At 33.2% G+C, this 57,671-nt stretch carries 49 protein-coding genes (2 of these 49 running past the window's edge); 11 read left to right on the plus strand and 38 right to left on the minus strand.

Features of this window, described 5'->3' with window-relative positions; translation table 11 throughout:
* The 4 genes from P7122_RS00595 to P7122_RS00610 all read right to left on the minus strand — a co-directional run.
* Positions 1-772 carry the 5' portion of an SMODS domain-containing nucleotidyltransferase gene (locus P7122_RS00595; RefSeq protein WP_278003845.1) on the minus strand. It extends 215 nt beyond the left edge of the window, so 772 of the gene's 987 nt are visible here — the first part of the coding sequence; it begins with the start codon at positions 770-772; its stop codon lies beyond the left edge, outside the window.
* Positions 773-1,030: 258 nt separating this feature from the next.
* On the minus strand, positions 1,031-1,972 hold the full coding sequence (locus P7122_RS00600; RefSeq protein ID WP_278003846.1) for an NAD(P)H-dependent flavin oxidoreductase: 942 nt from the start codon (positions 1,970-1,972) through the stop codon (positions 1,031-1,033).
* A gap of 286 nt (positions 1,973-2,258) precedes the next feature.
* Entirely contained in the window at positions 2,259-3,446 is a 1,188-nt protein-coding gene (mnmA, locus tag P7122_RS00605) for a tRNA 2-thiouridine(34) synthase MnmA (protein ID WP_437130080.1), read from the minus strand.
* Between the two features lie 280 nt (positions 3,447-3,726).
* On the minus strand, positions 3,727-4,437 hold the full coding sequence (locus P7122_RS00610; protein ID WP_278003848.1) for a toxin-antitoxin system YwqK family antitoxin: 711 nt from the start codon (positions 4,435-4,437) through the stop codon (positions 3,727-3,729).
* Positions 4,438-4,504: 67 nt separating this feature from the next.
* On the opposite strand from P7122_RS00610, the gene P7122_RS00615 reads away from it, so the two are divergent.
* Positions 4,505-5,494, plus strand: a complete 990-nt coding sequence (locus tag P7122_RS00615) for a fasciclin domain-containing protein (protein WP_278003849.1) — start codon at positions 4,505-4,507, stop codon at positions 5,492-5,494.
* A gap of 136 nt (positions 5,495-5,630) precedes the next feature.
* On the opposite strand, the gene yidC is transcribed toward P7122_RS00615, so the two are convergent.
* A complete protein-coding gene (gene yidC, locus P7122_RS00620) occupies positions 5,631-7,541 on the minus strand; it encodes a membrane protein insertase YidC (protein ID WP_278003850.1) in 1,911 nt (636 codons plus the stop codon).
* A gap of 177 nt (positions 7,542-7,718) precedes the next feature.
* Positions 7,719-9,350: a CTP synthase gene (pyrG, locus tag P7122_RS00625; RefSeq protein WP_278003851.1), complete on the minus strand. Its 1,632-nt coding sequence runs from the start codon at positions 9,348-9,350 to the stop codon at positions 7,719-7,721.
* 233 nt (positions 9,351-9,583) lie between these two features.
* On the opposite strand from pyrG, the gene P7122_RS00630 reads away from it, so the two are divergent.
* Positions 9,584-10,069: a hypothetical protein gene (locus P7122_RS00630; RefSeq protein ID WP_278003852.1), complete on the plus strand. Its 486-nt coding sequence runs from the start codon at positions 9,584-9,586 to the stop codon at positions 10,067-10,069.
* Here the strand turns inward: P7122_RS00630 and P7122_RS00635 are convergent, their stop codons facing one another.
* From P7122_RS00635 to bshC, 6 genes are all read right to left on the minus strand, one after another.
* Positions 10,070-10,297: a DUF3820 family protein gene (locus tag P7122_RS00635; protein ID WP_278003853.1), complete on the minus strand. Its 228-nt coding sequence runs from the start codon at positions 10,295-10,297 to the stop codon at positions 10,070-10,072.
* A gap of 1 nt (position 10,298) precedes the next feature.
* Positions 10,299-10,844 (minus strand): DUF922 domain-containing protein, encoded by a 546-nt coding sequence (locus P7122_RS00640; protein WP_278003854.1) that lies wholly within the window; start codon positions 10,842-10,844, stop codon positions 10,299-10,301.
* Positions 10,845-11,246, minus strand: a complete 402-nt coding sequence (locus tag P7122_RS00645) for an OsmC family protein (protein WP_278003855.1) — start codon at positions 11,244-11,246, stop codon at positions 10,845-10,847. It lies immediately after the preceding gene.
* Positions 11,243-13,153 (minus strand): PBP1 and LysM peptidoglycan-binding domain-containing protein, encoded by a 1,911-nt coding sequence (locus P7122_RS00650; RefSeq protein WP_278003856.1) that lies wholly within the window; start codon positions 13,151-13,153, stop codon positions 11,243-11,245. Before P7122_RS00650 ends, P7122_RS00645 begins: the two co-directional genes overlap by 4 nt.
* A gap of 59 nt (positions 13,154-13,212) precedes the next feature.
* Positions 13,213-14,748, minus strand: coding sequence for a glutamine-hydrolyzing GMP synthase (gene guaA, locus P7122_RS00655; protein ID WP_278003857.1), 1,536 nt, complete (start codon positions 14,746-14,748; stop codon positions 13,213-13,215).
* Positions 14,749-14,824: 76 nt separating this feature from the next.
* On the minus strand, positions 14,825-16,426 hold the full coding sequence (gene bshC / locus P7122_RS00660) for a bacillithiol biosynthesis cysteine-adding enzyme BshC (RefSeq protein WP_278003858.1): 1,602 nt from the start codon (positions 16,424-16,426) through the stop codon (positions 14,825-14,827).
* Positions 16,427-16,544: 118 nt separating this feature from the next.
* Between bshC and P7122_RS00665 the strand changes: the two genes are divergently transcribed.
* From P7122_RS00665 to P7122_RS00685, 5 genes are all read left to right on the plus strand, one after another.
* On the plus strand, positions 16,545-19,025 hold the full coding sequence (locus P7122_RS00665) for a M14 family metallopeptidase (RefSeq protein WP_278003859.1): 2,481 nt from the start codon (positions 16,545-16,547) through the stop codon (positions 19,023-19,025).
* Between the two features lie 22 nt (positions 19,026-19,047).
* Positions 19,048-21,870, plus strand: coding sequence for a M16 family metallopeptidase (locus P7122_RS00670; protein ID WP_278003860.1), 2,823 nt, complete (start codon positions 19,048-19,050; stop codon positions 21,868-21,870).
* A 12-nt stretch (positions 21,871-21,882) separates the two neighbouring features.
* Positions 21,883-22,680, plus strand: a complete 798-nt coding sequence (locus P7122_RS00675; RefSeq protein ID WP_278003861.1) for a hypothetical protein — start codon at positions 21,883-21,885, stop codon at positions 22,678-22,680.
* A 17-nt stretch (positions 22,681-22,697) separates the two neighbouring features.
* Positions 22,698-23,069 carry a VOC family protein gene (locus P7122_RS00680; RefSeq protein ID WP_278003862.1) on the plus strand — a complete coding sequence of 124 codons (372 nt, stop codon included), beginning with the start codon at positions 22,698-22,700 and terminating at the stop codon, positions 23,067-23,069.
* A gap of 198 nt (positions 23,070-23,267) precedes the next feature.
* Positions 23,268-23,594, plus strand: a complete 327-nt coding sequence (locus P7122_RS00685; protein ID WP_278003863.1) for a hypothetical protein — start codon at positions 23,268-23,270, stop codon at positions 23,592-23,594.
* Between the two features lie 27 nt (positions 23,595-23,621).
* Here the strand turns inward: P7122_RS00685 and P7122_RS00690 are convergent, their stop codons facing one another.
* From P7122_RS00690 to rimO, 8 genes are all read right to left on the minus strand, one after another.
* Positions 23,622-24,377 carry a hypothetical protein gene (locus P7122_RS00690; protein WP_278003864.1) on the minus strand — a complete coding sequence of 252 codons (756 nt, stop codon included), beginning with the start codon at positions 24,375-24,377 and terminating at the stop codon, positions 23,622-23,624.
* A 12-nt stretch (positions 24,378-24,389) separates the two neighbouring features.
* Complete coding sequence (locus P7122_RS00695) at positions 24,390-25,718, minus strand: gliding motility protein GldB-related protein (protein ID WP_278003865.1); 1,329 nt, start codon at positions 25,716-25,718, stop codon at positions 24,390-24,392.
* Positions 25,719-25,780: 62 nt separating this feature from the next.
* Complete coding sequence (locus P7122_RS00700; RefSeq protein WP_278003866.1) at positions 25,781-27,343, minus strand: MutS-related protein; 1,563 nt, start codon at positions 27,341-27,343, stop codon at positions 25,781-25,783.
* A 280-nt stretch (positions 27,344-27,623) separates the two neighbouring features.
* Positions 27,624-29,180 carry a leucine-rich repeat domain-containing protein gene (locus P7122_RS00705; RefSeq protein ID WP_278003867.1) on the minus strand — a complete coding sequence of 519 codons (1,557 nt, stop codon included), beginning with the start codon at positions 29,178-29,180 and terminating at the stop codon, positions 27,624-27,626.
* 40 nt (positions 29,181-29,220) lie between these two features.
* A complete protein-coding gene (locus P7122_RS00710) occupies positions 29,221-29,811 on the minus strand; it encodes a hypothetical protein (RefSeq protein WP_278003868.1) in 591 nt (196 codons plus the stop codon).
* A gap of 229 nt (positions 29,812-30,040) precedes the next feature.
* Complete coding sequence (locus P7122_RS00715; RefSeq protein ID WP_278003869.1) at positions 30,041-30,778, minus strand: LytR/AlgR family response regulator transcription factor; 738 nt, start codon at positions 30,776-30,778, stop codon at positions 30,041-30,043.
* The gene (locus tag P7122_RS00720; protein WP_278003870.1) at positions 30,778-32,964 is read right to left on the minus strand and encodes a tetratricopeptide repeat protein; all 2,187 of its coding nucleotides are present in this window, start codon (positions 32,962-32,964) and stop codon (positions 30,778-30,780) included. The genes P7122_RS00715 and P7122_RS00720 overlap by 1 nt, the downstream gene beginning before the upstream one ends.
* Before the next feature lie 203 nt (positions 32,965-33,167).
* Positions 33,168-34,472, minus strand: coding sequence for a 30S ribosomal protein S12 methylthiotransferase RimO (gene rimO, locus P7122_RS00725; RefSeq protein ID WP_278003871.1), 1,305 nt, complete (start codon positions 34,470-34,472; stop codon positions 33,168-33,170).
* A gap of 83 nt (positions 34,473-34,555) precedes the next feature.
* Between rimO and P7122_RS00730 the strand changes: the two genes are divergently transcribed.
* On the plus strand, positions 34,556-35,635 hold the full coding sequence (locus tag P7122_RS00730; protein WP_278003872.1) for a serine hydrolase domain-containing protein: 1,080 nt from the start codon (positions 34,556-34,558) through the stop codon (positions 35,633-35,635).
* Here P7122_RS00730 and P7122_RS00735 read toward each other — a convergent pair.
* From P7122_RS00735 to P7122_RS00780, 10 genes are all read right to left on the minus strand, one after another.
* Positions 35,632-37,293 (minus strand): amidase family protein, encoded by a 1,662-nt coding sequence (locus P7122_RS00735; protein ID WP_278003873.1) that lies wholly within the window; start codon positions 37,291-37,293, stop codon positions 35,632-35,634. The genes P7122_RS00730 and P7122_RS00735 overlap by 4 nt on opposite strands.
* Before the next feature lie 127 nt (positions 37,294-37,420).
* The gene (gene ftsY, locus P7122_RS00740; RefSeq protein ID WP_278003874.1) at positions 37,421-38,395 is read right to left on the minus strand and encodes a signal recognition particle-docking protein FtsY; all 975 of its coding nucleotides are present in this window, start codon (positions 38,393-38,395) and stop codon (positions 37,421-37,423) included.
* Positions 38,396-38,634: 239 nt separating this feature from the next.
* On the minus strand, positions 38,635-38,787 hold the full coding sequence (locus tag P7122_RS00745) for a DUF4295 domain-containing protein (protein WP_278003875.1): 153 nt from the start codon (positions 38,785-38,787) through the stop codon (positions 38,635-38,637).
* Between the two features lie 7 nt (positions 38,788-38,794).
* Complete coding sequence (gene rpmG, locus P7122_RS00750) at positions 38,795-38,977, minus strand: 50S ribosomal protein L33 (RefSeq protein WP_076616981.1); 183 nt, start codon at positions 38,975-38,977, stop codon at positions 38,795-38,797.
* Positions 38,978-39,002: 25 nt separating this feature from the next.
* On the minus strand, positions 39,003-39,239 hold the full coding sequence (gene rpmB / locus P7122_RS00755; protein ID WP_114301300.1) for a 50S ribosomal protein L28: 237 nt from the start codon (positions 39,237-39,239) through the stop codon (positions 39,003-39,005).
* A gap of 165 nt (positions 39,240-39,404) precedes the next feature.
* Positions 39,405-40,649, minus strand: a complete 1,245-nt coding sequence (locus P7122_RS00760) for a competence/damage-inducible protein A (RefSeq protein ID WP_278003876.1) — start codon at positions 40,647-40,649, stop codon at positions 39,405-39,407.
* On the minus strand, positions 40,650-40,991 hold the full coding sequence (locus P7122_RS00765) for an Hpt domain-containing protein (protein ID WP_278003877.1): 342 nt from the start codon (positions 40,989-40,991) through the stop codon (positions 40,650-40,652). It lies immediately after the preceding gene.
* Positions 40,992-41,603, minus strand: a complete 612-nt coding sequence (locus tag P7122_RS00770) for a fumarylacetoacetate hydrolase family protein (protein WP_278003878.1) — start codon at positions 41,601-41,603, stop codon at positions 40,992-40,994. It abuts the gene before it with no gap.
* A gap of 33 nt (positions 41,604-41,636) precedes the next feature.
* Positions 41,637-42,539, minus strand: a complete 903-nt coding sequence (locus P7122_RS00775) for a carboxypeptidase-like regulatory domain-containing protein (protein WP_278003879.1) — start codon at positions 42,537-42,539, stop codon at positions 41,637-41,639.
* A 37-nt stretch (positions 42,540-42,576) separates the two neighbouring features.
* On the minus strand, positions 42,577-43,353 hold the full coding sequence (locus P7122_RS00780) for a 3'-5' exonuclease (RefSeq protein WP_278003880.1): 777 nt from the start codon (positions 43,351-43,353) through the stop codon (positions 42,577-42,579).
* Positions 43,354-43,462: 109 nt separating this feature from the next.
* On the opposite strand from P7122_RS00780, the gene P7122_RS00785 reads away from it, so the two are divergent.
* Entirely contained in the window at positions 43,463-44,803 is a 1,341-nt protein-coding gene (locus tag P7122_RS00785) for an FG-GAP repeat domain-containing protein (protein ID WP_278003881.1), read from the plus strand.
* Between the two features lie 103 nt (positions 44,804-44,906).
* On the opposite strand, the gene P7122_RS00790 is transcribed toward P7122_RS00785, so the two are convergent.
* From P7122_RS00790 to P7122_RS00805, 4 genes are all read right to left on the minus strand, one after another.
* Positions 44,907-46,235 (minus strand): dihydrolipoamide acetyltransferase family protein, encoded by a 1,329-nt coding sequence (locus P7122_RS00790; RefSeq protein WP_278003882.1) that lies wholly within the window; start codon positions 46,233-46,235, stop codon positions 44,907-44,909.
* Between the two features lie 86 nt (positions 46,236-46,321).
* Positions 46,322-47,419 carry a glycosyltransferase family 2 protein gene (locus P7122_RS00795; protein ID WP_278003883.1) on the minus strand — a complete coding sequence of 366 codons (1,098 nt, stop codon included), beginning with the start codon at positions 47,417-47,419 and terminating at the stop codon, positions 46,322-46,324.
* Positions 47,420-47,426: 7 nt separating this feature from the next.
* The gene (gene recR / locus P7122_RS00800; protein WP_278003884.1) at positions 47,427-48,044 is read right to left on the minus strand and encodes a recombination mediator RecR; all 618 of its coding nucleotides are present in this window, start codon (positions 48,042-48,044) and stop codon (positions 47,427-47,429) included.
* A gap of 83 nt (positions 48,045-48,127) precedes the next feature.
* On the minus strand, positions 48,128-50,665 hold the full coding sequence (locus P7122_RS00805; RefSeq protein ID WP_278003885.1) for a T9SS type A sorting domain-containing protein: 2,538 nt from the start codon (positions 50,663-50,665) through the stop codon (positions 48,128-48,130).
* Between the two features lie 75 nt (positions 50,666-50,740).
* On the opposite strand from P7122_RS00805, the gene P7122_RS00810 reads away from it, so the two are divergent.
* Positions 50,741-52,186, plus strand: a complete 1,446-nt coding sequence (locus P7122_RS00810; protein WP_278003886.1) for a sodium:solute symporter — start codon at positions 50,741-50,743, stop codon at positions 52,184-52,186.
* Here the strand turns inward: P7122_RS00810 and P7122_RS00815 are convergent.
* On the minus strand, positions 52,183-52,545 hold the full coding sequence (locus P7122_RS00815; protein ID WP_278003887.1) for a CoA-binding protein: 363 nt from the start codon (positions 52,543-52,545) through the stop codon (positions 52,183-52,185). The two genes, P7122_RS00810 and P7122_RS00815, sit on opposite strands and share 4 nt — an antisense overlap.
* Positions 52,546-52,646: 101 nt before the next feature.
* On the opposite strand from P7122_RS00815, the gene P7122_RS00820 reads away from it, so the two are divergent.
* Complete coding sequence (locus P7122_RS00820; protein ID WP_278003888.1) at positions 52,647-55,088, plus strand: TonB-dependent receptor domain-containing protein; 2,442 nt, start codon at positions 52,647-52,649, stop codon at positions 55,086-55,088.
* Between the two features lie 431 nt (positions 55,089-55,519).
* Here P7122_RS00820 and P7122_RS00825 read toward each other — a convergent pair whose 3' ends face one another.
* The 3 genes from P7122_RS00825 to P7122_RS00835 all read right to left on the minus strand — a co-directional run.
* Complete coding sequence (locus P7122_RS00825; RefSeq protein ID WP_278003889.1) at positions 55,520-55,981, minus strand: hypothetical protein; 462 nt, start codon at positions 55,979-55,981, stop codon at positions 55,520-55,522.
* Between the two features lie 88 nt (positions 55,982-56,069).
* Positions 56,070-56,660 (minus strand): hypothetical protein, encoded by a 591-nt coding sequence (locus P7122_RS00830; protein ID WP_278003890.1) that lies wholly within the window; start codon positions 56,658-56,660, stop codon positions 56,070-56,072.
* A gap of 181 nt (positions 56,661-56,841) precedes the next feature.
* A protein-coding gene (locus tag P7122_RS00835; RefSeq protein ID WP_278003891.1) for a 3-oxoacyl-ACP synthase III family protein crosses the window boundary here: on the minus strand, positions 56,842-57,671 show its 3' portion. 181 nt of this gene lie beyond the right edge of the window; only the last 830 of its 1,011 coding nucleotides appear in the window; the start codon falls outside the window, past its right edge — the gene reads right to left on this strand; the stop codon is at positions 56,842-56,844.

A 57,671-nucleotide genomic window follows, 5' to 3' on the forward strand; every position in this document is an offset into this window, starting at 1 on the left:
AAGATAGGTATTCAAAAAAGTCTCTTATATCAAGATCAATCCACTGACTCAATTCCGTTCTAGAATTAGCAAAATTTATACATATGTTTTCAAACAAGTATGAACCAATCGTATAAGTAGAATTTCTTTTATTCCAATATTTTAATATTCTTATTAATTGTAAAATCCTACCTTCTTTAGATTGGTTAGCGTCCGTTACTCTTTTTTGGTCTACTCTAGGGTCAGTTGGTTTCCAGTTTCCACTACCATCAGGTATTAAGTATAGATCTGTATCGGTATAAAAGCATGGAACAATGTCAAATACCCATTCGTAGCTATTTAAATTTAGAGTTGCTGCTTCTCCACGAGAATGTGTTTCGGCTGAGCTATATTGAGGTATTGATGATAAAGAATTTTTTAGTTTGTTAACAACCCTTCTTGAATTAAGTATATTTGAGTCAGATAGGTTTTTGAGTCTTTGTCCAGCGTTTGGTGTATTAATTTGGTAATAATTTGTGCTATGTTTAGTGTAAGTAGCTCCGTCTGCAGTCAAAGCAAACATCAGGTCAACATCATCTAACTCTCTAATTTTAGTTCTTCTTTCAAACGACCCAAAATTTACGTGCATTGATTCATACTTAAATGGAAAATTCAAATCATCTTTACAATCAAGTCCGTTTAATTGAGTATATAACCAATTCCTACTGGAACGTGCTTTATCGGTTCTATCTTTTAATAGATTGACTGTATCTCTATTGAATTCGTTAAAAGCTGAATTTACTGATGTTGCCATTTAGTTTATTATTGATTTTGTAAATCCTGAGACTAATTAAATAAGTATCATTTTGATTTACAATACGTTACGTCAACCATCAGTCAATAAAGATGCCAACTGTAATTCACTGTCAAAATGTCAAAAAAATGTTAAAATTGTCAGTCGGAATGTTGCGTACAACGTTTAGGATATGAACTCGTTTCAATGATTTATATTCACCGATAAGCGAAGTTCGTATTTATAAACCAACAAGTAAATACGTAACGTTACGTATTTTTAGAGTAAACCCACTCGCTTTTTAGCTTCCTCAAACTCAGTTACCATGTCGTTTACAATACCTGCAACAGGCTTAATGTTGTGGATAAGGCCAGCGATTTGCCCAATTTCTAATTCGCCATCGTCTAAATCACCTTCAAACATACCACGTTTGGCTCTGGCACGTCCTAAAAGTTCTTTAAGCTGCTCTGGTGTTGGTGCAGTTTTATACAACTCTTGTAGGTCGTTAAAAAACTTGTTTTTTACCAATCTTACAGGTGCCAGTTCTTTTAAGGTCAGTTGTGTATCACCTTCTTTAGCATCCACCACAACTTGTTTAAACGCTTGGTGTGCCGAAGACTCTTCACTCGCCACAAAACGGCTACCAACTTGTACTCCGTCTGCTCCCAAAACCATACAGGCTAACATGGCTTTTCCGGTGGCAATACCACCTGCTGCAATCAATGGAATTTCTAAGTGTTCTTTTACCATTGGGATTAAAGTGAGCGTGGTAGTTTCGTCTCTACCATTATGTCCACCTGCTTCAAAACCTTCAGCAACCACAGCATCGACACCTGCTGCTTGAGCTTTTAATGCAAACTTTACAGAACTGACAACATGTACCACAGTAATGCCTCGCTCTTGCAACCAACTGGTCCAAGTTTTTGGGTTTCCGGCAGAGGTGAATACAATCTTTACTCCTTCCTCTACTATGATATCCATAATCTCTTCAATGTTTGGATATAGCATCGGCACGTTCACTCCAAAAGGTTTATCGGTTGCAGCTTTGCATTTTTGTATATGCTCGCGCAACACATCTGGATACATAGAGCCTGCACCTATTAAGCCTAAAATGCCTGCGTTACTTGCCGCTGAAGCAAGTTTCCAGCCGCTATTCCAGATCATGCCTGCTTGTACAATTGGGTGTTCTATATTGAATAATTCTGTGATTCTGTTTGCCATTATTGATGATTTATTTTTAAGATGCTTCGACTACGCTCAGCATGACATAATAGTTTTTGATAAAATTCGTCAATTCGAGTGAATTTCACGAATAGAAATGAATGAAATTTGTATCGAAAATAAGAATTCAATTACTATTAGTTCTCGATACATTTTTAATCTCAAACAATCGATTAAAAACACTGGAGCTGACAAAGTGTTACAATATTTACTAGAGATTAACTACGTTAAATCTTCGATTTCCAGCTTTACTTCGACATGCTCAGAACAGGTCGCAGGAATGGTATTAAGAAATTACTCCAGAGCCTAACAACTCATCGTTATTGTACCAAGCCACAAATTGACCTTCGGTAATGGCAGATTGCTTGTTTTCGAATTCCACGTATAATCCTGAAGCTACTTTATGAAGTATTGCCTTTTCTAAAGGTTGCCTGTAACGAATTCTTGCCATTACATCCATAGTTTCTCCTTCGTTTAAGGCTAAATCCTCACGAATCCAATGCAACTCATCGTTAGAAACAAAAAGAACATTACGAAGTAAACCTGGATGATTTTTTCCTTGACCAGTGTAGATTACATTTTCTTCAACGTCAGTTTCTATAACAAATAAAGGCTCTTTGGTACCACCAACTGCTAAGCCTTTTCGTTGCCCTTTGGTAAAATAATGTGCTCCTTGATGCTTGCCAACTACTTTTCCATCAGATAAGGCGTACTCTGGCTTTTTGGCTAAAAATGCCAATTCACCTTCTTTTGTGGTAAATTCTGGTTGCTCTTGGTTATAAACTTCAAGGGAGTCTTCTACTTCAACAATAACACCTTCTTTAGGCTTTAATTGTTGCTGTAAAAAATCTGGCAATCTTACTTTACCAATAAAGCATAAGCCTTGTGAGTCCTTTTTCTCAGCTGTAATAAGATCTTGAGCTTTGGCAATCTCTCTAACCTCTGGCTTAGTTAATTCACCTATAGGAAACAATGCCTTTGCCAATTGATCTTGCGATAACTGACATAAAAAGTAAGACTGGTCTTTGTTGTTATCTTTTCCGGCTAAAAGCTGATGTATTTCTTTACCTCCTTTTTCTATTGTTGATTTGCGACAATAATGACCTGTTGCCACGTAATCTGCTCCTAAATCTAAGGCTATATCCATGAAAACATCAAATTTAATTTCGCGATTACACAACACATCAGGATTTGGAGTTCGTCCTTTTTCGTATTCGTTAAACATATAATCTACAATACGCTCTTTGTACTGTGCACTTAGATCTACTGTTTGAAACGGAATACCTAATTTGTCTGCCACTAGCATGGCATCATTACTATCTTCTAGCCAAGGACATTCATCTGAAATGGTTACAGAATCATCGTGCCAGTTTTTCATAAACAAGCCAATAACTTCGTAGCCTTGCTCTTTTAAAAGATAGGCTGCAACGCTAGAATCTACACCTCCTGAAAGTCCTACTATTACTCTTTTCATATCAACTTCCTGCAAAGGCAGGAACCTCTTTAATTAACTTATTTCTATATACGTCATTCTAAAAATCGGAATTGTATTCAGAAGCTTTTAAACCTTAAAACTCTCGATTCTGAATTCTAAAAAAATGAAATTTCGCTAAAAACGACGTAATGAATAAAATTTATAAATCTAAATTTAATCTCTTCAGTATTGTCTGAAAAACTTCGGCAAAATTACAAATAAAAAAGGCAATCTTTTGAAGATTGCCATTTGTAAAAACTATGTTGTTTATAGCTTTAAGCTATTTATACTTTTTTATAACCTTGTTGTTGGTGTGGTCTATTTCTTTTTTGAGTTTTCCTGACTCATAGTAATACCAAATTCCTGATTTTTTATCATTGGTATATTCACCTTCAGACGTTTTTTTTCCATCAGGATCATAGTTAATCGTTTTACCGTTTAATTCGCCATTTTTATACGCAGACTCTCGAAGTAGTATTTTATTTTCTGCATACCACTTAGAAATCCCTTCTAGCTTTCCATCCTTATAATTTGTTTCTTCAGCTACCAAACCATCTTTATAAAATACAGTTCTTGAGCCTTGAAGCTTACCTTCATCATTATAATTTTCTACAATCATTTTTGCTGAGGAATCTTTGTGATAAAAAACCCATTGACCAATGTAACGCTTACCATTCATTTTGCCTTCGCTAATGATTTTACCTTTTGAGGTTAAGAATTTTACATCAGAAAGGCTATCATTAAGATTAAAGACTTTAGTGGCACTGAGTACACTTTTTCCCTTAGAAAGGGTGTAATATTTAAAAGTATCGACCTCTTTACCATGCACAAACTGTCCTTCGTAACGCTTTTGATCGGTCTTATAATAGTTCTTAGTCCATATACCGTGACGTTTGCCGTTTTTATCAAATTGATTTACTGACTTTTGGGCATGCGCAAGTGTTAAAATAATTGTAAAAATGAATGTGAAATAAACTTTTTGTTTAATCATTACTTAAATTTGTTAAACAAACTATTGAAGTTTGTCGATGATGAACAATTTTTAAAAACTCAAAAAAATGAAAATTATTTCAAAAACTTTCAAATTACTTACAGTATTTCTAATGGTATTAGGTATTACTGCTTGCAGCGACGACGATGACAACAATGGACCTGGTGTACAGGCTACAACAGTTGTAGATGTAGCTTTGGCTAATAACTTAACTTCTTTAGCTGCAGCTTTAGAAGCAACCGACTTGGTAGCAACCTTACAAGGAAGCGGACCATTTACTGTTTTTGCACCAGACAATGATGCCTTTGATGCATTGTTAACAGCAACAGGATTAGACTTAAACAATTTATCTTCAACAGAAGAAGCCTTAGTGAGAAACATTCTGTTAAACCATGTTATTGTTGGCCAAAACCTGTCTTCTACAGATTTGGTTAATGCAGGATCTGGTTACACCAATGTAGCCGCAACAGGACCTAATGGCGAAAATTTAAGCTTGTATTTCAACACAGCTAATGGTGTTGAAATCAATGGACAGTCTACCGTTACCAGTGCAAATTTAACAGCAACAAATGGAACGGTACATATTGTAGATACAGTTATTGACCTACCAACTATTGCGACATTTGCTACATCAAATCCTTCGTTATCTATTTTAGTAGATGCATTGGTTTATGCAGACACTGGTATGCCAACTGTACCTTATATCAATACGGTTTCTGATAGTGCAGCAGGACCTTTTACAGTATTTGCTCCTTCTAACGATGCCTTTGTAGATTTATTAGCAGAATTAAATATTAGCGCTTTAACAGACCTAGATACAGCTACTGTTGATGCTGTATTGACTTACCACATTGTTACAGATAATGTACAGTCTAGTGGACTGCCAAATGGCACAGTAACCACAATAGGTGGCGACATAACTGCCGATAACACCAACTTTACACTAACCGACCCTAATGGACGCGTTAGTAACATCGTTACAACTTTAGTAGATATACAGGGAATTAATGGTGTTGTGCATGTTATTGATAAAGTTATTTTATCACCACAACCTTAAAATAAAAATCGAGGTAGATGACCTCTTTTTTATATTGATTGATTGATTTAGTTAGTAGCAAAAAACCCAGACAATTGTCTGGGTTTTTTAATTTATAAGCTAATTTGAAATTTTATTCAAACAAGATCTAAGCAATTTATTTCTTACGCTTTTGTCTTTGCTGAGCTTGTTTTTGTTGCTCTGCCTGCTCCATCATTTCAGCCATTTTTCTCTGAAACTTACTTTGTTTTTTTGGCTTACTTTTACTGACTTCAATCTTAGCTAAAACTTTATCCTCATCGATAATGTAGTTTTTAATAACTAACATAATACCAATACTAATTAAGTTAGAAATAAAGTAATACAAACTTAAACCTGAGGCATAGTTATTAAAGAAGATTAACATCAACAAAGGTGAAAAGTAAATCATATACTTCATCATTTTACTCATATCTGGCATACCTTCTTGTGGTGGACCTTGCATAGCAGTCTGTTGCCCTGTAGTCATCTTCATGTAGAAGAAAATAGCAATAGCAGCCAATATTGGGAATAATGCTACGTGATCTCCATAAAATGGTATGTTGAATGGTAAATCTGCTATAGAATCATAAGAACTTAAATCATCTGCCCAAAGGAAACTTTTTTGTCTTAAATCGAATGCTGTTGGGAAAAACATAAACAAGGCATAGAACACAGGAATTTGCATTAAACCTGGCAAACATCCACTTAAAGGGCTTGCTCCTGCCTTACTCTGCAATGCCATTGTTTCTTGTTGCGCTTTTAACTTATTGTCTTTGTATTTTTCTCTTATTGCTTCTAACTCTGGCTTTAAAATTTTCATTTTAGCCTGAGATAAGAACTGCTTGTATTGCACAAAAGACAACATTAACTTTACTAAAACTGTCATTACAATAATAGCAATACCATAAGGTAACATACTACTTAACCATCCGAACAACGGAATGAATAATGCTTTGTTTATCCAACCAAAAATTCCCCAACCAAAAGGTATACTTTCTTGTAAGTTTTTGTCATAGGCCTTTAAAACCTTAGCATCTGTTGGTCCGTAATAAAGCCCTAAATTCTTATTTACTTCACCTCCGTTATACGCTAAAGGTATTTTTGAGGTGTAAAGCTTTGTGTATAGAGAATCTACTTCTTCGTCTTCTACTAAATTTTCTGAAGCTAATTCTGCTTTTGAAAATGGCTTATCGTTAGCCACTAAAATAGAACTAAAAAAGTGCTGTCTGTAAGATAACCACTCTACATCTTCAACCGTTTCTAAATCATCACCCATTTGTGATAATTTCTCTACACGATCTTCATCGTGCATGTAGGTTAATCTTGTATAACGGTTTTCATAACTGATACTCTTAGCATGTCTAATTCCTTTTTGTTTCCAATCTAAAGTAATTGGTTGAGAAGTATTAAACACTCCGCTTAAACCTTGAGACTTGATTGAAAAATCAATCATGTAATCATCTGGCTTTAATTCATAACGGTATTCTAAAAACTCAGTTTCAGAAAACTTAAGTTTCATAGATACAACAGTATTCTCACCACTTTTGGTTACACTTGGTTGAAACGGATGATCTTTGGTATTGTGCGTACGACTATCTGTAGTACTAAATGTGATATTAAAATCGCTATTATCGTCTTTAACAAGGTAAACAGGTACTGAATCGTAGTCTACAAACTTTTTAAGTTTTACCTCTGCTAAATGACCACCTTTTCTTTTAAATTTTAAGCTAAAAACATCAGTCTCTACAGTTGTATACTCTGATCCTGCTAATGTTGAAGCATAAGATATTGCTCCTAATTTGTTTTGAAGTGCAGCACGCTGTGTAGAATCTAACACTTGTGTACTGCTATAGTCTTTTGAAGTTGTTACAACAGCTTCGTTTTGCTTGCTGTTCTTTTTCTCTGCCTCAACTTGCTCTTGCTCAGCTTTCTTTTGTGCTTCAATCTCTTCTGGTGTTGGTGCATTTTGATACATCATAAACACCAAGATTCCGAAAATAAGAATGAATCCTATTATTGATTTAACATCGAGTTTCTTTTCTTCCATAATTTAGTTCGTACGCTACGATTGAATGATTAATGCTTTGGCTATCCCAAAAAGCAATCCAAATTTCGTTTTACGCCAAAGTGGCATATTATTTTATGCGATAGTTGTTATTATTTTTAATTTGTCGCATATAATCTTTGAGGTTTAAAACTAATCTCTGCCCTTTAAAGCTAAAGATTATTTTAAACCAGTCGGTTTCTTCTTCTTGTATTTTAATGCTGCTTTTACAAATGCCACAAATAAAGGATGTGGATTAGCAACTGTACTCTTATACTCTGGGTGGTATTGTACACCTACAAACCAATTGTGCTCAGGTATTTCTACAATTTCTACAAGTCCGGTTTCTGGATTTAATCCTGTAGCTTTCATACCTGCTGCTTCAATTTGCTGCTTGTAGTCATCATTAAATTCAAAACGATGTCTATGACGTTCTTCTATGCTTGTACTACCGTAAACCTTATAAGCTGTACTTTCTTCTGCTATTTTACAATCCCAAGCACCTAAACGCATTGTACCACCTTTGTTAACTACATCCTTTTGAGATTCCATAAGGTTGATAACAGGATGTGGTGTGTTTTCATCCATTTCTAAAGAATTAGCATCTTTTAGGTTAAGAACATTTCTGGCGTATTCTATTACTGCCATTTGCATTCCTAAACAGATGCCTAAAAATGGTATGTTATTTTCTCTTACAAATCTAACTGCGTCAATCTTACCTTCAATACCACGCTCGCCAAATCCTGGTGCTACTAAAACTCCATCTAAATGACCTAGCTTGAAATTGATATTATCTTCATTCAAAAATTCTGAATGAATTGGCTCTACATTAACTTTTACTTCATTCTCTGCTCCTGCATGAATAAAGGCTTCTAATATAGACTTATATGAATCTTGAAGCTCTACATATTTTCCAATTAAACCAATAGTAACTTCACTTTTTGGATTTTTATGACGCTTTAAAAACTCATTCCAACGCTCTAGATTTGGCACATCACTTTTTAAGTCTAGTTTCTGTAACACTACCTTATCTAAACCTTCATCGAGCATTAAATTTGGTACATCGTAAATGGTTGATGCATCAATAGACTGGATAACAGCTTCTTTTTTAACATTACAAAAGCGTGCTAATTTTTCTTTTAAGCCTTCTTGTAATTCATGTTCTGTTCTACATACCAAAATATCGGCATGTACTCCACTCTCCATTAAGGTCTTAACACTATGCTGAGTTGGTTTTGTTTTTAATTCGCCAGCTGCAGATAAATAAGGTATTAATGTAAGATGAATCACTAATGCATTATGATCTCCTAACTCCCATTGTAACTGACGCACAGCTTCAATGTATGGTAAAGACTCTATATCTCCTACTGTTCCGCCTATTTCTGTAATTACTATATCATAGTCTCCAGAATTACCAAGAATCTGTATTCTATGTTTAATTTCGTCTGTAATATGAGGAATTACCTGCACCGTTTTTCCTAAGAATTCACCACGTCGTTCTTTATCTATAACACTTTGGTATATTCTACCTGTGGTAACGTTGTTGGCTTGCGATGTTGGTACATTAAGAAAACGCTCATAATGCCCTAAATCTAAATCGGTTTCTGCTCCGTCATCTGTGACATAGCATTCGCCGTGTTCATAAGGATTTAATGTGCCTGGATCTATATTAATATATGGATCTAATTTTTGAATGGTTGTTCTGTAACCTTGGGCTTGTAATAACTTAGCTAGAGATGCTGCTATAATTCCTTTTCCTAAAGAGGAAGAAACACCACCTGTTACAAAAATATACTTAGGATTTGTAGTCATGATACGCTTTTAAACGCAGGCAAATTTACAATAAAAATTCGCTTAAGTGCAATTATAAAGTTGCAATATTGAAATAAGTTTTTGAGCTTCATTACACACTTTAAAATGGCATAAATCTGTTAATACTTACATTTTCACGATTATATTTTTAAAACTTAAGTAATTATGAGACATTTGGGTAGTATTGTTAAAGTATGTAAGCACTTAACAGCCTCTAATTAACACCTGTAAAAATGCAACCGCACAAATTAATACTCAGTATTTTATTTGGATTTCTTTTAGTTGCTTCGGCTCAAGCTCTTATAGAAATCGTATTAACAGCATACATGCATTATGGTCTTAAAAATGATTTTAGAGAAATTCATTTTAAATACTATTTTCTTATGGTTGCTATTATTCTTGCTGTGCTTTTAGCGTTTTTAATCATTTCGGTTTTTGTGAAGAAAAAGAACCTAAACGATTTAAAATTACCAAACCATTCTAAACTTTGGTTTGTTGTTTTTGTTTTTGTTTTAGCTTTTGTTCCTGTGGTAAAACATGTATCTGATCAAAATTTTATGAACATGTACAATGATTACCAATTAACCAGGTACCTGAGCAATAGAAATGTAAATGAAATTTTTGAAAATGTAGATTTAAGTATCATGGTTTCTAAATGGACGCTAATTGTGACTTTGTTTTTGCTCTCTGCATATTATTACAAAAGAGTAAAAACATAATTATTTCTTATACTCTCGTTTTATAGTATAAATCAATTCTTCTAGTCCATTGATTTTAATATCGTGCATCTGAATCATCATTCTGCCTAATTTCCCTTCTGGAAATCCTTTTTGCTTAAACCATGTATAATAATATTCTGGTATATCAACTAGGTAAGCGTCTTTGTATTTGCCAAATGGCATCTTATAATGTGCTAACTCTATTAATGCTTCTTTACTCCCTTCCAACTTATTGCGACTTATATTTATCTAACTTGGCTAACTCTTCTTTTATATAGTTTTGCCAATAAGCTTGAGCTTCAACAACGATTGAATGATTGGTTTGCTCATCATACATTTTCTGTGTTTTATCTAAAGCGTCATTTATTGCTTCATGAATTTGACCCATTTGTACCTTTATATTTTGGTTTACAACCAAACGCTCTAATTGTTGTCTAAACTTTCTTACGTACAGCTCAGTTATATCAAAATGCAACTGCTCGTGAGCAAGAATATAATCGTCTGCTTTTTCGGAATGATACCAAGATTTTTTAGGATAAAAATGTGCTTCTACTGTGGTAGAATATCCTACAATACGTTTTCCTCTTGTTTTTACAGAATATCCAAAAGTAATACCTGAGGCTGTTAAAGCTACTGCGTCAGAATCTGGATTTGGTGTTCCTTTAAAATCTTCCCAAGACAATTTCTGGGTGTCTTGCCACTTAATAGTTTCATCATTGTTTGTATATCCTACAAACAAAAGTAAAATTGAAATTATAAGATGATGTGCTTGCATTTATTGCCAGTTAAACGTGATATCTTTTTCGATATCTGGGTGTAAACTGTAATGTACAGGGCAAGTATTTGCTGTATGTTCTAAAATCTTTTTGGTCTTACTATCTGCTTCAAACGGAAAGTTAAGTACAACTTCTATTTTAGAGATGCGTCTGGGATTGCTAGCCATGGTTTTTGTAACTTCTGCTGTTGTACCAGACATATCTACATCCATGTCTCTGGCTTTAATTCCCATAACGGTTAACATACAACTTGCCAAACCTGTAGCAACAGTATCTGTAGGAGAAAACGCTTCTCCTTTACCATTATTGTCTGTTGGTGCATCTGTTATAAATGTACTGCCAGATTTTACATGCTCGCTTTCTGTTCTGAGATTGCCCAGATAGGTTACTTTAGAAGTCATATTTTATTAGCTTCAACAATTCTTAGGTTATCATACTTTACTATATACACAGCTTCATTTATATAACCTCCGTATAAGGATTTGGTATATCTAAACTTGTTTTCTATGTACTTGGTTTCAAAAACCTCGTTAGACGCTTCGTACAAATTATCTTCAGAAGCTAAACGCAACAAAATATCTAAAGTAACATCAAAGCCTCGAGCAGCATACTTACTTGGATATACACCAAACTCTTCTTTGTATGCCTTTATAAAACTATTAGACATAGACTCGTCATAATCCTTACGCACTGATGGGTAATGAAACTTAAGATTAGACAAGTTATTATTATCTACATCTTTACCATCGAAAGCTCTGTTCTTATCTAGAGTTACTAATATAATTTCTGTAGTGTTTGTTACTTTAGAATTAAGTAAACTTATTGCACTAGAGGCAAACGCATCATTATCTGTTTCTAAAAACACTATAGTCTTTCCTGGTATAAAAACATTTTCTAACTGAACTGGATAAATAAAGTGAGCGTCCTTTCCTGTTTTTTTATCTTTTTGAGAATAAATCTGAGATGCAGATGGAAACTCTTTTTTTAGCATTTCACTTACTGTTCTGTGAGATTGATCTGCTATGACAACAACTCTAGACTTTAGACTATCAGTTTTTATAAAATCTATCATGGCTTTTTGCAATAGCTTATCCTCTGGAATACTTTGAAACACATTTGCATAAACCTCCTTCGGTTTATTTAATGCAGCTATAACAGGAACTCTATCTCCTCTTAAACTACTAGCAACTCTGTCAAAATTCTTTTCCTGTATAGGACCAATTACAGCATCGTAATCAGAAAAATCATTATCTGCGAGTATTTGGCTAATCGTTGAAGGCTGATATTCTGTATCAAACACTTTTAGGTTTGTAGAAATACCTAATTGCTTTGCAGAATCTAAGGCCATTTTTACACCAACATGAAAATCTAAAACCAAAGACAATAGCTTATTTGTTTTTATCTCCTCCTTAGCCTCTTCTACAGAGTCTACGTCTATTCTATGAAGACGATAAGGTAACATTAAGGCTATTTTTTTTACCTTAAAATTATTAATCTTAGATTCTAACTTCGTTGTTTCTACATCTAATAAACTTGAAACTGTATCGGAAGAAGCTGGTACTTTTAAAACCATTCCGGCTTTTAATCCATTTTCCTTAAGCTCTGGATTTAAAGCCTCTAACTGCTCTTGTGTAAGACCTGTTTTTATCTTTAATCGATAGAACCCTTCTTTTGGCAACACTTCATAATAATCGTAAGCAGCATCTATAGGTTTTTCATCCTTGTCTTCAATATTAGGCACATTAAGCTCATCACCAGGTTGAAGTATAGGTTTCATCTCTGGATTTAAAGCTTCTAGTTCTTCAACAGTAATTCCAAATTTATACGCTATTCGCCACTTACCTTCTTTTGGTAGAACTGTGTACTTTTTTACCGTGTTTTTAAGGCTAACTTTAGATACAAAAGTCTTAAACTTAGGAATTCTAATCTTATCACCTTTCTTAAGATTTTCAGAATACAAAAAACGGTTCGCTTTTTTAATTTCTTCTTCTGAAACACCGTATTTTTTAGATAAGCCATAAAGTGTTTCTTTTCGTTTTACTTTATGGGTTTTATATCCTATAAGCTCTTTTGTTTCTTCATTAAGCGGCTCATTTTTAATCTTTGAGTTTGGAATAATTAAAACCGTGTTAGCTTGAAATTTAGTCTTAGCATCTGGATTTAAAGCATAAATATCAAAAGGGGTTACCAAGTATTTTTTTGCAATACTTTCTATGGTTTCTCCTTCTTTAATCTTATGCTCAATATAATTCTGAGCTGAAAGATTAAGACTTAAAACGATTACTAAAACGGTTAATAATTTCTTCATTTATTTTTATTTAGTTTTTCCTGTTTTTTAGAAACAAAATCAACTATGACGTCACTATTTTATTCCCACTCTATAGTAGCTGGTGGCTTAGAACTGATATCGTACACAACTCTGTTAACACCTTTTACTTTATTTATAATTTCATTTGAGGTTTTTTGTAAAAACTCATATGGTAAATTCACCCAATCTGCAGTCATTCCGTCTGTACTTTCTACAGCGCGTAAAGCCACACATTTCTCGTATGTACGCTCATCTCCCATAACACCAACACTATTAACTGGTAATAGTATTGCACCTGCTTGCCATACTTTATCGTACAAATTCCAAGAACGTAGATTATTAATAAAAATAGCATCTACTTCTTGTAATATACGAACTTTCTCACGAGTTAGATCTCCAAGAATACGAATTGCTAATCCTGGCCCTGGAAATGGATGACGACCTAACAATTGCGAATCCATATTCATAGAAGCACCAACACGTCTCACTTCATCTTTAAATAATGCTTTTAGAGGCTCTACTACTTTTAATTTCATAAAGTCTGGCAAACCACCAACATTATGATGACTTTTTATTGTTGCACTTGGTCCTCCTGTTGCAGAAACACTTTCTATAACATCTGGATATATGGTTCCTTGCGCCAACCATTTTACATCTTGTATAAGGTGTGCTTCATCATCAAAAACTTCAATAAACACACGACCAATGGTTTTACGTTTTTCCTCTGGATCGCTCTTTCCTGCTAAAGCATCCAAAAAGCGTGCCGAAGCATCTACTCCTTTAACGTTTAATCCCATACCTTCGTATTGATGTAGTACATCTTCGAACTCATTTTTACGAAGCAAACCGTTGTTAACGAAGATGCAATATAGGTTTTCACCAATGGCTTTATGTAATAACATTGCTGCTACAGAAGAGTCTACTCCTCCTGATAAACCAAGAACAACTTTATCGTTACCAAGTTTTTCTTTTAGGTCTTCTACAGTTTCTTCTACAAAAGCATTTGGTGTCCAATCTTGATTAACCTTAGCTATTTTTACTAAGAAATTTTGAAGCAATTGGTGACCATCTGTTGAGTGATAAACTTCTGGATGAAACTGAATTGCATAGGTATCTTCTCCTTCAATTCTGTATGCTGCGTTTTCAACATCACCTGTGCTGGCAAGTAAAACACCTCCTTCTGGTAATTTTTTAATAGTATCACTATGGCTCATCCAAACCTGGCTACCTTCATGAATATTCTCAAAGAAATCTTCTTCTGGTTTTACATAAGCTAAATTAGCTCTACCATACTCTCTGGTATTAGACTCTGCTACTTCACCACCAGAAAAATGTGCCAAGTATTGTGCACCATAGCACACTGCTAACATTGGTTTTTTTCCTCTTATTTCTGAAAGGTCTGGATGTAGCACATCTTCACCTCTAACAGAATTAGGACTTCCTGATAGAATTACAGATTTGTAACTATCTAAATCGGTTGGGATTTTATTGAATGGATGAATTTCACAATAGATATTCAACTCTCTAACTCGGCGTGCAATAAGCTGTGTGTACTGCGATCCGAAATCTAAAATAAGGACTTTGTTGTGTTGCATGTGCAAAAATAACAAATGTGCTCACATTGAAGATTTGAGTTGTTAACTTTTTTAGATATTTTTTTAACAACTTTCGTTATAACGTTATTACTGCAAATTCTCCTTTTAAAGGTTGTAGATATTTCTTTAATTCCGAAATTAAAGTATCGCCGTATTCCAGATACAATTCTGAAAAATTTGTATTTCGTTCTTGCAGGCTTTGCCCAGGAAATAACTGTTCTTGCAGATCTGTACAACGTGCTATTTCATCTGCTAGTTTTTTCTTTTGTGCTTTAAGCAAACGTTTTTCAAGATGTTTTAATCCTTTTATTTGTTTAACCTCTTGTGCTTTTACAGCTCCTAAAAAGGATTTATCGGTTTGCTCTGCTAATTGTTGTAAATCAACAAATTGCTGTTCTAAATGCTTTATTTGCTCAGAAAAATCAATATCTATATTCGAGATTTTTCTAACCTTTTTATTGATAAAAGAACTTCTTTTTAAAAACAAATCAGCATCCGAAATATTAAGCTTTTCTAATTTCTCGGCTTGCTTTTTAGTTTTCACTAAAGCTGAATTACGAAGCAACAACATAGGAAATGTAACTTCTTGTGTTTCAAAATTAGATTTTAACTGTAACCAGTAAATCATTTCTCCTCCTCCACCTATATAGCATAGATTTGGAAGAATAACTTCTTGATATAAAGGTCGCATTATTACATTTGGCGAGAAACGTTCTGGATATTCATTAAGATGTGCTACCAGCTCTTCTTTACTCCACTGAAATTGTGAATCTAAAACTGAATACACACCATCTGACTCAACAATACGCTCACGCAAACCTTCGTGGATGTAAAACAAATTAATCTCTCTGGGATTTACCTGAATTTTTAATCCAAGATCCTCTAAGGTTTTATTAGTTTCTGTAACTGTTTTAAAAGAAGGTTGCTCTATCAGTTCTTTTTGCATTTGTGGTATAAACAAACGCTTAAGCTCTCTATCATCTGCATCTATAATTACCAATCCATAAGCTCCAAACAACTCATTGGCTAAGTATCGTGTAGCATCTGCTAAATTATTATGGTTAATGTAAGCGTTTTTAAACCAAACCTTTAGTTGTTCTGCAAATTTACCTGAACCAAATTCTGCCGCAACAACCTCATATACATCCACTAAGCCTTTTGTATTAAAATGGCCAACAGCTCCTGTTTGGTTAGAGTTCCACTGTACTTTTTTGCCTTTATGGTTAAAAAAATTAATCTCTTCAAAATCGTGATCTTCAGAAGCCATCCAATACACTGGCACAAAATTATAATCTGGATACTCAGATTTTAATTCCTCTGTTAAATTGATAGTTGAAATAATTTTATACAGAAAGTATAAAGGTCCTGTAAATAAATTTAACTGATGACCAGTGGTTATTGTAAAAGTCTTTTTAGACTTTAAGCTTTCTAAATTATTTAAAGTTAACTCTGAAGTTTCAATATTAGAATATTGATTTTTTAACACTTCAAAAAGTACCTGCCGACTAGATTCTGAAACATGTTTAGAGAGGCTCTTTTCTTCTATCTGAGCTTTAAAATTTTCTAAAGTTGGAAAACGATTATATAAGGGTTTTAGCTTAGGTGCTTGATCTAAATAGTCGCAAATAAAATCAGAAAAATATCCTGTTGCTCTAAACGGAATACAGTCAGTTGGCATACATATAATAATTAAGGCATAAAGATAAACTACTTCTGTTTTTTTAACTGCTAATTTTTAGTTAATTCAACTCCACTAACTATCTTTACTAGCTATCAAACAAAAAACATCATATTTAATGCGAAAATTCCTTTTAGCAATGTTGGTCGTAATGAGTAGTTTAAACTTAATAACGGCACAAAAAATTCAATCTCCAAGTACGTTTTTAGGCTACGATATTGGCACGCAATTTAGCAGACATCATCAAGTTGTAGACTATTTTCAATCTGTTGCCAAAGCCGCACCAAGCAACGTAAAATTAGATCAATATGGCACCACAAACGAGCGTAGAGATCTTGTATTGGCTTACATTTCTTCTGAAGAAAATATAAAAAATCTTGAAACCATACGCGAAAACAATCTAAAGAACACAGGACTTTTAGAAGGCGAAGCAACTAATACTGATGTTGCCATTGTTTGGTTAAGCTATAATGTACATGGTAACGAAGCGTCGAGCTCTGAAGCTGCTATGCTAACATTATATAAACTGCTCACAGAACGAAAAGATTTATTAGAAAACACTGTAGTTATTTTAGATCCAGATATTAATCCAGATGGTAGAGACAGGTATGTTAATTGGTATAACGAAACTGCCAGCACACCATACGATATAGATCAGCAAGCCAGCGAACACAAAGAACCTTGGCCAGGCGGACGACCAAACCATTATTTATTTGACCTTAACAGAGATTGGGCTTGGGCAACACAAGTTGAAACACAACAACGCTTAAAGGTTTACAACAAATGGATGCCTCATATTCATGTCGATTTTCATGAGCAAGGCCCTAATGAACCTTATTATTTTGCACCAGCAGCAGAGCCTTTTCATGAGATTATTAGCGATTGGCAACGCGATTTTCAGACGCAAATTGGTCAAAATCATGCTAAATATTTTGATGCAGAAGGTTGGTTATTCTTCACCAGAGAACGTTTTGATTTGTTCTACCCAAGTTACGGAGATACCTATCCAACATATATGGGAGCTATTGGCATGACCTACGAACAAGGCGGTCATGGCATGTCTGGTTTAGGAATTTTAAATGACGAAGGTCATAAGCTTACTCTAGTAGAGCGTTTAACGCATCATACTGTTACAGGACTATCAACGGTTGAAATTGCTTCAAAAAATGCAAAACAAATAAATACCGAGTTCGCTAAATTTTTTGATAATAGCGATTTAAAATATAAAAGCTATGTGCTTAATGGTAACGTGGACAAATTAAATAGTCTGAAAAACTTATTAAATAAGCACGAGATTAAATTTGAAAACGCTAACAGCGGAAAAGTTTCTGGATATAATTATACAACAGGCAAACAAGGTAATATGTCTGTTGATAATAATTCTCTCGTAATCCACACCAATCAACCAAAAGGAAAAATGGTTAAGGTGTTGTTTGAGCCTAACGCCAAACTAAATGACTCATTAACTTATGATATTACAGCTTGGTCTGTACCATATGCATTCGGTTTAGATGCCATTGCCAGCACATCTAAAATCAGTAGTTCTAAAACTTACGAAGGTAAAATGCCAACTGTGCTTTCTAAAGCTTATGGCTACGTAAGCAAATGGAATTCGTTAAAAGACGCTCAATTTTTAGCAGATTTACTGAAGCATAATTTTAAAGTTAGATTTACTGAAAAACCATTCTCTTCTAATGGTGAAAGTTTTGATCGAGGTTCTTTAATTATAACTAAGGGAGACAACAAGCACATTAATGATTTTCTTGAAACACTAAATCAAATTAAACAAAAACATAAGCAAGAACTATATCAAATCAATTCAGGATTTTCTGAAACCACACCAGATATTGGTTCGCCAGACATTAAACTTGTAAACAAACAAAAAGTCGCTGTACTATCTGGAAAAGGTACATCATCTTTAAGTTATGGCGAAATTTGGCATTTCTTTGAACAGCAATTACACTACCCTTTAACATCTATAAACATAGACGATTTAGGCAGAACCAACCTCAACAAATACAATGTTCTTATTATTCCAAACGGTTATTATGGCAGTGTACTTAATGAGAATAATATGAAGAAAATTAATGATTGGGTACAAGCTGGCGGAAAAGTTATTGCCATTGATGGTGCACTTAGAAGTTTTGCTGGTAAAGATGGTTTTAGCTTAAAATATAAGCCTTCTGATAATCTCGTTAGTGACGACAATCTAACTCCTTACGCTGAGCGCGAACGCGAGTACACCAACAGCCTTATTACAGGAGCAATTTTTAAAACCAAAGTAGACAACACACACCCAATGGCTTTTGGGTATACCAAAGAATATTTTACACTAAAATTAGGAAGCTCTGCTTACAGTCTTTTAGATAGTGGTTATAATGTGGCACACCTTAACAATACTAAAGTTTATTCTGGTTTTGCTGGTAAAGATGCATTAGCTAATTTAGAAAACACACTAGTCTTTGGAGAAGAACCTAAAGGTAACGGTAGCTTTATCTATTTTGTAGACAACACTCTATTTAGAAGTTTCTGGGAAAACGGAAAATTATTCTTAGTGAACTCCGTTTTCTTTGTGAATAATAATGCTTACGAACTTTAAAACAAATCAATCAAAATACATTATGAAACCAATTAAATCCTTACTTCTAAGTTTATTCGTTTTAGTAGCTTTTTATGGCTGCAAACAAAACGAAACCAAAGAAACCACACCAGAGTTTAAAGTCGATTTTGAAAAATTCACTTTAGATAATGGTTTACAAGTTATACTGCATGTAGATCGATCAGATCCTGTTGCTGCTGTTGCTTTAACAGCGCATGTTGGTTCTGCCAGAGAAAAAGAAAACAGAACTGGTTTTGCGCATTTATTTGAGCACCTTTTATTTTTAGAATCCGAAAATTTAGGCAAAGGTGGCTTAGACCAAATGAGTGCCAGAATAGGTGGTTCTGGTGCTAATGGCTCTACCAATAGAGATCGCACCAATTATTTTCAAACGGTACCAAAAGATGCTTTAGAAAAAATGATTTGGGCAGAAGCCGATAAACTCGGTTTCTTCATCAACACTGTTACCGATCCTGTTTTAGCCAAAGAAAAGCAAGTGGTTAAAAACGAAAAGCGCCAAAGTGTAGACAACAGGCCATATGGTCATACTTTTTCTGTAATTAACAGCAACCTTTATCCTGAAGGTCATCCTTACAGTTGGGAAGTTATTGGTTCTTTAGAAGACTTACAAAATGCTACTTTGGCAGATGTTAAAGAGTTTTACAGACGTTGGTACACACCAAACAATACAACTTTAACTATCGCTGGTGATATTGATGTAGAACAGACCAAAGCATGGGTTAAAAAATATTTTGATGAAATTCCACGAGGCGAAGACATTCCTAAAATGGAAAAGCAACCTATAAACCTCAAAAACTCTAAACGCTTATATTATGAAGATAATTTTGCGCGCCTTCCTAGCCTAACCTTAACTTGGCCTGGAGTACCTGAGTACGATAAAGATTCGTATGCATTAAGTGTTTTAACAGACTACCTTTCTAATGGAAAAAAAGCTCCATTAAACAAAGTACTTATTGACGACCAAAAGCTTACAGACGATGTATCCTTTTACCAATACAATTCTGAAATTGCTGGTCAGATAATGCTGAATGTGACAGCCTTCGATCAAGTAGATCTTAATTCTGTTGCCAAAGCTATGCAAGAAGGTTTTAAAGATTTTGAATTAAATGGTATCTCAGACGCAGACTTAAATCGTATTAAAGCTGGTCAAGAAACCGAATTCTACCAAGGTCTATCAAGTGTTCTTGGCAAAGGATTTCAGTTAGCACAATATGAAATTTTTGCTGGTGATCCAGGCTTTATTAACCAAGATGTTAAAAACATTCTTGCCGTAACTAAAGAGGATGTTATGCGAGTTTACAACACCTACATTAAAGACAAAAACTACATCGCTACCAGTTTTGTTCCAAAAGGACAAAAAAACCTGATATTAGACAATTCGCAATTAGCAAATGTTGTTGAAGAAAAAATTATCGAAGGCGCAGAAGAAACCTTTGATGCTAGTATCGCTGCTACTTACGAAAAAACACCAAGTAGTTTCGACAGAAGTGTTGAGCCTCCTTATGGCGAAAGTCCTGAGTTAAATATTCCAACCGTTTGGAAGAAAGAACTAACGTCTGGAATTAAAGTTTTTGGTATTGAAAACAATGAAGTGCCTCTGGTAGAATTTGAAATTCAGATTGAAGGTGGATTAATGCTTGAAGACATTAACAAAACAGGAGTTTCTAACCTTATGGCCAGCCTTATAACTAAAGGTACTAAGAACAAAACACCTGAAGCGTTAGAAAATGCTATTGAAAGTCTTGGAGCCAATATATATGCTTATGCCACATCAGAAAATATTGTAATTGCAGGATATACCTTGTCTAAACACTTTGATGCAACGATGGACTTAGTAACCGAAATTTTACTAGAACCACGTTGGGACGAGACCGAATTTGAGTTATTAAAACAAAGTACCATTAGCAATATTCAAAGACAACAAGCTATTCCAAATAGTATTGCGTACAGTCAATTTGCAAAATTACTATATGGTGAGGATAATATTTTAGCTTATAATAGCAGCGGAACAGAGAGCTCTGTAAAAAGCATCTCTATTTCAGATTTAGAAAATTATTACAACACCAACCTTACGCCAAAGCTTACCAAGATTCATGTTGTAGGAGCTATTTCAGAAGCTAATGTTGTTAAGGCTTTAAGCAAAATTGACAGCACTTGGGAGCCAAAAGATGTTGCAATTCCTGAATTAGCAATGCCTTTATATCCTGAAAAATCAACTGTGTATTTTTATGATGTACCAGGTGCAAAACAATCTGTTATTAGATTTGGATATCCTGCCTTAAAAGCTACACACAAAGATTATTATCCTGCATCAGTAATGAATTACCGTTTAGGAGGAGGTAGTTTTGCCTCTCAGCTAACGCAAGAATTAAGAGAAAGCAAAGGCTACACTTATGGCATCCGTTCTCGTTTTGATGGCTCTGCAAATAAGGGCGAATTTGTAATAAGTAGTGGTGTGCGCAGTAATGTAACTTATGAGTCTGCTGCTTTGGTTAAAGAAATTCTTGAAAATTATGGAGTTAATTACAACGAAGAAGATCTGGAAGTCACTAAAGGTTTCACTATAAAAAGTACTGCAAGAGCATTTGAAACTTTAGGTGCTAAGCTCAACATGCTTACCAATATTAGTAATTATGGTTATAACGACAACTACGCAAAACAACAGGAAGAGCTGGTAAAATCGTTAACAATTGAAGATGTTAAGCTATTGGTTGAAAAATACATTAAGCCTAACCAAATGATCTACCTCATCGTTGGTGATGCAGAAACACAATTAGATAAGTTGGAAGCTCTAGGTTTTGGGAAGCCTGTGTTGTTAAATTAAGACATTAGAATAATGAAAACAGGTTTAATTCTCGTTGTTTTTTTGTTTCAATCACTTAGTGCCTTTGCTTGTTTATTTGCCAAACAGCATAAGTTATTTCCTGTCGGAATCAATAATGACAATATTGTTTTTATTGAAACGCATATATACCGAGCAGAAGATATCAGTAAAAAAGATAAAGAGAGAAACACCTTAAAAATAAAGTGGGAGATTAAAACTTATATTTCAATTTATAATAAGTCACAGGATCTCATATCTAAAACTGAAATTGACGATTCAGAAATTAAGGGAGACTCATATATACAACTCTTAAAAACGTCATATGCTAAAGGTTTATTTCAAATTGAGTCATTATATCCGAACTTAGACCATTTTACAGCAGAATATCTTTCATTTTGCGATTATCAAAAAAAATGTGAACGATTAGAAATACAGCACGACTCATTAAACAAAAAAGATACTTTTAAGTACAAGAAACAGGATTTTAATGTAAAATTACCTTCTAATAAGAATGATGAGGAAAGTGATACATTTACAGGAGACCTTTCTGCTTATTTTTTGAATTCCATACGAGTTTATAAAACAAAAGATTTAGAGCTCGTTATTGGACATTTGGCTACAGGTCATGAAGTTTCCATGGGTTGGATTACCGATAACCCTAAAAATAAGTCTAATGAGTCAGGTGATCCAATACATGAGGCCAAACCTTATGATCCAGATTTTGAATTCAAAGAATTACATGTACCTGTTTATCAAGAACCCATAATGCATCATGGTTATGGATTCGATCTATTTATTGTTAAAGATTAATTTTTAATTAAAATATTATGAAACTCGGAGCATTTTCAGTTAGTCTTGCTGTAAAGGACATTAAAGCTTCAAAAGCATTTTACGAAACCCTAGGATTTAAGGTTTTTGCTGGTGATTTAGATAAAAATTACCTCATCATGAAAAATGAATCTACCTTAATTGGTTTGTTTCAAGGTATGTTTGAAAACAATATACTCACCTTTAATCCTGGTTGGGACCAAGATGCTAACACTTTAGAAACATATAGTGATGTTAGAGACATTCAAAAACATCTAAAATCTAACAATATTGCTTTAACTTCTGAAGCTGATGAATCTACAACAGGACCTGCGAGTTTAGTGGTTTTAGATCCTGATGGTAATGCTATTTTGATAGATCAGCATATTTAACATTGTATGTTCAATATAGTTTCAGACATCAGTTTGAGTGATTTTTCAATTAGGTAAAAAAATTGTATCGAGAACAACTTAACTAAATGCTTCTCGATACAATTCTTTAACTATGTTTAGGTATCTTCAATTAAAATATATTTTGATCTCGATAATCTCGGAATCCCTCGAAGTGACGAATTCAATAAAAATTAAAAAATGAACTGGGACGACGCATTAAAAATTTACGATGATATTGTAGAAGCCTGCAATGGTTTTGAGCGCAAAGGCAAAAAGATGATTTACACTTCATCTAATGGTTATATGTTTACTTTATTGAATAAAGCTGGCGAAATTGGCATTCGGTTGCCAAAAGAAGAAGCGGCAAAGTTTATGGAAACCTTTAATACTGGTCACTATTATTCTTATGGAGCAAAAATGAAAGATTATGTTTTAGTACCAGAGTCGCTTTGGGAAAACACACCTTTGATGGTAGAATACTTTGAGCAGAGTTTTGCTTTTGTGAATAGTTTACCTAGCAAATAACCATTTTATACTACTCTTCTTTTTTAATTAAAAAGTATTTTTTGTTTCAAAAAAACGTACAATCTGCTTTTCTTTTATGAGTGAATCAGTGTATGCAATAATTGCCTCTGAAGTTAGCTGAGGACTCTCTATTTGCAATGACCTAAGCGTGCCATCATTTTTTGGTGCAATAAGTATTGTTTTTCCAAAATTGAGATTGAATAATCTTGTATTTATAATAGCATAAGATTCACCTTCTGCTGTATCAAAAGCAAAGTAATCTATAGTATTGCTTTTTGTCTTAACAAAGCCTTGCCCAACATAGTCTGGATGATTGCGAGATATGGCTATACTTTTATTTAAATTATAATTTTCGGTATCTAATGTATCTGTAAGTACTAAAAGATGAAAAAATACCTTATCAGCCTTATCATCTAACCTTTCTTGGTTTATTTCGTTTTTTGCGACAAAGAAACTATTCATCACAATAGTTTTCTCTCCTACTTTAAAATCCTCATTTTTATTACCTAAACCTTTAAAACTTCCTTCTCCTAAAAGTTCATATTTAGGCACAGGAAAAACACCAATCTCAAAAGGGCCAAGTTCTCCAATACCAATGAGTTGTTTATCGCTATTAAACATCTCATTATCCCAAGTTGTTGAATCGTTTCTGTTGCTTAAATACTGTTCTCTGTTTTGTTGGTTCCAAGTTGTATTAACTTCATTGCTTTCTGCCTTAGAAGTTTTATTCATATTGCTACAGCTAATTATGATTACGTATAAAATTGGTAATACTTTTTTCATATAGAAGTGATTTTATCTATTTCTCGTTTTAAACTCTATTAAATATGGCTTTAAAGGCCTATTGTCTGGTGTCCTAAAGTTATTAGTTATAAATATTTGATAGGTTTTGTTGGGTTCTAACTCAACAGGAATTGTCCAAGACCTATTGTCTTTTTCCCATTTTCTACCATTTAAAGTTCCTTTGGGAAATGCATCGCGTCCTAATTCTCCCAAATCTACACTCGTACGATAACCATCTAAAGCCTCAGAAAATCTTATGGTAATGGCTTTTATTTTAGGATTAACATTTTGACTCTTATTCTCAAATTGTTCAATACCTATTACTGTTGGTCGTTTACTTTCAAAATTTTGTTCTAGCTCTTCTAAGGGCATTGAGAAATAATCAGATTTTTTGATAAACTCCTCTATTTCTGATTCGTTTTCGTAATCCAATTCAATCATAGTTTTGATAGCTGCTTGTTTATCATCAGCTTGCTTATAATAATTTTCACAAATTTGATAGCCAACATAGTAGCCTAAATCTCGCATACCAAACTCGTTTGTATCATTACTATTTAACCATTTGCCAAAATTTGCGACGTAAAACATTTCGGCTTCAAAGACTTCTCTAATTCGTTTAGCATTCTTTTTTCCGAATTCTATTTGTGGATTAGGTGATGGTTGATTGAGAGCTTTTACTGTTACAAACTCTGCGACACCTTCATAAATAGCTGAAGACAATAAGTTATACACGCTCTGCCTTTGTTGTGTATGTACAAACTCGTGAACATTTAAAAACACTAAATTTTTAAAAGGATTTGTAGAAAAATAGGTTTTTAAATGTGCTAGGCTTTCAGGAAATTCACTTGTTATGGTATTAGTATCTGCCATAGCTAATTCAGAGCCAATAAGCACCAAACTATCTATTATTGTACCTGGTGTACGAAATGCCCCAATACAAAAATAGATTTTTGCAGGTTGCAATTGAGGATAGATGGTTTTCAGTTTTTCGATACCATCTTGTAATTGTGTCCCAATATTAGTTGCCTCTACTGTATTTTTTCTAATTGAATTCCAAAATTTGGGATAGCTATTTATGGCATCAATGTAATCTTTTGCTGTATAATTCCTTACTTGCCTTATACCTTCTAAGCCAACAGTTCCTTTTTTAAAGTATAAACTATCTAAGTACTTATACTGCAACACAGAATCTTGGGTTTTGATGATTTGGTCGTAAGCATTCCAGAAGTTAGTAATGTCTGTTGTGATGACATTGTTTAGTTGTTGCTTTTCATCTGAAATATTTTTGCAAGCTGATAACAGCATTAAACTTACTGCTAGAACAATAATTAATTGTCTCATTAAATTGTCTTTAAATCATTAAACTTTATTCAAAATAGTTATTAGGCCTTATTTTGGGATCGTTAATTTGTAGTGTAGATCTTATCCATTTCCTTAGAAATTTCCATAGCTTCCTCTATAACTTCTTTCGGGTAATCATTTATCTCTAGAATTTTAATAGCATTTCTATTTTTTAGTTTACCTTCTTTTAACTTGTAATCAAATCCAACCGTATTTTCATTAACAGTTTCGCTAAAATGATATAATTCATATTGATTTAAAAGCATATCTGTCAACTCAATATCGTGCGTTGACACCAATACCTTATTACCGTTTCTTGCTAAAGCTGATAGTACAGACTTACCTGCTGCAATACGCTCTACAGTATTCGTTCCTTTAAAAATTTCGTCTAATAAAAATAAATTGTTTCCATCTTGACTTATGCTCAATAACTCTTTAATCGTCAAAACTTCCTCAAAATAATAGCTCTTGTCATTAAGCAAATCATCACTAATTCTAATTGCCGAAAATATTTTAAGCAATGGAAATGTCATTGCTTTTGCAAAACAGGTATTAATCGTTAATCCTGTAATAATATTAAGTCCTAATGCTCTTATAAACGTTGTTTTGCCAGACATATTAGAGCCTGTTAACAATACAGATTTTTCAGACAGATGAACATCATTAGTTACACAATTAAAAACCAAAGGATGACTCATTTCTTTTGCTATTATTTGGTTTTCTGCATTGATGTTAGGTAAACAATAAGTATTTAATCCTTCTCTTAACGAAGCTATAGAAATCAACATATCTATATGACCTACAAATTGAAAGACATCATGTATGTGATTTCTTTTAGTGTTTAATCTTTTGAGAACACCAAATAACAAAAGTGGTTCTAATAAAAACATTGTTTTAACAATCTCAAACACAAACCATAGAATGATTTCCAATTCACCTTGAAGTTTGGCTTCTAACTGAAAAAAGCGCATCCTACTTTTAACCTCATTGATAATTGCCATAGACTTTGGCAAATCTGTACTTAGCTTTTTAAACTGGTCATTAACATACAAATGAGAGGCTACACTATTGAGTTTTAAAAGTTCTGGAATAGAACCCACATACTCAACAATATTCTTTTTATTCCAATAATGAAGTATAAAATTAACGCAAAACACAGCCAATAACACCATGAAAAACATGGGATTAAAAAAGGCTAACACCAACGATATCAAACTTGTAAATGACAATAATTTTATAACGAAAAACCATTTTGGAGGATGTAAATGTTCTTCTTGAAAAAGTGTACTTACATAATAAGCTTCTTTCCGATTTAATTTATCAAGCCTTTTTTGAACTGATAATCTAAAATCAGAATCCTCAGTAATTTTTTTAATCAGCGTTTCGTTTAAACTAGCTTTATTTTCATTTACTACTATTGTACGAAGTTGATTATAAAGATATTGCTGACCTACTTTGGAATGCGTGCGATCTAGTAAAATGAACAAGTCCTCAAAGTCTAAATCATTACAGGTTTTATCTGATAAAACCTGAAAATCTTCTGAATGGTCCTTATTCCTGAAATATTTTTGAATGTAATCAAAGTCAAAAGCATCATCCTTTAGCTTTCCGAATGATGCTTTCAATTTATTAGTTGTTTCTTTTTTACTATTAAATTTTAGTTTTGAAAACGAAAATTTAATTTGATACAAAATGTCTTTTACCATAAAATATATGTGCAATCTATCTATTAAATGTTACAAGACACTTTCTAAATTTAGAATTGAATTTCAGCATTTTACTAATTTAAGATAGATTTTTATTCTAAATCCTTTATTTTTAAGTAATAACAAAAATCAAAAAAGCTAGAATTGAATAAAATACTATTAGAAACAATTCTAGCTTATGTTTTAATATAAATTTCAATTATTTGATAATAAATTTTTTAACCACTGTCCCTCTATCAAAATTGATTCTTAGGATATAAATACCACTAGCAAAACCGATTGTAGGTATAGTACTTTCTTTACCTCTCTCTATTTCCATTCCTGAAATTGAATACATCGTATAATCTTGAAGTTGTAAACTATAATCTGAAATGATTTCTAGAGCATCAGTTGAAGTAATAACTTTTACTGTATTTGACAATTCAAATTCATCTATACTCAAAGCGTCTTCAGTAACCGGATTAAATCCTGTCCATAAAGCTCCAGGATCAGTAACATAAGCTCCCATTGTGCCTGCTGGAATGTGTAAGTGAATAGTACTGCGAGTCTGATTAAAAGTATCTGAGTTGACTGAACCACTTGTAGTGATTGTTGGTGGTACTGTACCTTGGCAATAAACATCTGTAATCGCATTTGTACCACCCATTCCGCCAAAAGCAATGACTCCTATATCGGTAACACTCGCAGGTATAGTTATGTCATTTAGAGGACAAAAACGAAAAGAATAGTCTCCAATAGTAGTAAGATTATTCCCTAACACAAGATTCGTCAAGTTTTGACTATTAGAAAAGGCACCATCGTCAATGTTAATAACACTATCGGGAATTGTAAGCGTTGTTATATTATTGATAGAGAATGCACTTACTCCGATGTAGGTAATTGTATTTGGTAAAGTTACACTCGTTAAATTATTAGGATCATTTATATTATTGGAAGCAAAAGCATTATTTCCTATTTCAGTAACAGTATATGTTATCATCCCATTAGGTATTGTAGCAGGAATATTTACATCAGTACCTCCAGAAAGATTATAGTCTACTGCCTTAACAGTACTATTCGCCACCGAAATTACCTGATAAGTAATATAGTCATAAACATAAGTATCACCTACATTTAAATTTTCAGTAACCGTATTAAAACCTGTCCAGAGAGCACCAGCATCCGTAACATAAGCTCCTGTTGTGCCTGCTGGGATTATTAGATCTATATCTCCACGGTCTTGAGTTTGGGTATCATAAAAAGTGTCATTTTGATTGTTTGCAGTTGTAATGGTAGGTGGTACGGTTGCTAACACTGTAACAGAGGTTAAACCATTATTACCTCTAAATGCACCACTACCAAGACTGGTAACACTACTAGGTATTGTAAGCCCTGTTAATTGGTTATTTCCAAAGGCATAATCACCAATAGTTTGTAAGTTACTAGGTAAAACTACTGAGGTTAAATTAGTATTGTTAAAGGCTCCTTGCTCAATACTTGTTACTGTATTTGGTATACTTACATTAGTTATAGGCGAACTACTAAGGGCGTTACTGCCAAGACTGGTAACGTTGTATGTTGTACCACCATTTGTAACAGTATCTGGAATATCAACATTAATATTATTTATTGTACTACCTGTTGTTAATGAAACGGTTGTAGCAGAGGTAACAGTAAATTGCAAATTATTACCATAGCTATCTGTAGCAGTAAACGTTTGCGAATAACACATCGCAACCATAAATAAAGTGATTAAAAAAAGTACTTGTTTTTTCATAATAAAATTGGTTTAAGGTTATGGTAAATTTGATTTGTTTTTAATAATTCATTGAAATTAAGTTTCCATTTAAGCTATATCGAAATCTAAAGGTTGTCCCTCCGTTTTCTGGTTGAAGATTAACAAAGTATTCTGCTTTAGAGACATCTCCATTGTCTGGAAAAAAAACACTTGCTGTACTTAAAGTTGGATTTTCAAGCTTCTTTTCCATCTTTAGTTTTTCTACGGATTTCTCAACCAAACCACCTAGTGTAGATAAGTTTAGGATTTCTCCTAGTTGAAACATATAATCTGAGGCTTTAGTTCCAGTAGGAACTTCAATAGTGATATCTGAATTTTGTTGCCAAGTGTCTTGAGTAAGATTCCATTGTCCCATTTTTAAAGATTCTGGGGCTTCAGTAACGGTAACACCTACTATATTTCCTATAGATTGATTATATGTTATGGAAAGGTCTGTATAGTAAGCATTCTTACCAAACTTGCTAACGAGCTCGTTTTCTATCTCTGTAAAGCCAACTTTTGTAGCTGGTTGATTACTTGTTGAGCCTCCACAAGAAGTCATAAGTTTCATTATAACAATAAGGACAAAAAATAAGCCTAGACTGTTGATTTTTGGGGTCTTGTTTTTCATTCTATTTAGATTTAATAGAATAAATGTATGCTTCAATAGTGAAGAAAGAAATACCGAAATTATTTCTAATATCTATGAATCAATAAGCGTGATGTTTTAGAGAATATTCGTAAAAATGAGAATTTTACCTAACAAAAAGTTCTCGATACATCCCGACGTTTATGTCGGGACACCTGTCTGTCGACAGACAGCCTCGAAGTGACATTATCACTAAATAAATGTCTATGATTTAATTTGAATTTCTATTTAAAAAAGCAGTTACAAACTGTTCTTTTTTTCGGGAAGACACTGGGATTTTTTTTCCATTCTTCAAATGAATAACTCCAGATTTGTCATATTTATCAATGAATTTTAGGTTGACCATAAATGATTGATGTGGTCTTGTAAAATTGGCATTGGTAAGTCGTTCTTCAAACTCTTTCAACGTTTTTGAGACCAAATGTTTTTTACCATCATTACAGTAAAATGTGGTATAGCCTTTATCAGATTCACAGTACATCAACTCATTTAAATCTACAACCTGAAAACTATCTTGAAGCGAAAGTATCAGCTTATCACCTTGATTTTGCCACACGTTTTTAGCTACACTTATCTTTTGCTTTTGTTCAGTGACTGTAAGTTGCTTTACCTTATCTAATGCAATTTTTAACTCTTCAACATCAACAGGTTTTAATAGGTAATCCACAGCTCCCATTTTCAGTGCTTTTAAAGCAAATTCTTCGTAAGCCGTTATAAAAATCACTTTGAATTCAAGGTGTTTTGTTTGTTCTAAAAACTCAAAGGCATCACCATCAGTTAGGTTAATATCCAAGAAAATAAGTTCTGGCTTACAAGCATTGGCAACAATAACAGCTTCTTTTACAGACTCACACTCGCCTACTACACGCACATCTGTTTCTATTAACTCTAACAGGTTAAGCAACCCTTTTCTTATATAAGCTTTATCTTCTACTATAATTGATTGCATTAGGCTATGTCTTTTTTATAAGGAATTACCAAAGTTACAATGGTACCTTGTTCGTTATAGTGTTTTCTATCTTCAATTTTCACGGAACCGTTGATATTAAAATCTTTAGATAGCATTTTTAACCGTTCTGAAGTTATGGTTGTTGCCAAAGACTTTTTATCTTTCCTTTTATGACTATTCTGTGCTTCTATACCAATTCCGTTGTCTTCTATGGTACAAATTAATTCTTCCTTTATATATTTTAATTGAATATCAATTTTTCTATTTTCTTTTCTGTCTTCAAAGGCATGTTCAATAGCATTTTCAATAAACGGCTGAATGAGCATTGGTGGTATTTTAAACAATTCTTCATCAATAGTTTTATCTACCAAAATTGTATAGTTATAAGATTGATTATCCTCAAGATTTTGTAGTTCTAAGTAATTATTTACTGCTTCTAACTCTTGTTTTAGAGGCACTAATTTATCTCTTGAATTCTCTAATGTAATTCGCAATAATTTTGAAAATTTAGACAAATAAAACACCGATTTTTTGTTTTCCTTATTCAGTATCATTCCTTGCAAAACAGATAGTGAATTAAAAATGAAATGAGGTGTCATCTGAGAACGTAACAGTTTCTGTTCTATAGCAATATTTTGGGTTTTTGCTTTTTGATGTCTCAATTTTAATGAGAAAATGATTCCGCCTAATATAATAGCACTAACTAAAAACGCTATAACACCCAAAAACAGATTACGTTTAGATTTTGCTAAATCTTGAGAGGTGGTCAATACTGTTTTTGTCAACTTTAATTCTCTAATGTTAGCTGAATCTAGAGCTTGTTTGTATTTATATTCGTATTCTAATTCGGATAACTTCTTAATATTATCTTTACTAAATAGGCTATCACTTAACGTCTTGAACTTTTTGTGTTCCTGCAATGCTTTTTTGTAATTACCTAAATTTTCATAAATAGTAGAAAGTAATTCTGAAACCTTGTTTTTACCTTCAAGAAGATTCAATTCATCAGCAATTTTTTTTCCTTTCAATGTATAAGATAGCGCTTTTTGAAACTCATCTTCATCGTAATAAGATTCTGCAATTCCTAAGTAATTAACAGCCAATGAATATCGGTTGTTGTTTTCTAAGCTTATTTCAATTGATTTTTCAAAACTCTCCCTAGCTTTTTTGGGTTCTTTGAGCAGCAAATTAATTTCGCCAATACTGTACAAACAATTGGTAATTTGTCCAAGGTCATTAATCTCTCTACTTAACTCCAGAGATTCGTTAATGTATTCTAATGCTTTGTTATAAGCTTTTTTCTCTTTATAGATATGACCTATGTTGCCTTTATTAACAGCAATAAGATCTTTGTATTCTATTAGTTCTGCAAAATGAATAGATTTTTTATGATACTCTAATGACTTATCAAGTTTATCAATGCTTCTATAATTATTTCCAAGGCTATTTAGTGCGTTAGACATACCCAAAGTATCACCCAACTTTTCTTTATAAATATAAGCTTGATGGTAATACTCTAATGCTTGATGATAGTTACCTTGGTCACTATAAATATGCCCTAAACCATTGAGTGCGTATGGTGTACCATATTCGTGATTTATTTCTTTGCTTAGTTTTAATGTTTTTTTATAGTATGAAATGGCTTTAGGGTATGCACCAGTTTTTGCATAAATATTACCAATATTGAGATAACCTGCAACCAATTGTTCTTTATCACCTAATTCTTGATAAAGCTTTAGTGCCATTTCTAAGTAGTTTAACGCTTCGTTGTTATTAGATCTCAACAGGTGATTTACACCTATTGAATTATAAGAAGATGCTATACCTCTCTTATCATTTATAGACTCGAATAATTTTAATGATTCTTTAAAATAACTAAGGCCTACTTTGTAATTAGACTTTCTACTTTCTAAAATTCCTTTTAAAGACAATATATTAGCTTTACCCTTAGTGTAATCTAATTCTTCTGAAATGGATTCCCCTTCATCTATATATTGATTAGTTAAGTCAACATCCTTATTATATAGAGAAAATGCCAAATCATATAACAAATTAACTCTTGTAGTGTCTCTACTTTTATGATTCTGTAGTTCTGTTTTTAGACTGTCTACCTCTGAATTTTGCGAAAACCCAATCAATGGCAATAATAAACAGTAAAGTAAGGTAAAGACGAATTTCCTTTTCATAAAGGTGGTAACTTGAGGTTATATGCTAATTGACTATTTAATAATACGCATAAATAATCAATTTAATGATATTGCATAAAACTTAAGTTCGAGAATAAATATTCGAAACGTCTTAAGCTAAATTCGTGAAGTATCATTTCATATCCGTATTAAAGAACACGAAATGACTAATTCTTTTATAAAAACTAAAAAATGGAATTTAATTAGCTAACCACCTCACCATAAAGGTCAAAGTCTTCAGCCTCTGTAACTCTTATTGTAGTGAATTCTCCTGTCTTTAGATACACTTTTGAAGCATCAATCAATACCTCATTGTCCACATCTGGCGAATCAAATTCTGTACGGCCCACAAAGTAATTGCCTTCTTTTCTGTCAATAACCACTTTAAACTCTTGACCTATTTTTGCCTGATTAAGTTCCCAAGAAATCTGAGATTGAATTTCCATAATCTCATTGGCACGTTGCATTTTTACCTCTTCTGGCACATCGTCTTCAAGCTTATAAGCGTGTGTATTTTCTTCGTGAGAATAGGTGAAACAACCCAAACGCTCAAAACGCATATCTTTTACCCATTGTTTTAACGTTTGAAAATCCTCTTCGGTTTCACCAGGATATCCAACAATTAGTGTTGTTCTAATGGTCATTTCAGGCACTTTGGCTCTAAACTCTTCAATTAATTTAGTGGTTTTAGCCTGTGTTGTTCCTCGACGCATACTCTTCAATATAGCATCTGAGATATGTTGTAATGGTATGTCTAAATAATTACAAACCTTTGGCTCACGCTTCATAATATCCAATACATCCATTGGAAAACCTGTTGGGAATGCGTAATGCAAACGAATCCACTCAATACCTTCTACTTTTACTAAGTTTTCTAGCAATTCTGCAAGGTTTCGTTTTTTGTATAAATCGAGTCCGTAATAAGTTAAGTCTTGAGCAATAAGAATTAATTCTTTTACACCAGAAGCGGCTAATTTTTCAGCCTCTATAACCAAATCTTCAATTGGTGTACTCTTATGCTTACCACGCATTAAAGGAATAGCGCAAAAACTACATGGTCTATCGCAACCTTCTGCTATTTTTAAATATGCATAATTTTTTGGTGTTGTAGTTAAACGCTCACCTATTAACTCATGCTTATAATCTGCACCAAGAGCTTTAAGCAAACCAGGTAGTTCCGTTGTACCAAAATACTGATCTACGTTAGGAATTTCCTTTTCTAAGTCTGGCTTATAACGCTCACTCAAACAACCTGTTACAAAGACTTTATCAACCTCACCAGCTTCCTTTTTTTGCATGAATTCCAGAATCGTGTTCACGCTCTCTTCTTTAGCGTTGTTTATAAAACCGCAAGTATTTATAACAACCACATTCCCTTCTTGCTCGTGCACTACATCTTTACCGCTAGCTTTAAGCTGTCCCATTAAGACTTCGCTGTCGTAAACATTCTTACTACAACCAAGTGTTACAACATTAATTCTATTCTTCTTCAGTGTTTTAGTTCTCATGCTTTATCGTAAAATCAGTTTGCAAAGATACAACGGAAATTAAACCTTTTGTATATTTATGTGTCTTATATAAAAACTTAACCATGAAATTACCAAAAATAGTACTCGTATTATTTGGTTTATTAACTATAGTATCTTGTTCTAGTGACAATGACTCGCCTAACGATTCTGACCCGCAAAATGGGACTATTTATTTTCCACCTTTAAATTCTGATAATTGGGAAACAAAATCTATATCAGAACTCGACTGGAATGAGACAGAATTACAGCCACTTTTGGATTACCTAGAAAACAAGAATACTAAAAGCTTTATGGTATTACACGAAGGAAAGATAGTTATTGAAGCTTATTTTAATGGCCACTCTAGTACATCTCCATGGTATTGGGCAAGTGCCGGAAAAACACTAACAACAGCTTTAACTGGTATTGCTGAAAGCGAAGGTTATATTTCTATTGAAGATAAAGTTTCTGATTACATAGGTACCGGTTGGACGAGTGCCAACATAGATAAAGAAAACCTCATTACGTGCAAACATTTATTATCCATGACTTCTGGATTGGATGACAGTGAAGGCGATGGTGTTGAACCAGGGGATTTACAATACATTGCAGATGCAGATACACGTTGGGCTTATCATAATGTTTATGTAAAACTTCAAGATGTCGTATCTCAAGCCACTAACCAAAGTTGGGATGACTACCTAGAGACCAAGATTTTGAATCCAACCGGAATGAGTGGTAGTTATTTTAATGTAGACGACTTTAATGTCTTTTGGAGTAATACCAGAACTATGGCACGTTTTGGGCTATTAAACTATGCTAATGGAATATGGGAAAACAACCAAATAATACCAGAAAATTACCTAAATGATGCAGTAAACACTTCGCAAAATATAAATTTGGCTTATGGCTATTTATGGTGGTTAAACGGAAAAAGCTCGTATCATTTACCGCAAAGTCAATTTGAATTTCCAGGAAAACTTATTCCAAATGCTCCTAACGACATGTATGCAGCTCTCGGAAAAAATGATCAAAAAATTTATGTGATTCCAAGCAAAAAACTTGTGGTTATAAGAATGGGACAAGCTGCAGATGATGAAAATTTTGCCTTATCTGGTTTTGATAATGAATTATGGGAAAAGATAAACGCACTAATAAATTAATTATAATTCTTTGGAGAAACTCGCGTTTTTGAGGCTTGCTCATATGCATAAGCCCATTCTAACAATTGCTTTTCTTGCAAAGGTTTTGCTATAAATGTAAGACCTTTTGGCTCTCCTTCGTTTGTATATCCCATAGGTACTGTTAAAGCCGGAAACTCAGCAACCGCAGCAAAAGCCGCATGACTATTATTTACAGACAAAAATCCATCTAAATTATGCTTACGCATTGGGATATTAAAATATGATGTTCCATTAGTTTTTAAGGTGTCTTTTATCGCTTTTAAATAATCAAGATCACCTTCATCACTAGCAATACCATAAAACAAATTTTGACCATAAGGCATTCTATTTACAGAATCCTTTTTGTTGAACGCAATAACATCATTTACAGATTTCATTTTTAGATTACTATTAGCTGCATTAGAAAAGTACGCTGGCAAATCTTTCTTCATATCAATATTAAGTAATCTTAAAAAGTTAGGTAAACTGAGGTTTTCTTCTTCAATTTCAACGATAGTGGCGCCTTTATTTTTTAAAACACTTAAAGCTTTTGTATATAAACTATCCTCTAAGAAACGCTTAGGCGCACCAAAACGTTTTCCTTGAAGTGTATTTTGTGTTGAAAAATTAAGATAAGAAACTCTATTTGTATTCAAAGATTTTGAGTCCTTAGAGTCGTAACCATAGATTGCATCTAAGATTATAGCATTATCCATTACTGTTCTCGTTATAGGACCTGCTGTGTCTAAAGTTGAAGAAATTGGCACTATACCACTGCGGCTAACCAAACCAATTGTTGGTTTTAGTCCTACAACAGAATTCTGGCTGGCAGGAGATAAAATAGAACCAGCCGTTTCACTACCAATCGTAGCTGCTGCAAAATTAACTGAAGTTGCTACTCCGCTACCAGAACTAGAACCACCTGTATCAAAAACTCCTCTTCCGTATGGGTTTAAAGTTTGGCCACCAACAGCAGAATATCCACTAGGACAATCGCCACAAAAGAAATAAGCCCATTCGCTAAGATTTACTTTACCTAGAATTAAAGCTCCTTTTGTTTTAAGCTGTTTTGTAATAAATGCATCTTCTGTAATGTTATCTTTTAAAGCAACTGCACCTGCCGTTGTAGCCATACCAGAAGCATTAATATTGTCTTTAAGTAAAATTGGCATACCAAAAACAGGATGCGGAGCTTGAATAAAATTAGTTTTGTCTGCTATCTTAGCTTGTTCAATAACTTCTGGATTAATAGCAATTACTGAATTTAGTGATAACGAATTTTCTCTATCAAACTTTCTTATTCTGTACAGATAGAATTTTACTAACTTTTCATAATTGAGATCTCCAATTGCAATGTTTTTTTGAAGCGTTGGTATATCTCGTTCTAAGATATAAGATTTTAAACTGTTATAGTCAGCTTCAGTAAAATCTTCCATCTGCGGATTAATTTCTGCCCAGATGTCTGCTTTAGTTAGATTTTTAGAATCTCGTACTTTAAATTCTCTAAACTCTTTGTTTGATATTGCTTCTATGCCAGAGGTGTCTTTTTCTTTAACGCTTGTTTCAGATTTTGAAATTGGTTCTCTAGCTTCTCTAGATTTTGAATCTTTACATGAAAAAACTAACAATAAAGCTAGTAATGATAATATGTAGCGCATAATCTGTATTTTTTATAAAAATACGAAAACCAAGAATAAAAAAACCTTACAGATAATATCTGTAAGGCCTTTATATTTTGAAAAAATAAGATGCTGAAACAAATTCAGTATAACAAAAAACTGTCTGTTATTTGAAAAAAGAATCTACAAACTCATATTTATTAAATACTTGTAAATCTTCAATACCTTCACCTACTCCTATATATTTTACTGGAATTTGAAATTGATCACTTATACCTATAACCACTCCTCCTTTTGCAGTTCCGTCTAATTTTGTTACTGCCAATGAGGTTACCTCTGTTGCCGCTGTAAATTGTTTGGCTTGCTCAAAAGCATTTTGACCTGTAGAACCATCTAAAACCAATAAAACATCGTGTGGTGCATCGCCAACAACTTTTTGCATAACACGTTTTACTTTAGAAAGCTCATTCATTAAGTTTACTTTGTTATGTAAACGACCAGCAGTATCTATGATAATAACATCTGCATCTTGATTAACTCCAGATTGTAAAGCATCAAAAGCCACAGAAGCAGGATCACTTCCCATTTCTTGTCTTATCATTGGTATCTCTACTCTATCTGCCCAAACTTGTAATTGGTCTATTGCAGCAGCTCTAAAGGTGTCTGCTGCACCAAGCACTACTTTTAACCCTTTCTTTTTAAACTGATATGCTAACTTACCTATAGTCGTGGTTTTACCAACACCATTAACACCAACAACCATTAATACATAAGGTGTTTTTTTACCATTGTCTTGCGCTGGTAAATTAGGAATGTTATAATCGGTTTCCTCACCAGAATTAGTTTCGGATAATAATCCTGCTATTTCCTCTCTAAGTATTTTGTTAAGCTCTGAGGTTCCTAAGTATTTATCTTTAGCAACACGCTCTTCTATACGCTCAATAACTTTTAATGTTGTATTAACACCAACATCACTGGTTACCAAAATTTCTTCAAGATTATCCAGAACATCATCATCTACTTTAGATTTTCCTGCTACTGCTTTATTTAATTTGGTAAAAAAAGAGGTTTTGGACTTTTCAAGCCCTTTATCTAAGGTTTCTTTTTTTTCTGAAGAAAATATTTTTTTAAAAAAACTCATTGTATTCTATTTGGTTAGCTAGTAGCAACAACCTTGCCTTGTTTGTTTAACTGCTAAGTTGTCAGACTTCAAATATAGCTTAATATTTTTAGTTGACATATAGACAATCTATGATGCTAAATAAGAACTATATTACATAATAAGGTTAAAGCATCATCCCTTTTGACATCTACAAAATATCACAAAAAAAAACTGCTTTCTAATCGAAAGCAGTTTGTAAATCTATATCTATATACAGATTATTTTTTATCTAAAAAGTCATTGACAAGTTCTGGTGCCATTACTGATTCTACAAACATGTATGCTCCAGTTTTTGGTGATTTCACCATTTTAATAGCTTTTGTCAATCTTTTTGATCCTGTCTGTAAAGACGCTACTGATTTCTTTGCCATAACTTAATTATTTTATCTCTTTATGTACTGTCATACGCTTAAGAATAGGATTAAATTTCTTAATCTCCATACGGTCTGGCGTATTTTTCTTATTCTTTGTTGTAATGTATCTAGAAGTTCCTGGCATACCAGAAGCTTTGTGCTCTGTGCACTCTAAGATAACCTGTATTCTGTTTCCTTTCTTTGCCATTGTATATTGACTTTAGCGTATGCTTTTATTTATAAAATCCTTTTGCTCTAGCTTCTTTTAATGCAGCAGAAATACCAATTTTATTGATAGTCTTTAATGCTGATGTAGAAACTTTTAATGTTACCCACTTATCTTCTTCAGGAATATAAAAACGCTTTTTAATCAAGTTTGCATTAAACTTGCGTTTTGTTTTGTTCATTGCGTGAGAAACATTGTTTCCTACCATCGCTTTTTTCCCAGTAAGTTCACAAACTCTTGACATTGTATTCTTTCTTTAGGTACGTTAATTCTATCTGTTGGCTCTTCTTGCCTTTTATTAAGATAATTTGCTTTTAATTACCTCTATAAAAACTAAACATCCTTGTAGGGATATTTTTTAACAGGGTGCAAATTTAGTAAAACTTTATGTTTCAACAAACATAAAGTTCTACTTTTTTAATATTTCTTTTTGCAACATCTCAAAAGCCTTGTTTGTAGCCCTAATAATTACCTTTTCTCTAAGGTTACCAAAATTATATTCTTTTGAGTGCACACCAGACTGAGTTGCTATTGCTATCCATACTGTACCAACATCGGCATCTGATTCTCCTTTAGAGGGTCCTGCATTTCCTGTGGTGCTTATTCCGTAATCTGACTTAAATAGTTGACGTACATTAACTGCCATAGTTTCTGCTACCTCTTTACTAACTACAGATTTTGAAGCTATATCTTCTTCTGGTACATTAAGCACATTTATTTTAGACTCTGTTGCATAGCTTACAATACTTCCTTTAAAATATTTTGAAGCTCCTGCATTTGCTGTAATGGCTTTTGCTATTTGACCACCTGTGCAACTTTCTGCTACAGATAAAGTTTCTTCTTTCTCTGTAAGTTGTTTTCCTATAACTGCTTCTATAGACAGATCTTCTTCATAACCAACAAAAACATCTTCGATTTGTGGACGTAATAGATCTATTTGTTGTTTTAGCTCGTTCTCTAATGTTTCTTTATTATTAGATTTTCCAGAAAGTCTTAACCGTACTCGTCCTAAGCTTGGCAAATAAGCGAGCTTAATAAAGCCTGGCAAACCATCTTCCCAAGCTTCTATCCTATCTGCAAGTGCACTTTCACCTATACCATAGGTTAATAGTGTTTTGTGTATTATATATGGAAACTTGAACTTAGATCGTAATAAAGGTATAACCTCATCTTTTATCAAAGCTTTCATTTCATAAGGCACACCTGGAAGCGATACAAATACTTTACCATTTTTCTCCATCCACATTCCTGGTGCAGTGCCATACTTATTCATCAATACCTTAGACTTAGATGGCACTAAAGCCTGATGTTTATTTACGGTTAAAAGTGGTGCATTATATTTTGAAAAAATTTGCTCTACATTTTTGAGAACAGACTTATTTTCAATTAATGTATCATTAAAATACTCGCAAATGGTTTGTTTGGTAATATCGTCCTTAGTAGGCCCTAAACCACCTGTAATGATAATTATATCAGCATTTTCTTCAGCCTCTTTTAAAGCTTTTAGAATATGAGCTTTATCATCTTGTACAGAAGTAATCTGATAGACAGAAACACCTATCTTATTAAATTCTTTACCTAAAAATGCTGAGTTTGTATCTACAATTTGACCAATGAGAATTTCATCACCAATTGTTATAATTTCTGCTTGCATTTATAATCCGAAATCAGATTTTATTTCGTTTGTTGCATTTTCTACAGCTGTAAGTACTATTTGAAGCTGAGCATCAATATTTTTATCTTCTTGCTCGTACTTGCCCCAATCTTGTACTTCTATTAATGCATCATATACGCCTAAATCAAATAACTCTATGGTTGGTTTCATTTTGTGAGCAGCCTGGTAAGTTTCATAAAAATCTCCTTCCGGTACTGCTTTTCTTAAACGTTCAGCATCTTCAGGAACTTCCTCTATAAAAGCTGCTGCCAAAGCCATAACGAAATCTTCGTCGTTATCTGCCATTTCTCGTACGCGATCTAATCTGTAATGTTTTGCCATTTATTTTATTTTTATTGAAAACATTTCTTGGTCTTCAATATATCCTTTTAATTCATCGTTTGCAAAAACCTTACCAACTCCGGCAGGTGTGCCTGTAAATATAATATCTCCAATTTTTAAAGTAAAATATTTTGATACATATTCTATGAGTTCATCAATTTTCCAAAGCATTAATTGGGTATTTCCTGTCTGAACGACTTCGGAATTCTTCTTTAAACTAAAATTAAGATTATTTAAATCTTGAAATTCACTTTTCGGTAACCATTTTCCTACAACAGCAGCACCATCAAAGGCTTTTGCTTTTTCCCATGACAGTCCTTTTGCTTTTAATTGCGCCTGTAGATCTCTTGCGGTAAAGTCTATTCCTAGTCCTATTTCATCATAATATTTATGAGCAAATTTTTTATCAATATGCTTACCTACTTTTTTAATTTTCACCAATACTTCTACTTCATGATGCACTTCATCAGAAAAGTCTGGAATAAAAAACGGTTGTTTTTTAAGCAATATTGAAGTATCTGGTTTTAAAAACACAACAGGATCTGTTGGTTTTTCGTTTTCTAGTTCTTTAATGTGGTCGGTGTAATTACGACCTATACAAATGAGTTTCATATTCATTTCCTGCGTAGGCAGGAATCTTTTTAATTAATTTGACAAAGTTAAGGATATTGCTGGTACTGCCTTCTTTTCACTCCTGTAAGCATTAGAAGCATAAAAACGCCATTCTCCAGAAACATATACTGCAATTGTAAACTCCCCCTCCTCCTCGCAAGTTGCAGAAAATGCAGGAAGGTATTTAATGCGTTTTTCTTTCTTCCTTTTTTTATCTGCAAAATGAAAAGTTACCTCTTCTTCGTTATATGGTATATACAACCACTCAAAGGCTACATAAAAGCCTTCTCTTGGAAAAATTATATCATAGTCTGCAACATCAACTACAGCTTCCTTTTGCTTCTTTTTTAATTCTACAATGACATTCTCTTTTAAAATATCTATATCCGGAAGACTGTCTTTTCCCACGGTAAATAGCCTTAATCTAAACTTCGCTTTTTTATTTTTAAAATTTCCAAAATGAAATTTAATTAACTTAAGAAACTCTGTTTCTTCATAAGCTTCTTTATATGGAAAGTACAATGCTATGATCCACGGATTCTCTGCAAAAGAACCAAAGCCGTGGCATAAGTCTGAATCTTCAATTCTGTTTACTGTCTTGGTTTTCTCTTCAAACTTATCCTTAATAATAACTTCTTCTAAAACCTCTGTTTTAGGATTCAAAAAAATCTCTTCAGACTTTAGAAATAAAGAAACTGGTATTTTGCTACTCTCATAACCTAATGACGATAAACTAACGATCTTATTTATGTCCTCTTCCTTTATTTCTAGACTAAAGCTTCCATCATCATCACTAGAGGTACCAATAGTAGACTCTAGAATAGAAATATTGACATAAGGAATTGGCTCGTTAGTTACTTTATCTAAGACCAAGCCTTTGGCAACGTTTTGTTGCGAGAATACCAGAAATGGAAATAATAAAAAGAATACTTTCATGTGAACCAGGAAAAAAGATTCCTGCATGTGCAGGAATTTATCCCAATTTATTATTAAACTGACGTAACTTAATAGCTGTTAACACTTTTTTAGTATACAACGGAAAATCTGCATTTAGCAACCAACCAAAGTAACCTGGCTCTTGCTCCATAACATCAACTACGCGTTTTCCTTTGTGCTTACCAAAAGAAAAACACTCTTCACCTTCTTTATTATAAATTAGGAAGCCTGCAAAATCTGCAAACTTTTTACGCGAACTGAATTCTGCTAAAAACTTGGTATCATTTTCCAGCTCTTCATAGCGCTCTAATTGCGCTTTTAACACTTCGTACGTCGCTTTAGTATCTGCTTCTGCACTATGAGCATCTTCTAAATTTTTATCACAATAAAACTTATAGGCCGCACTTAATGTACGTTGTTCCATTTTATGAAATATGGTTTGTACATCTACTGCCAAACGATTTTTCATATCAAAATCAACCTCAGCACGTAACATTTCTTCTGCTAAAAGCGGAATATCAAATCTATTAGAATTAAAACCACCCAAATCAGAATCTTTGATCAAATTATAAACCTCTTTAGAAATTTCCTTAAAGGTTGGTGCGTCAGCAACATCTGCATCAGAAATACCATGAACAGCGGTTGTTTCTAGTGGAATGGGAATTGTTGGATTTACCTTTTTGGTATAAGTTTCTTCCTTTCCGTTAGGATACACTTTTAATATTGAAATTTCTACGATTCTGTCTTTAGAAATATTGATTCCTGTGGTTTCTAAATCGAAAAAACAGATGGGTTTGTTAAGGTTGAGTTGCATTTATCTTATAGTTTAGTACAAAGTTATGGAGATTAAATATAAACTTTCAATTTTGTAAAAAAATTACGCAACCTTTTTTACTTTATAGTATCTATAAGAAAACTATAATATGAAAAATAGATTACCATCCTTACTTTTTTTAATCTACATTATTTCTACCCATAGTATCATTGCTCAATTTGCGGAGCCAATTTTACTGCAAGAAGACACCAGTAACATTACAAATATTGTGTTTGCAGATATCAATAATGATAATCTTAAAGATATCATAGTTACCAAAAAAATTGAAAGCACTTCTATTTCCTATTTTATTAACCTTGGTGATCTGAATTTTTCTGAAGAAAATGTAATCCTTTCAGGCAATAGCCTAGTAACTAATATAGCAACTGGCGACTTTAATAATGATGGATGGGAAGATCTTATTAGTATAGGTGACAATGAAAACTCTGTAAGACTACATATCAATTCTAATTCTACATTTACCTCACAAGTTATAGATACATTTACTTTTTTTGAAAGTGATATTTCTGCTTCAGACATAGATAATGATGGTGATCTAGATTTCATAGCTATAGGCGGCCCAACTTTTAAGGTTTTTTATAATGATGGCTCAGCTAATTTTACACAACAAACTATAAGTGGCCCTCAGGATAACTTTGAAGATTTTTTTGACATCACAATTGCAGACATAGATAATGATGGCTATGAAGATGTTATTACTGGCGGAGCCAACACCTCTGTATATAAGAACACAAATGGCATTATAACTTATGACAGTACCAGAAGTTCTGCTATTAATAACGGAACTAACCTAATGGTAAAACTTATAGATTTAGATAATGATGGAGATTTAGATTTGCTCTCTCAAAGCAACAGTAGTTCGTTTGGTATACATTGGATAGAAAATGACGGTAACGGCAATTTTATTAACACGCATATAATCGACCCTAACCCTTACTCCGTAGAGTCTGTTACCGTAAAGGATTTTGACAATGATGAAGATAACGATATTTTAATTTCTGACAATTTTGATTTATTAATTTATAACAACGATAGTTTAGGAAATTTTAGCTTGCCTTCTGTAATACAAGACAACGACCTCTCAATAAGCACTGTATATTCCGAAGATTTTGACAATGATGGAGATTATGATATAATATGGTCTGCAGACCTATCTATTCAACTCAACAATAACACCTTGAGTATAGACAAAAATCCAGATAATAATAACATTAACATATATCCAAACCCTGTTCTGGACAACATAAATATTTACACCGAGACTTCAGGAAAATGCACAGTTTATAACTTTATTGGCCAAATAATTGCTAGTGATATTGCTTTAAACAGTGGCTACAACACTATTAAGCTTTCTAATAAAGCTCAAGGATATATCATTAAAATAGAAACCAACAATAAAGCTACCTACAAAAAGGTCTTATCTAAATAAGCGTATAAATAATAAACTTAGTCATAAAAAAAGCACAGTCCTAAAACTGTGCTTTTTTATGTATTTGAGATGCTGAATCAAGTTCAGCATAACAAGATATTAATTAAATTTCCCTGTTAGAATCCCAAGCTTCAAGATAATCTTTTACAGCTTTTACAAACTGTCCACCTAAAGCTCCATTTACCACTCTATGATCGTATGAATGCGACATAAACATTTTGTAACGGATACCTATAAAATCTCCTTGTGGAGTTTCTATAACTGCTGGCACTTTTCTAATGGCACCTAAAGCTAAAATACCAACTTGCGGTTGGTTAATGATTGGTGTACCCATAATACTACCAAATGTACCAACATTGGTTACGGTATATGTACCACCTTGTATATCGTCTGGACTCAATTTATTTTCTCTTGCTCTATTGGCTAAGTCATTTACTTTTTTAGCCATTCCTAGAAGATTTAACTGATCCGCATTTTTAATTACTGGCACAATTAAGTTACCATCTGGTAGAGCTGCAGCCATACCTAGGTTAATATTCTTTTTCTTTATAATTGTGTCACCTTGAACAGAAATATTCATTAATGGAAAATCTCTTAGAGCTTTAGCAACCGCTTCCATAAAGATTGGTGTGAAGGTTAGATTTTCACCTTCACGATTTTTGAAACTGTTTTTGTGCTTGTTTCTCCAATTCCAGATTTCTGTTACATCTGCCTCAATAAAAGACTGAACATGAGCAGACGTCTGAACAGACTCTACCATATGCTTAGAAATAAGCTTGCCCATTCTCGTCATTTCTATAATTTCATCTTCACCTGAAGCAACAACTGGTGCTGGTGTAGATTTAGACTTGCTTGGTGCTGTCTTGGTTTCAGCTTTTTGCTCTACGACAGGCTGAGTTTTTACCTCCGCAACAGGAGCAGAACTGCGCGATTGCAAGTACGATTTAATATCGTTTTTAGTAACACGACCATCCTTACCTGTACCTGAAATAGCATCTAACTCTGATTGAGAAATACCTTCTTGCTTAGCAATATTTTTTACTAATGGAGAGTAAAAACGATCTCCTGAAGAAATTACAGGCTCTGTTGTTTCTTTTGCTTCAACAACTGTTTGTGCTACTTCTGCTGCTGCTTTTACAGCTTCTTTAGCAGGTTCTGTAGCTGCAGCTTTTACCTCAACGGTATCTCCACCTTCAGTTTTTATAATTGCGATTGTTTGACCTACTTGTACCACATCATCAACATCAAAAAGCTTTTCTAATAATACACCATCTACTTCACTTGGTACTTCACTATCTACCTTATCTGTAGCTATTTCTAAAACGGCTTCATCAGCTTCAATCGTTTCGCCAACGTCTTTTAACCAAGAGGTTATCGTTGCTTCTGCAACACTCTCACCCATTTTAGGTAACTTAAGTTCAAAATTTGCCATATCTATAATTTGAAGGTCTTTATTGTAAAATTGAATGCAAAATTAATAAAAAACAGTCTGTTTTGATGAATTTAATTCAACAAAATTTAGAAGCTCACAACTTCTCCTCTACCAACACTACTGTCGCTTCCGAGGATAAAATTACTACTTTTTACCCATATTCTATATGTATTTTGCTTTGTCGTATTATAAGTTTTTATAAAATCTATTGCCGCTTTGTAACCAAAAGATTCAACATCTAAAATAAACTGGGCACCATCTGATATGGTATCTAAATGTGTTTGAAAACTAACAGAATTTTGAATCTTATTTATAAGTCTTTCTTCTTTAGTTTCCGAAATAACAATGGTTTCTTTAACGGTTGGCGCTTCTAACTTAGCTAGTGATTTTCTTTTTGATGCTATACTCAATACTATTTTTACCATAGCTAATATGAGTATATTTTTTTTGTAATGCTTTTTATAAAAAATACCCATGGCTCCGTAAAAACGTTTAGCATACACTTTGTCTTTTAATGTACTCTCGCCTTTATAGTGTATCACAGAAGTCTTGCCATAATAATAATTATCATAACCAGCTTTCAGAACTTTATAGGATAAATCTACATCTTCACCATACATAAAGTAATCTTCATCTAAGCCTTTAACTTCTTTATAAACATCTTGTTTTAGCAACATAAAGGCACCTACTAAAATCTCTGTTTTACCAATATCGTTTGGCGCTAAATTATTGTCGTAATATTTTTTTGAATTTCCTATTAACTTTTGAAGTGCTACCTTAGGAGTAGGAATATGCCTTTTACTTTCTGGCAGAAACTTTCCTCTACCATCTATTAGTTGACATCCTACAATACCTAGATTAGTCTGCTGATCTGCAAAAGCAATTATTTTAATAAATGTATCTTCAGCAACAACTGTATCTGGATTAAGAATACACAAATACTCGCCTTTTGCACTAGCAACACCTATATTATTTCCTTTTGAAAAACCATAATTCTCTTTATTCTCAATGAGCTTTACATTTGGAAACAATTCCTTTACCATAGCACAACTATCATCGGGTGATTTGTTATCCACAACAATAATTTCTGAATCAATATCTTTTGTTGCCGCTTCTACACTTCTTAGACAGAGTTCTAAAAAATAGCGTACATTATAATTGAGTATGACTACGGAAAGCTTCAAAACAAGATTATGATTTTAAAGAAGCCTCAAACGGAATACGATCTACAATACTTCTGCCTAAAGTGATTTCGTCTGTATATTCTAATTCGTTACCTGCAGCAACACCTCTTGCTATTGTAGAGGTTTTAACATTATAGTCTTGTATTTGTTTAAAAATATAAAAGTTGGTTGTGTCTCCTTCCATTGTAGGACTCATTGCAAAAATGAGCTCGTTTACCTTACCAGATTTCACTTTTTCTACAAGTGAGGTAATGTTTAAATCCTGAGGTCCTACACCATCCATTGGTGAAATTTTTCCTCCTAAAACATGATACAGTCCTCTAAATGAACTTGTGTTTTCTATTGCCATAACGTCTCTAATATCTTCTACAACACAAATTAATTCTTCATTACGATTTGGGTTTTCGCAGATTTCACAAAGTTCTTTATCGCTAATATTATGGCAAGATTTACAAAATTTAATTTCTGCTCTTACTTTTGAAAGTGCATCAGCCAGTAAAACTGTTTGTTGCTCTGGTTGTCTCAGTAAATGCAAAACCAAACGCAATGCCGTACGCTTACCAACACCTGGTAACTGAGACATTTCGTTTACTGCATTTTCTAAAAGTTTAGAAGAAAATTCCATGAATGCGAAGGTACTGAATTTTGCATACACAAAAGCCCAACCATATTAAGATTTATGATTGGGCTTTTATTATGATTTTAAATTTATTTTAAAATAAGTTTCTTGGTAATTTCACCCTTGTCACTATTTAACTTCACAAAGTAAATACCATTACTAAATGATGATACATCTACTTTAAATCCATTATATAGGCTAACTTTTTTTCCATAAAACATAATTTTACCTTGAGTATCAAAAATTCTAATACTGACGTCTTCAGATGTATTCCACTTTAAGTTTACCTCATCTTTAGCTGGGTTTGGATACATTGTTAAATCATTAAACTGAAAATCCTTGATACTTAGAGATGCATCATAAATATTAGATCTCCAAAGTCCTCTACCGTAAGTTGCTGCATAAATTTTATTATCCGCTGTATTAATTTCTAATTCATTGATTCTAACATTTGGTAAGCCATTATTGAACGGTTCCCATTCTGTTAATGTATTATCTGTGTAGAATACTCCGTAATTCATTCCAACATATAATCCATCATCTCCATTATCTTGCCAAGCTAACGCTTGAGCAACAAAACCAGGTAAGTTCATTAGTTTTGAAGTCCAAGTAGAACCACCATCTAAACTAACATAAACCTTCTGACTGTTGGTTGTTGCAACAGCAACTTTATTAGGATCTGAAGGATGTATAGCAATTTCGTTTATAATTGCAGAGTTTCCAATGTTTAAAGGAGAAATTGACCAAGAAGTACCTCCATTAACAGTAAACCTCAATGTACCATTAATAGCGCAATACATCACCTGATTATTACTTGGCGCAACCTTAAAGTGATCTATATTTGCGCCAAAATTTGGTGATATAGAAACCCAATTAACTCCACTATCTTCAGACTTATACACTTCGTCATAAGCCACGTAAATTGTATTTTGTACTATTGGATCTTGCTCAAAAGGCACAACCCAATTCCAATTACTTTGACCTCCCTTACCATCTGGTTGTGTAAGATTAGACACATTGCTACCAAAAAAATTATACTCTGCTCTATATAAAGACCCAAATTGAGTTGTTCCATACATAATAGATGTGTTGTTTTTATCTACAAACCCTTCCATTCCATCTGCACCTAACCAATCTGTCCAAAGTCCATCTTCCCTTAAAGTAGAAGTACCGTTATCTTGCGAACCACCTGTAACAACAACAGGATCTGTTTGGCTAACACCTATCTTGTAGAATTGTCTAATTCCTAAACCTGGAGTCAAATCAGTATAGTAAGTTGAACTCACTGTTGTAGGATTATCTGCTCTATAAATACCTCCATCTGTACCTACATATAATTTTGCATTTGCTCCTGCACCTGCAAAATGCATAATATCTACATCTGCATGACAATAACCAATAGCCATATTACTTGCATTACTAGGAACCCATTGTGAAGTGATACTAAAATTAGCACCACCATCTGTAGATCTCCAAGTGTTTATACCTGCAATATGCACATCATTAGCATCGTTTGGATTTACCGTAACATCCATATCTCTTGGAGCTTGACCAAGTGCATCATTTCCATTAGAGTCGTATCCAAAAAAGTTTTGTGTATGCGTTAACTTTGTAAAACTACTACCACTATCACTAGAAGCATATAAAGCTCCAAATGTTCCACCATTAGCTTCTAAGACATAAACAACATTAGGATTATTAGCTGAAACACCAATCATTTTTGGGCCATTAGAAAATTGATTAGCACCAGAACCTGATATCTGAGAAAAGCTTACACCTCCATTTGTAGAAACATAAAAAGCATTTCCTGAAGCATATACTACGTTTGGGTCGTTTGGTTTAAATTCAAAATCATAACCTGTTCCTGTAGCCACAAAATAAATAGAGCTCCAAGTAACTCCGCCATCTGTAGACTTATACAGTCCATTACCTTGTACACTGGCATAAATTTTCATTGCGTTTGTTGGATCTACCAATATCTTATTAACAGTACCGCCACCAATATCTGACAACAAAGACCATGTTGCACCTGCATTTGTAGACTTAAAAATTGTTCCGCTTGTTGAACCCCAAAAATAAGTATCGCTATCTGATGGATCTATGGCAAGTGAAAACACATCTATATTAGAAAGGTTATCTGAAAGCACTGTCCAAGACGATCCTCCATCTACACTTTTCCACACTCCACCAGTTTCACTTCCAGCTAGGATATGATTTAGATTAGATTCATCTACCGCTAGAGAAGTTATTCTACCAACACCAGGATTCCATCCAGACGTCGCATCCCAATAAGTTGGTCCCATTTCTTCCCAAGTACCAACTGTAGTTCTTGCTGCTAAACCCTCACTATTATTACTTGCATTATAATCTTCTAATTCATCATAATAAAACTCAGGAGATTTTAATTTTCCGGTCTCATCCATGGCGCGTTCTGCGAAGTACTGCCATCTTTTAAAAATCTTAAAACCTGTTCCTCTTCCTCTACCAACAGAATCAAAATGTTGCTTTGCAACTTCTGTAATATGCTCTATAGTATGATCTCCATCTTCTATAAGTTTACGGTAATCCTGAGCTGATACGCCAAAAGCTAATACTCCCAACGACAATGTTAAAAATATCTTTTTCATAAAAAATTGAATTTAAATAGCTATTTTTTTCAAAAATACTATTTTTCATAAATTTTTCAGTAAAGAATTTCTTTTATGAGCCCTACTTCAATTTTAGTTTTAATAGCCTGCTATTTTGCAGTTTTAGTATTGATTTCTTATTTCACAGGAAAAGAAGATTCTAATGCTGCTTTTTTTAAAGCCAATAAGTCAGCACCTTGGTATTTAGTGGCTTTTGGAATGATTGGCGCTTCATTATCTGGAGTTACTTTTATCTCTGTTCCTGGTGCTGTTGAAGCCAAACAGTTTGGTTATTTACAGGTTGTGTTTGGCTATTTGTTTGGTTATATAATCATCGCTTTTGTTTTGCTTCCTCTGTATTATAGGTTGAACTTAACATCAATATACACCTACTTAAAAGATAGATTTGGAAAAACAAGTTATAAAACTGGCTCTGTAGCTTTTCTTATTTCCAGAACTGTTGGTGCTGCTTTTAGATTGTTTTTAGTGGCTAAAGTGCTTCAGCTTTTAGTGTTTGATCTTTTTGATATTCCGTTTGTGATTACAGTGATTATTACCATTGCCTTGATTTGGCTTTACACCTTTAAAGGCGGCATTAAGACAATCATTTTCACAGACACATTACAAACTTTATTTATGCTAATATCTGTGGTTGTAACCATAGTATTTTTAGCTTCTGCTTTAGATTTAAATAGTGTAAAAGAAATCGTTGATTATACCAAAGAAAGTGACTTAAGTAAGGTTTTCTTTTTTAATGACAGTAATGACCCTCAATACTTTTGGAAAAGCTTTCTTTCCGGAATATTCATTACCATTACTATGACAGGTCTGGACCAAGATATGATGCAAAAAAACTTAACCTGTAGAAGCCTAAAAGACGCTCAAAAAAACATGCTTTCTTTTAGTGTGGTACTCATATTTGTAAATATCTTATTTCTTGTTCTTGGCTTGATGCTTACAGATTATGCGGCTAAAAACGGAATTACTGCAACCAAAGATGACTTGTTCCCAACTATTGCTATGCTACCAGAAATTGGCATTGTTACCTCTGCATTTTTTTTACTAGGATTGATTGCTGCGGCATATTCTAGTGCAGATTCTGCATTAACATCTTTAACTACGTCTTTTTGCTTTGATATTTTAGATATAGAAAACAAACCTGAAGCATCTAAAAAAGGCATACGCAAAAGAACTCACATTGGTTTTAGCATTGTGTTAGTTATAGTTATCATTCTTTTTGATTTAATTTTTAATGATGTCTCTGTAATCTGGAAACTTTTTAAAGCAGCTGGCTATACTTACGGACCATTACTAGGCCTTTTTGCTTTTGGCTTATTTACAAAGCATCAAATAAAAGACAAGTTGGTTTGGATTATAGCTATCATTGCACCTGTTATTTCCTATGTATTAAACCTTTACTCTAAAGAACTTTTTAATGGCTATGAAATTGGTTTTGAAATTCTAATTATTAACGGAATTCTGATGTTTATCGGAATGCTATTAATCAAAAGAAAAAATTAATACTGGTCTATAGACAGTAATACAAGTGTACAGGCCGCTTCAAACTCAATAGTGTTTTCTTTAAGAATTTCATAAAACTCAGGATTTTCTGTACCTGGATTAAAAATGACACGCTTAGGTTTTAATCCTAATATATAATCGTAGTAGGCTTCTTGATGCTTCGGACTAAGATACAATGTTACAGTATCTACATCTTTGTAATCTAACAGCTCTGAATCTATTGCTACATCATTGACTTCACCTTGCTTTAAGCCAAAGGCCACAACCTCATGATTATTTTGCCTTAATCTATTAATAGCAATATTAGAATAGCGATCTGTTTTTAGAGATGCTCCAAGAACCAATGTTTTTTTACTCATATGTTAAAAGAATGTTAAGTAGTGTTAATTAAAGTAACATGATGCAAAAATAGTCGTCTAGAGATAAAGAAACTTTCAATCAATCAAATTTCAATCAAAAAATGAAGCAGTTCTTATTAATGCTTATTTTGGTTTCAAGCACCATTTTAAGCGCCCAACCCAATTCCAACAAAGACATTAAAAATGGTTCTATTTCTGGTAGAGTACTAGATGCCAGCCTTAACGAGCCATTACCTTATGTAAATATTGTTGTAAAAGATGCCACAAGCAAAGTTCTTACTGGTGGTATTACAGATAATGAAGGAAATTTTACTATCGAGAAAATTCCAGAGGGTAGCATACAAGTAGAAATTACATTTATCGGTTACAAAACCATTTTAAAAAATGAAACTATCGGAAATGTCAACTACAACATTAAGATGGGAGATATTCTCTTAGAGGAATCTTCTGAAGGTCTTGATGAAGTTACCGTTGTTGCAGAAACCTCAACTATTCAACAAAAGGTAGATAGAAAAGTAATTAACATTGGTAAAGACTTGCAAACAGCTGGAGCAACAGCAAGCGAGATTATGAACAATCTACCATCGGTAAGTGTAGACCAGCAAAGTGGTGCTATTAGCTTACGTGGCAACCAAAATGTGCGTGTAATGGTAGATGGTAAATTATCTAACATTCCGGCAGACCAGTTATTAAAACAAATACCTTCTACATCTATTAAAAGTATAGAGTTAATTACCAATCCATCTGCAAAATACAATCCAGAAGGTATGAGTGGTATTATAAATATTGTCCTACACAAAAACACTCAAATTGGTTTTAACGGTAATATTAATGTTAGCCTTGCTCATGATATTGAACCAAAATTCAACAGTTCAATAGATGCCAACTACAGAAACGGAAAATTCAATTTATACGGTTCTTATAGTAATGGTGCTATAAAGAATTATAACCAAGGTAGAATTAATAGAGTTGAACAACAAATATTTCAGAGTTTCAACATTCTTGATGACAATCAATCTCACTTATTTAAGTTAGGCTTAGACTTTTATCTAGATGATAAAAACACAATATCTGTATTTACAAATCAAAACTCATTTGATAACAACGTAAATGTAAATACTTACATAGATTATGTTACAGATCCTTCTTTAGACGAATCTCAAGCTATTTATGGAGAAAATGAAAACGATTCTGAGCAATACAACTTTAACTATAAGCACGATTTTGCTGACGGACACAATATTGAATTAGAAGTAGATCACAATATTTTTGGCGATAATGGTAATACAAACAATAGTTTTTTTAGCTCACAGCGACCAAACTTTACTGAAGATACTGAAACCGACAGAACACGTACTACTATTAACTTAGACTATGTAAACCCACTTTCTGATGCTGCTAAATTAGAACTTGGTTTGCAAGCACGTTTGTTTGAAAATAGTATTTTCTATGAGTCTAATGGTAGAGAGCAAAACGAGTCTGGACAGTACATCCCTACAACCACACTTTTTGACTACTCCAGAGACATCTACTCTGCTTATGCAACATATGGCAAAAAGCTAGAAAAATGGTCTTACCAAGTAGGATTAAGAGCAGAAACTGTAAGCGTAGATTCTGACGCTTTTAGAAGAGATTTAGCAGCTAATACAGAGTTAAATATTCCTTTTAAAAATGACTATTTTGAACTGTACCCTTCTGCATTCTTTACATATACTCCATCTGAGAAAAACTCATATCAGTTAAGCTACAGCAGACGTATAGATCGTCCTGGAATTGGGCAAGTAAATCCATTACCACAGTTTAATACAGCTTTAATTTCTCAGTTTGGTAACCAAGAGTTATTACCTCAGTTTACAAACTCTATGGAAGTGAATTATACAAGACAATTAAAGAAAGGTAGTGTTACTGCAGGTGTATTTTACAGAATTATAGAAGACGAAATACAGCAAGCTATTTTAATAGACAGAGCAGATACCAACCGTTTAATCCTTACAAACCTTAACTTTGATAACACCTCTTCTTATGGAGTAGAATTATCTTCTAACTATCGTCCTACAAAATGGTGGAATGTTAATGCTAGTTTTGATTTGTTTTCTCAAAAGCAAAAGAGTTTAGCAGAATCGTTTGACACTAATGGAGACATTGTTTTAAATACTGTTGAAGTAGATAATGTTGCCTGGAATCTTAGAGCATTCAACAACTTTAAAGTAAGCAAAAGCTTAAGTTTTTCAGCATTTGGAATGTATAGAGGTAAGAACAAAAACATTCAGTTTGAAATGCAAGACATGCTTATGGTAAACCTTGGTATGCGTTACAGCTTTATGGAAGGCAGAGCTAGCTTTAGCCTTAACTACAATGACATCTTTAACACCATGTATGCAGAGTTTGATGGAGAGCGACCATTCTTACAAAGAGGTCGTTTTGAGTGGGAAAGTCAGCAAATATCTGGTAGATTATCTTACCGTTTTGGTGGTGGCAAATACAGAGCAAAATCTCGTAAGCAAAGAGATAACGATGTAAAACAAGGTGGTGGTATTTTTTAACACCCAAAAGTGTCACAAAGCATTAAAAAAATAGTCTATACAATAGAAAGACTTAAAAACATATCTAATAGTTTACATAAATAGTTGATGGTTAGTGTTAATGTTTAACTATTAGATAGAAAACCCTGATGGTTGCAAAACTGGTCAGGGTTTTTGTTAAATGCACGTTAAATATGTTAATCTTTGAAATAAAATCTAGCCTATTACGTCTAAATAAGTGAGATAAGTTTTAAGTAATAGTTTTTATAAGATTTTTTAAATTTTATAATAGTGTTAGTTAAATTGGTTAATAGCTGAAAAGCCCGGACAACTTTAGGTTGTTTGGGCTTTTTTTAGTTATTATGGGTAAAAGCTCTAGCCTGTTTTCATAATTCTTTTATATGATTCTATATTTTTTTAAGCTTTAATTATTGTTCTACTTTTTGTAATAATTAATCGTGTATCTCAACTTTTGCAACTATATTATTTTTTATCTCTATTGCAATTGAGTTGGTTTTATATTTATCTAATGGCTCTAAGATCAATTCAAAATCAGAACTTTTATCACTCAATGGATAGATTGCGGATAAATAAAAATCATTTTTCCAGTTAGAATATTTTTCAATTTTCCTAATCCCGATTTTATCAAATTTATTTTCAATTTTTGGTAAATAAAAAGTGCTCCAATTTTGAATTAACTGACTTATAAAATCCAAGTGAATAGTATATGGCCTATAACTATATCCTTCTAAAATAATAGTTGTTTCATTAGATTTATCATTTAAAACTACATTTCCATACCAAGTGTAATTTCTAGTAAGATTTTGGCCTTTGATTCTTTGACTTTTTAATGTACCAATTATCGGATGATTATAAGTTTTTTTGCTACCAAAGAGTAAGTCAATTATACTCATATATTGTATTTACAAAATGTGGTCTTTAATTTTAAATCTTAGCAAATTAATTTGCCTTAATTGCGATTATGCATTTCTGTGTGTAGTTTTAATCTTGAAAAACAATATCTATATATGGAATTCCCCAAAAATCATTACCAGGATTTCCTCCTCCATAAAAAGAAGAACTTGTAATAGTAAGTTCTTCAAAATTATTTGGAAAAGTAGAGTTTCCGTATATAATTCTACCTATTAAATTAGCAACATTATTACCCGAATTGTTTTGAGTTCTTCTAATTGTATATGAATGACCAACTAATATTTGAATAGGCATTATAGAAATGTAATCAGTAGAAATTGAAGAAAAAATATGATTGTCACTATATAATAAAGTATTTGATGTATTATCATAAACCTCAATTAAATAAGGTGTCGAGCTAAAGGATGGCAAGCTTTGATAACCTATTTGACAAATAATTTTATTTTCAGAAACTTCAAAATTATATGAATGAGTTTCCGTATCCATAGTGGTTTCTTCTATATTTGAAGATGTAGAAGATAAGTCATTATAGAGTTGGCTAAAAATAGTGTTAGTTGAATCACATATAGCTTCTTCATCTAAGTTGTTGTTATCATCGTCATTCGTACAGGATATTAATCCAATTAAGATAAATATTCCTAATAATATTTTTTTTGTCATTGTTTTAGTTTCTATGTAGATGCAAACACTTGTGAATGGTTGCGCCAAATTGCACAAAACTTATTATATAACAATAAATATAACCATTATCCCATCATATATTAGAGATAACAAAAACTAACTTCCAATTTTACTTAAAGCTATTCCAAAAAAAATCCTGCTTTCGCAGGATTAATTTGTTTTACCATTTTATAATAACGCTTCCCCAAGTAAAGCCACTACCAAAGGCGGCTAAAACTACGGTATCGCCTTCTTTTATTTTACCTTCTTCCCAAGCTTCGGTTAAAGCTATTGGGATTGAAGCTGCTGTGGTATTACCATACTTTTGTATGTTATTAAAAACCTGGTCGTCACTCAACTGAAATTTCTTCTGAATAAACTGTGCTATTCTCAAATTCGCTTGGTGCGGAATAAGCATGTCTATGTTTTCTGGCTTTAATTTGTTTTTCATTAAGCCTTCCATAATCACTTCACTAAAACGCACTACTGCATTTTTAAATACAAATTGGCCGTTCATGTAAGGGAAATAGCTTTCGTCATCTTTATTATCATCTTCAATAATATCAGTAACCCAACGCGTTCCCATTCCTGGTGCTTTTACCACCAATTCCTCAGCGTGTTCCCCTTGGCTATGCAAATGTGTAGATAGAATACCTTTGCTTGTATCTTCTTCACGTGTTAAAACTGCTGCTCCTGCTCCATCACCAAAAATAACAGATACACCTCTACCACGAGTGGTTTTGTCTAATCCGTGAGAATGCAATTCGCTACCAATAACAAGCACATTTTTGTACATACCTGTTTTTATAAAGTTATCTGCAACAGAAATGGCATATACAAAACCAGAACATTGGTTACGTACATCTAAAGCTCCAACCGTTTTTATATCTAAAGCATGCTGTACTTGCACACCTGGACCAGGAAAATACATATCTGGACTTAAGGTGGCAAAAATGATAAAATCGATATCATCCTTGTCTATTCCTGCACGTTCTATAGCAACTTTAGCTG

The sequence above is a fragment of the Winogradskyella marincola genome (assembly GCF_029624125.1).
Taxonomy (GTDB): domain Bacteria; phylum Bacteroidota; class Bacteroidia; order Flavobacteriales; family Flavobacteriaceae; genus Winogradskyella; species Winogradskyella marincola.

What these genes read in the sequence shown, in the direction of transcription:
- P7122_RS00600 (WP_278003846.1), bottom strand. Translation starts at nt 1,972, where the DNA reads ATGGCAAACAGAATCACAGAATTATTCAATATAGAACACCCAATTGTA.
- mnmA (WP_437130080.1), bottom strand. Translation starts at nt 3,446, where the DNA reads ATGAAAAGAGTAATAGTAGGACTTTCAGGAGGTGTAGATTCTAGCGTT.
- P7122_RS00610 (WP_278003848.1), bottom strand. Translation starts at nt 4,437, where the DNA reads ATGATTAAACAAAAAGTTTATTTCACATTCATTTTTACAATTATTTTA.
- P7122_RS00615 (WP_278003849.1), top strand. Translation starts at nt 4,505, where the DNA reads ATGAAAATTATTTCAAAAACTTTCAAATTACTTACAGTATTTCTAATG.
- yidC (WP_278003850.1), bottom strand. Translation starts at nt 7,541, where the DNA reads ATGGAAGAAAAGAAACTCGATGTTAAATCAATAATAGGATTCATTCTT.
- pyrG (WP_278003851.1), bottom strand. Translation starts at nt 9,350, where the DNA reads ATGACTACAAATCCTAAGTATATTTTTGTAACAGGTGGTGTTTCTTCC.
- P7122_RS00630 (WP_278003852.1), top strand. Translation starts at nt 9,584, where the DNA reads ATGCAACCGCACAAATTAATACTCAGTATTTTATTTGGATTTCTTTTA.
- P7122_RS00640 (WP_278003854.1), bottom strand. Translation starts at nt 10,844, where the DNA reads ATGCAAGCACATCATCTTATAATTTCAATTTTACTTTTGTTTGTAGGA.
- P7122_RS00645 (WP_278003855.1), bottom strand. Translation starts at nt 11,246, where the DNA reads ATGACTTCTAAAGTAACCTATCTGGGCAATCTCAGAACAGAAAGCGAG.
- P7122_RS00650 (WP_278003856.1), bottom strand. Translation starts at nt 13,153, where the DNA reads ATGAAGAAATTATTAACCGTTTTAGTAATCGTTTTAAGTCTTAATCTT.
- guaA (WP_278003857.1), bottom strand. Translation starts at nt 14,748, where the DNA reads ATGCAACACAACAAAGTCCTTATTTTAGATTTCGGATCGCAGTACACA.
- bshC (WP_278003858.1), bottom strand. Translation starts at nt 16,426, where the DNA reads ATGCCAACTGACTGTATTCCGTTTAGAGCAACAGGATATTTTTCTGAT.
- P7122_RS00665 (WP_278003859.1), top strand. Translation starts at nt 16,545, where the DNA reads ATGCGAAAATTCCTTTTAGCAATGTTGGTCGTAATGAGTAGTTTAAAC.
- P7122_RS00670 (WP_278003860.1), top strand. Translation starts at nt 19,048, where the DNA reads ATGAAACCAATTAAATCCTTACTTCTAAGTTTATTCGTTTTAGTAGCT.
- P7122_RS00675 (WP_278003861.1), top strand. Translation starts at nt 21,883, where the DNA reads ATGAAAACAGGTTTAATTCTCGTTGTTTTTTTGTTTCAATCACTTAGT.
- P7122_RS00680 (WP_278003862.1), top strand. Translation starts at nt 22,698, where the DNA reads ATGAAACTCGGAGCATTTTCAGTTAGTCTTGCTGTAAAGGACATTAAA.
- P7122_RS00685 (WP_278003863.1), top strand. Translation starts at nt 23,268, where the DNA reads ATGAACTGGGACGACGCATTAAAAATTTACGATGATATTGTAGAAGCC.
- P7122_RS00690 (WP_278003864.1), bottom strand. Translation starts at nt 24,377, where the DNA reads ATGAAAAAAGTATTACCAATTTTATACGTAATCATAATTAGCTGTAGC.
- P7122_RS00695 (WP_278003865.1), bottom strand. Translation starts at nt 25,718, where the DNA reads ATGAGACAATTAATTATTGTTCTAGCAGTAAGTTTAATGCTGTTATCA.
- P7122_RS00705 (WP_278003867.1), bottom strand. Translation starts at nt 29,180, where the DNA reads ATGAAAAAACAAGTACTTTTTTTAATCACTTTATTTATGGTTGCGATG.
- P7122_RS00710 (WP_278003868.1), bottom strand. Translation starts at nt 29,811, where the DNA reads ATGAAAAACAAGACCCCAAAAATCAACAGTCTAGGCTTATTTTTTGTC.
- P7122_RS00715 (WP_278003869.1), bottom strand. Translation starts at nt 30,778, where the DNA reads ATGCAATCAATTATAGTAGAAGATAAAGCTTATATAAGAAAAGGGTTG.
- P7122_RS00720 (WP_278003870.1), bottom strand. Translation starts at nt 32,964, where the DNA reads ATGAAAAGGAAATTCGTCTTTACCTTACTTTACTGTTTATTATTGCCA.
- rimO (WP_278003871.1), bottom strand. Translation starts at nt 34,472, where the DNA reads ATGAGAACTAAAACACTGAAGAAGAATAGAATTAATGTTGTAACACTT.
- P7122_RS00730 (WP_278003872.1), top strand. Translation starts at nt 34,556, where the DNA reads ATGAAATTACCAAAAATAGTACTCGTATTATTTGGTTTATTAACTATA.
- P7122_RS00735 (WP_278003873.1), bottom strand. Translation starts at nt 37,293, where the DNA reads ATGCGCTACATATTATCATTACTAGCTTTATTGTTAGTTTTTTCATGT.
- ftsY (WP_278003874.1), bottom strand. Translation starts at nt 38,395, where the DNA reads ATGAGTTTTTTTAAAAAAATATTTTCTTCAGAAAAAAAAGAAACCTTA.
- P7122_RS00745 (WP_278003875.1), bottom strand. Translation starts at nt 38,787, where the DNA reads ATGGCAAAGAAATCAGTAGCGTCTTTACAGACAGGATCAAAAAGATTG.
- rpmG (WP_076616981.1), bottom strand. Translation starts at nt 38,977, where the DNA reads ATGGCAAAGAAAGGAAACAGAATACAGGTTATCTTAGAGTGCACAGAG.
- rpmB (WP_114301300.1), bottom strand. Translation starts at nt 39,239, where the DNA reads ATGTCAAGAGTTTGTGAACTTACTGGGAAAAAAGCGATGGTAGGAAAC.
- P7122_RS00760 (WP_278003876.1), bottom strand. Translation starts at nt 40,649, where the DNA reads ATGCAAGCAGAAATTATAACAATTGGTGATGAAATTCTCATTGGTCAA.
- P7122_RS00765 (WP_278003877.1), bottom strand. Translation starts at nt 40,991, where the DNA reads ATGGCAAAACATTACAGATTAGATCGCGTACGAGAAATGGCAGATAAC.
- P7122_RS00770 (WP_278003878.1), bottom strand. Translation starts at nt 41,603, where the DNA reads ATGAAACTCATTTGTATAGGTCGTAATTACACCGACCACATTAAAGAA.
- P7122_RS00775 (WP_278003879.1), bottom strand. Translation starts at nt 42,539, where the DNA reads ATGAAAGTATTCTTTTTATTATTTCCATTTCTGGTATTCTCGCAACAA.
- P7122_RS00780 (WP_278003880.1), bottom strand. Translation starts at nt 43,353, where the DNA reads ATGCAACTCAACCTTAACAAACCCATCTGTTTTTTCGATTTAGAAACC.
- P7122_RS00785 (WP_278003881.1), top strand. Translation starts at nt 43,463, where the DNA reads ATGAAAAATAGATTACCATCCTTACTTTTTTTAATCTACATTATTTCT.
- P7122_RS00790 (WP_278003882.1), bottom strand. Translation starts at nt 46,235, where the DNA reads ATGGCAAATTTTGAACTTAAGTTACCTAAAATGGGTGAGAGTGTTGCA.
- recR (WP_278003884.1), bottom strand. Translation starts at nt 48,044, where the DNA reads ATGGAATTTTCTTCTAAACTTTTAGAAAATGCAGTAAACGAAATGTCT.
- P7122_RS00805 (WP_278003885.1), bottom strand. Translation starts at nt 50,665, where the DNA reads ATGAAAAAGATATTTTTAACATTGTCGTTGGGAGTATTAGCTTTTGGC.
- P7122_RS00810 (WP_278003886.1), top strand. Translation starts at nt 50,741, where the DNA reads ATGAGCCCTACTTCAATTTTAGTTTTAATAGCCTGCTATTTTGCAGTT.
- P7122_RS00815 (WP_278003887.1), bottom strand. Translation starts at nt 52,545, where the DNA reads ATGAGTAAAAAAACATTGGTTCTTGGAGCATCTCTAAAAACAGATCGC.
- P7122_RS00820 (WP_278003888.1), top strand. Translation starts at nt 52,647, where the DNA reads ATGAAGCAGTTCTTATTAATGCTTATTTTGGTTTCAAGCACCATTTTA.
- P7122_RS00825 (WP_278003889.1), bottom strand. Translation starts at nt 55,981, where the DNA reads ATGAGTATAATTGACTTACTCTTTGGTAGCAAAAAAACTTATAATCAT.
- P7122_RS00830 (WP_278003890.1), bottom strand. Translation starts at nt 56,660, where the DNA reads ATGACAAAAAAAATATTATTAGGAATATTTATCTTAATTGGATTAATA.